This is a genomic window from Halorussus marinus, assembly GCF_004765795.1.
In the GTDB taxonomy this organism is placed as follows: domain Archaea; phylum Halobacteriota; class Halobacteria; order Halobacteriales; family Haladaptataceae; genus Halorussus; species Halorussus marinus.
Window position 1 is genome coordinate 1 of record NZ_SBIV01000006.1, and the last position, 54,531, is coordinate 54,531.

Annotated in this window: 60 protein-coding genes and 1 pseudogene (1 of these 61 only partly in view); 30 read left to right on the forward strand and 31 right to left on the reverse strand. The window is 66.6% G+C overall.

What is annotated here, in order from left to right:
• Window positions 1–227 precede the first annotated feature (227 nt).
• The 4 genes from EPY72_RS12350 (at window position 228) to EPY72_RS12365 (ending at window position 8,768) form a co-directional block, all read left to right on the forward strand.
• Window positions 228–1,187 (forward strand): hypothetical protein, encoded by a 960-nt coding sequence (locus tag EPY72_RS12350; protein WP_135806629.1) that lies wholly within the window; start codon window positions 228–230, stop codon window positions 1,185–1,187.
• A 46-nt stretch (window positions 1,188–1,233) separates the two neighbouring features.
• On the forward strand, window positions 1,234–2,727 hold the full coding sequence (locus tag EPY72_RS12355; protein ID WP_135806630.1) for an ArnT family glycosyltransferase: 1,494 nt from the start codon (window positions 1,234–1,236) through the stop codon (window positions 2,725–2,727).
• Between the two features lie 144 nt (window positions 2,728–2,871).
• The gene (locus EPY72_RS12360; protein ID WP_135806631.1) at window positions 2,872–5,553 is read left to right on the forward strand and encodes a hypothetical protein; all 2,682 of its coding nucleotides are present in this window, start codon (window positions 2,872–2,874) and stop codon (window positions 5,551–5,553) included.
• A gap of 839 nt (window positions 5,554–6,392) precedes the next feature.
• Window positions 6,393–8,768, forward strand: a complete 2,376-nt coding sequence (locus EPY72_RS12365) for a BGTF surface domain-containing protein (RefSeq protein ID WP_135806632.1) — start codon at window positions 6,393–6,395, stop codon at window positions 8,766–8,768.
• 447 nt (window positions 8,769–9,215) lie between these two features.
• On the opposite strand, the gene EPY72_RS12370 is transcribed toward EPY72_RS12365, so the two are convergent.
• Window positions 9,216–9,446: a hypothetical protein gene (locus tag EPY72_RS12370; protein WP_134671227.1), complete on the reverse strand. Its 231-nt coding sequence runs from the start codon at window positions 9,444–9,446 to the stop codon at window positions 9,216–9,218.
• Between the two features lie 438 nt (window positions 9,447–9,884).
• Here EPY72_RS12370 and EPY72_RS12375 point away from each other — a divergent pair, with 438 nt between their 5' ends.
• Both EPY72_RS12375 and EPY72_RS12380 read left to right on the forward strand, forming a co-directional pair.
• Window positions 9,885–10,178, forward strand: a complete 294-nt coding sequence (locus tag EPY72_RS12375; RefSeq protein WP_244605573.1) for a DUF8028 family protein — start codon at window positions 9,885–9,887, stop codon at window positions 10,176–10,178.
• Between the two features lie 80 nt (window positions 10,179–10,258).
• Window positions 10,259–11,227 carry an aldo/keto reductase gene (locus EPY72_RS12380; RefSeq protein WP_135806633.1) on the forward strand — a complete coding sequence of 323 codons (969 nt, stop codon included), beginning with the start codon at window positions 10,259–10,261 and terminating at the stop codon, window positions 11,225–11,227.
• Between the two features lie 26 nt (window positions 11,228–11,253).
• Here the strand turns inward: EPY72_RS12380 and EPY72_RS12385 are convergent, their stop codons facing one another.
• The 4 genes from EPY72_RS12385 to EPY72_RS12400 form a co-directional block, all read right to left on the reverse strand.
• Window positions 11,254–11,448 (reverse strand): hypothetical protein, encoded by a 195-nt coding sequence (locus EPY72_RS12385; RefSeq protein WP_134671229.1) that lies wholly within the window; start codon window positions 11,446–11,448, stop codon window positions 11,254–11,256.
• A gap of 40 nt (window positions 11,449–11,488) precedes the next feature.
• Window positions 11,489–12,415: a DMT family transporter gene (locus EPY72_RS12390; protein WP_134671230.1), complete on the reverse strand. Its 927-nt coding sequence runs from the start codon at window positions 12,413–12,415 to the stop codon at window positions 11,489–11,491.
• Between the two features lie 57 nt (window positions 12,416–12,472).
• On the reverse strand, window positions 12,473–12,964 hold the full coding sequence (locus EPY72_RS12395; RefSeq protein ID WP_134671231.1) for a CBS domain-containing protein: 492 nt from the start codon (window positions 12,962–12,964) through the stop codon (window positions 12,473–12,475).
• Window positions 12,965–13,175: 211 nt separating this feature from the next.
• A complete protein-coding gene (locus EPY72_RS12400) occupies window positions 13,176–13,811 on the reverse strand; it encodes a reverse transcriptase-like protein (RefSeq protein ID WP_134671232.1) in 636 nt (211 codons plus the stop codon).
• A 219-nt stretch (window positions 13,812–14,030) separates the two neighbouring features.
• On the opposite strand from EPY72_RS12400, the gene EPY72_RS12405 reads away from it, so the two are divergent.
• Window positions 14,031–14,435 (forward strand): DUF7344 domain-containing protein, encoded by a 405-nt coding sequence (locus EPY72_RS12405; protein WP_135806634.1) that lies wholly within the window; start codon window positions 14,031–14,033, stop codon window positions 14,433–14,435.
• An 18-nt stretch (window positions 14,436–14,453) separates the two neighbouring features.
• On the opposite strand, the gene EPY72_RS12410 is transcribed toward EPY72_RS12405, so the two are convergent.
• Complete coding sequence (locus EPY72_RS12410) at window positions 14,454–16,712, reverse strand: NADP-dependent malic enzyme (protein WP_134671234.1); 2,259 nt, start codon at window positions 16,710–16,712, stop codon at window positions 14,454–14,456.
• A gap of 89 nt (window positions 16,713–16,801) precedes the next feature.
• Complete coding sequence (locus EPY72_RS12415) at window positions 16,802–17,905, reverse strand: M24 family metallopeptidase (RefSeq protein ID WP_135806635.1); 1,104 nt, start codon at window positions 17,903–17,905, stop codon at window positions 16,802–16,804.
• Window positions 17,906–18,080: 175 nt separating this feature from the next.
• Between EPY72_RS12415 and EPY72_RS12420 the strand changes: the two genes are divergently transcribed.
• The 4 genes from EPY72_RS12420 to EPY72_RS12435 all read left to right on the forward strand — a co-directional run bounded on the left by EPY72_RS12420 (window position 18,081) and on the right by EPY72_RS12435 (window position 21,160).
• A complete protein-coding gene (locus EPY72_RS12420; protein ID WP_134671236.1) occupies window positions 18,081–18,557 on the forward strand; it encodes a COX15/CtaA family protein in 477 nt (158 codons plus the stop codon).
• Window positions 18,558–18,648: 91 nt separating this feature from the next.
• A complete protein-coding gene (locus EPY72_RS12425) occupies window positions 18,649–19,554 on the forward strand; it encodes a basic amino acid ABC transporter substrate-binding protein (RefSeq protein ID WP_135806636.1) in 906 nt (301 codons plus the stop codon).
• A gap of 6 nt (window positions 19,555–19,560) precedes the next feature.
• Window positions 19,561–20,427, forward strand: a complete 867-nt coding sequence (locus EPY72_RS12430; RefSeq protein WP_135806637.1) for an amino acid ABC transporter permease — start codon at window positions 19,561–19,563, stop codon at window positions 20,425–20,427.
• On the forward strand, window positions 20,420–21,160 hold the full coding sequence (locus EPY72_RS12435) for an amino acid ABC transporter ATP-binding protein (protein ID WP_134671239.1): 741 nt from the start codon (window positions 20,420–20,422) through the stop codon (window positions 21,158–21,160). Before EPY72_RS12430 ends, EPY72_RS12435 begins: the two co-directional genes overlap by 8 nt.
• A 68-nt stretch (window positions 21,161–21,228) precedes the next feature.
• On the opposite strand, the gene EPY72_RS12440 is transcribed toward EPY72_RS12435, so the two are convergent.
• Window positions 21,229–21,891 carry a hypothetical protein gene (locus EPY72_RS12440; protein ID WP_135806638.1) on the reverse strand — a complete coding sequence of 221 codons (663 nt, stop codon included), beginning with the start codon at window positions 21,889–21,891 and terminating at the stop codon, window positions 21,229–21,231.
• An 80-nt stretch (window positions 21,892–21,971) separates the two neighbouring features.
• On the reverse strand, window positions 21,972–22,943 hold the full coding sequence (locus EPY72_RS12445; RefSeq protein ID WP_135806639.1) for a helix-turn-helix transcriptional regulator: 972 nt from the start codon (window positions 22,941–22,943) through the stop codon (window positions 21,972–21,974).
• A 243-nt stretch (window positions 22,944–23,186) separates the two neighbouring features.
• Here EPY72_RS12445 and EPY72_RS12450 point away from each other — a divergent pair, with 243 nt between their 5' ends.
• On the forward strand, window positions 23,187–23,504 hold the full coding sequence (locus EPY72_RS12450; RefSeq protein WP_167599454.1) for a HalOD1 output domain-containing protein: 318 nt from the start codon (window positions 23,187–23,189) through the stop codon (window positions 23,502–23,504).
• Here the strand turns inward: EPY72_RS12450 and EPY72_RS12455 are convergent.
• From EPY72_RS12455 to EPY72_RS12465, 3 genes are read right to left on the reverse strand one after another with little or no spacing between them, the layout of a single operon-like run.
• The gene (locus EPY72_RS12455) at window positions 23,501–24,952 is read right to left on the reverse strand and encodes a replication factor C large subunit (RefSeq protein WP_135806640.1); all 1,452 of its coding nucleotides are present in this window, start codon (window positions 24,950–24,952) and stop codon (window positions 23,501–23,503) included. The genes EPY72_RS12450 and EPY72_RS12455 overlap by 4 nt on opposite strands.
• Window positions 24,953–24,995: 43 nt before the next feature.
• Entirely contained in the window at window positions 24,996–25,370 is a 375-nt protein-coding gene (locus EPY72_RS12460) for a type II toxin-antitoxin system VapC family toxin (protein ID WP_135806641.1), read from the reverse strand.
• Window positions 25,371–25,601 (reverse strand): AbrB/MazE/SpoVT family DNA-binding domain-containing protein, encoded by a 231-nt coding sequence (locus tag EPY72_RS12465; RefSeq protein ID WP_134671244.1) that lies wholly within the window; start codon window positions 25,599–25,601, stop codon window positions 25,371–25,373.
• A gap of 205 nt (window positions 25,602–25,806) precedes the next feature.
• Between EPY72_RS12465 and EPY72_RS12470 the strand changes: the two genes are divergently transcribed.
• Genes EPY72_RS12470 through EPY72_RS12480 form a run of 3 tightly spaced genes read left to right on the forward strand, consistent with a single transcriptional unit; the run spans window position 25,807 to window position 27,270 of the window.
• Window positions 25,807–26,409: a GNAT family N-acetyltransferase gene (locus EPY72_RS12470; RefSeq protein WP_135806642.1), complete on the forward strand. Its 603-nt coding sequence runs from the start codon at window positions 25,807–25,809 to the stop codon at window positions 26,407–26,409.
• Window positions 26,406–26,636, forward strand: a complete 231-nt coding sequence (locus EPY72_RS12475; RefSeq protein ID WP_134671246.1) for a DUF7385 family protein — start codon at window positions 26,406–26,408, stop codon at window positions 26,634–26,636. Before EPY72_RS12470 ends, EPY72_RS12475 begins: the two co-directional genes overlap by 4 nt.
• Before the next feature lie 43 nt (window positions 26,637–26,679).
• On the forward strand, window positions 26,680–27,270 hold the full coding sequence (locus tag EPY72_RS12480) for a DUF7978 family protein (RefSeq protein WP_135806643.1): 591 nt from the start codon (window positions 26,680–26,682) through the stop codon (window positions 27,268–27,270).
• Window positions 27,271–27,284: 14 nt separating this feature from the next.
• Here the strand turns inward: EPY72_RS12480 and EPY72_RS12485 are convergent, their stop codons facing one another.
• Entirely contained in the window at window positions 27,285–28,532 is a 1,248-nt protein-coding gene (locus EPY72_RS12485) for a CDP-glycerol glycerophosphotransferase family protein (RefSeq protein ID WP_135806644.1), read from the reverse strand.
• A gap of 210 nt (window positions 28,533–28,742) precedes the next feature.
• Between EPY72_RS12485 and EPY72_RS12490 the strand changes: the two genes are divergently transcribed.
• The 4 genes from EPY72_RS12490 to EPY72_RS12505 all read left to right on the forward strand — a co-directional run bounded on the left by EPY72_RS12490 (window position 28,743) and on the right by EPY72_RS12505 (window position 31,889).
• A complete protein-coding gene (locus EPY72_RS12490; RefSeq protein ID WP_134671249.1) occupies window positions 28,743–29,936 on the forward strand; it encodes a redox-regulated ATPase YchF in 1,194 nt (397 codons plus the stop codon).
• A 32-nt stretch (window positions 29,937–29,968) separates the two neighbouring features.
• On the forward strand, window positions 29,969–30,172 hold the full coding sequence (locus EPY72_RS12495) for a hypothetical protein (protein WP_134671250.1): 204 nt from the start codon (window positions 29,969–29,971) through the stop codon (window positions 30,170–30,172).
• Between the two features lie 56 nt (window positions 30,173–30,228).
• Window positions 30,229–30,429 (forward strand): hypothetical protein, encoded by a 201-nt coding sequence (locus tag EPY72_RS12500; protein ID WP_134671251.1) that lies wholly within the window; start codon window positions 30,229–30,231, stop codon window positions 30,427–30,429.
• Between the two features lie 146 nt (window positions 30,430–30,575).
• Window positions 30,576–31,889: a tyrosine-type recombinase/integrase gene (locus EPY72_RS12505; protein WP_135806645.1), complete on the forward strand. Its 1,314-nt coding sequence runs from the start codon at window positions 30,576–30,578 to the stop codon at window positions 31,887–31,889.
• A gap of 21 nt (window positions 31,890–31,910) precedes the next feature.
• On the opposite strand, the gene EPY72_RS12510 is transcribed toward EPY72_RS12505, so the two are convergent.
• Together EPY72_RS12510 and EPY72_RS12515 are read right to left on the reverse strand one after the other, a co-directional pair.
• Window positions 31,911–32,192: a hypothetical protein gene (locus EPY72_RS12510; protein ID WP_135806646.1), complete on the reverse strand. Its 282-nt coding sequence runs from the start codon at window positions 32,190–32,192 to the stop codon at window positions 31,911–31,913.
• Window position 32,193: 1 nt separating this feature from the next.
• Window positions 32,194–32,619 carry a hypothetical protein gene (locus EPY72_RS12515; protein ID WP_135806647.1) on the reverse strand — a complete coding sequence of 142 codons (426 nt, stop codon included), beginning with the start codon at window positions 32,617–32,619 and terminating at the stop codon, window positions 32,194–32,196.
• A 236-nt stretch (window positions 32,620–32,855) separates the two neighbouring features.
• Between EPY72_RS12515 and EPY72_RS12520 the strand changes: the two genes are divergently transcribed.
• The gene (locus EPY72_RS12520) at window positions 32,856–33,131 is read left to right on the forward strand and encodes a hypothetical protein (RefSeq protein ID WP_135806648.1); all 276 of its coding nucleotides are present in this window, start codon (window positions 32,856–32,858) and stop codon (window positions 33,129–33,131) included.
• A gap of 45 nt (window positions 33,132–33,176) precedes the next feature.
• Here EPY72_RS12520 and EPY72_RS12525 read toward each other — a convergent pair whose 3' ends face one another.
• From EPY72_RS12525 to EPY72_RS19475, 9 genes are all read right to left on the reverse strand, one after another.
• Window positions 33,177–33,488: a DdfA family disk-determining factor gene (locus EPY72_RS12525; RefSeq protein WP_135806649.1), complete on the reverse strand. Its 312-nt coding sequence runs from the start codon at window positions 33,486–33,488 to the stop codon at window positions 33,177–33,179.
• Window positions 33,489–33,500: 12 nt separating this feature from the next.
• Window positions 33,501–34,522 (reverse strand): IS630 family transposase gene (locus EPY72_RS12530; protein ID WP_394346149.1). Its coding sequence is split into 2 segments (ribosomal slippage): window positions 33,501–34,018 and window positions 34,018–34,522, totalling 1,023 coding nucleotides; the frame shifts between segments, so codons are not numbered across the junction.
• Between the two features lie 392 nt (window positions 34,523–34,914).
• Window positions 34,915–35,589: a hypothetical protein gene (locus EPY72_RS12535; RefSeq protein WP_135806651.1), complete on the reverse strand. Its 675-nt coding sequence runs from the start codon at window positions 35,587–35,589 to the stop codon at window positions 34,915–34,917.
• A gap of 11 nt (window positions 35,590–35,600) precedes the next feature.
• A complete protein-coding gene (locus tag EPY72_RS12540) occupies window positions 35,601–36,206 on the reverse strand; it encodes a hypothetical protein (protein WP_135806652.1) in 606 nt (201 codons plus the stop codon).
• Between the two features lie 219 nt (window positions 36,207–36,425).
• Window positions 36,426–36,701 carry a hypothetical protein gene (locus EPY72_RS12545; protein WP_135806653.1) on the reverse strand — a complete coding sequence of 92 codons (276 nt, stop codon included), beginning with the start codon at window positions 36,699–36,701 and terminating at the stop codon, window positions 36,426–36,428.
• A 76-nt stretch (window positions 36,702–36,777) separates the two neighbouring features.
• A complete protein-coding gene (locus EPY72_RS12550) occupies window positions 36,778–37,656 on the reverse strand; it encodes a hypothetical protein (RefSeq protein WP_135806654.1) in 879 nt (292 codons plus the stop codon).
• A gap of 946 nt (window positions 37,657–38,602) precedes the next feature.
• Window positions 38,603–40,237 (reverse strand): hypothetical protein, encoded by a 1,635-nt coding sequence (locus EPY72_RS12555; protein ID WP_135806655.1) that lies wholly within the window; start codon window positions 40,235–40,237, stop codon window positions 38,603–38,605.
• On the reverse strand, window positions 40,234–40,401 hold the full coding sequence (locus tag EPY72_RS19470; protein WP_168216039.1) for a hypothetical protein: 168 nt from the start codon (window positions 40,399–40,401) through the stop codon (window positions 40,234–40,236). The genes EPY72_RS12555 and EPY72_RS19470 overlap by 4 nt, the downstream gene beginning before the upstream one ends.
• Complete coding sequence (locus EPY72_RS19475; protein WP_168216040.1) at window positions 40,398–40,541, reverse strand: hypothetical protein; 144 nt, start codon at window positions 40,539–40,541, stop codon at window positions 40,398–40,400. The genes EPY72_RS19470 and EPY72_RS19475 overlap by 4 nt, the downstream gene beginning before the upstream one ends.
• Window positions 40,542–41,063: 522 nt before the next feature.
• Here EPY72_RS19475 and sucC point away from each other — a divergent pair.
• Both sucC and sucD read left to right on the forward strand, forming a co-directional pair.
• Window positions 41,064–42,209: an ADP-forming succinate--CoA ligase subunit beta gene (sucC, locus tag EPY72_RS12560; protein ID WP_135806656.1), complete on the forward strand. Its 1,146-nt coding sequence runs from the start codon at window positions 41,064–41,066 to the stop codon at window positions 42,207–42,209.
• On the forward strand, window positions 42,206–43,075 hold the full coding sequence (gene sucD, locus EPY72_RS12565; protein ID WP_134671253.1) for a succinate--CoA ligase subunit alpha: 870 nt from the start codon (window positions 42,206–42,208) through the stop codon (window positions 43,073–43,075). The genes sucC and sucD overlap by 4 nt, the downstream gene beginning before the upstream one ends.
• Here sucD and EPY72_RS12570 read toward each other — a convergent pair.
• From EPY72_RS12570 to EPY72_RS12580, 3 genes and pseudogenes are all read right to left on the reverse strand, one after another.
• Window positions 43,076–43,677, reverse strand: a pseudogene (locus tag EPY72_RS12570) (mechanosensitive ion channel family protein). It abuts the gene before it with no gap.
• Between the two features lie 48 nt (window positions 43,678–43,725).
• On the reverse strand, window positions 43,726–43,950 hold the full coding sequence (locus tag EPY72_RS12575) for a DUF7511 domain-containing protein (RefSeq protein ID WP_134671255.1): 225 nt from the start codon (window positions 43,948–43,950) through the stop codon (window positions 43,726–43,728).
• Window positions 43,951–44,071: 121 nt separating this feature from the next.
• Window positions 44,072–44,419 carry a winged helix-turn-helix transcriptional regulator gene (locus tag EPY72_RS12580; RefSeq protein ID WP_134671256.1) on the reverse strand — a complete coding sequence of 116 codons (348 nt, stop codon included), beginning with the start codon at window positions 44,417–44,419 and terminating at the stop codon, window positions 44,072–44,074.
• A gap of 209 nt (window positions 44,420–44,628) precedes the next feature.
• On the opposite strand from EPY72_RS12580, the gene EPY72_RS12585 reads away from it, so the two are divergent.
• On the forward strand, window positions 44,629–45,576 hold the full coding sequence (locus tag EPY72_RS12585) for a ring-cleaving dioxygenase (protein WP_135806657.1): 948 nt from the start codon (window positions 44,629–44,631) through the stop codon (window positions 45,574–45,576).
• A gap of 1 nt (window position 45,577) precedes the next feature.
• Window positions 45,578–46,219, forward strand: coding sequence for an alpha/beta hydrolase (locus EPY72_RS12590; RefSeq protein WP_134671258.1), 642 nt, complete (start codon window positions 45,578–45,580; stop codon window positions 46,217–46,219).
• A gap of 20 nt (window positions 46,220–46,239) precedes the next feature.
• Here the strand turns inward: EPY72_RS12590 and EPY72_RS12595 are convergent, their stop codons facing one another.
• Together EPY72_RS12595 and EPY72_RS12600 are read right to left on the reverse strand one after the other, a co-directional pair.
• Entirely contained in the window at window positions 46,240–47,253 is a 1,014-nt protein-coding gene (locus EPY72_RS12595) for an amidohydrolase family protein (protein ID WP_135806658.1), read from the reverse strand.
• Window positions 47,254–47,529: 276 nt separating this feature from the next.
• Complete coding sequence (locus EPY72_RS12600) at window positions 47,530–48,753, reverse strand: HD domain-containing protein (protein ID WP_135806659.1); 1,224 nt, start codon at window positions 48,751–48,753, stop codon at window positions 47,530–47,532.
• Between the two features lie 90 nt (window positions 48,754–48,843).
• Between EPY72_RS12600 and cofD the strand changes: the two genes are divergently transcribed.
• Genes cofD through EPY72_RS12620 form a run of 4 tightly spaced genes read left to right on the forward strand, consistent with a single transcriptional unit; the run spans window position 48,844 to window position 52,059 of the window.
• A complete protein-coding gene (gene cofD / locus EPY72_RS12605; protein ID WP_134671261.1) occupies window positions 48,844–49,851 on the forward strand; it encodes a 2-phospho-L-lactate transferase in 1,008 nt (335 codons plus the stop codon).
• Entirely contained in the window at window positions 49,851–50,618 is a 768-nt protein-coding gene (locus EPY72_RS12610; RefSeq protein ID WP_135806660.1) for a tRNA-dihydrouridine synthase, read from the forward strand. The genes cofD and EPY72_RS12610 overlap by 1 nt, the downstream gene beginning before the upstream one ends.
• The gene (locus tag EPY72_RS12615) at window positions 50,615–51,451 is read left to right on the forward strand and encodes a triphosphoribosyl-dephospho-CoA synthase (RefSeq protein WP_135806661.1); all 837 of its coding nucleotides are present in this window, start codon (window positions 50,615–50,617) and stop codon (window positions 51,449–51,451) included. The genes EPY72_RS12610 and EPY72_RS12615 overlap by 4 nt, the downstream gene beginning before the upstream one ends.
• Entirely contained in the window at window positions 51,448–52,059 is a 612-nt protein-coding gene (locus tag EPY72_RS12620; RefSeq protein ID WP_134671264.1) for a DUF447 domain-containing protein, read from the forward strand. Before EPY72_RS12615 ends, EPY72_RS12620 begins: the two co-directional genes overlap by 4 nt.
• Before the next feature lie 106 nt (window positions 52,060–52,165).
• Here EPY72_RS12620 and EPY72_RS19480 read toward each other — a convergent pair whose 3' ends face one another.
• The gene (locus tag EPY72_RS19480) at window positions 52,166–52,333 is read right to left on the reverse strand and encodes a hypothetical protein (RefSeq protein ID WP_167599455.1); all 168 of its coding nucleotides are present in this window, start codon (window positions 52,331–52,333) and stop codon (window positions 52,166–52,168) included.
• Window positions 52,334–52,489: 156 nt separating this feature from the next.
• Between EPY72_RS19480 and EPY72_RS12625 the strand changes: the two genes are divergently transcribed.
• The gene (locus tag EPY72_RS12625; protein WP_134671265.1) at window positions 52,490–52,663 is read left to right on the forward strand and encodes a 30S ribosomal protein S17e; all 174 of its coding nucleotides are present in this window, start codon (window positions 52,490–52,492) and stop codon (window positions 52,661–52,663) included.
• Window positions 52,664–52,838: 175 nt separating this feature from the next.
• Window positions 52,839–53,873 carry an aspartate-semialdehyde dehydrogenase gene (gene asd, locus EPY72_RS12630; protein WP_135806662.1) on the forward strand — a complete coding sequence of 345 codons (1,035 nt, stop codon included), beginning with the start codon at window positions 52,839–52,841 and terminating at the stop codon, window positions 53,871–53,873.
• Window positions 53,874–53,910: 37 nt separating this feature from the next.
• On the opposite strand, the gene EPY72_RS12635 is transcribed toward asd, so the two are convergent.
• Window positions 53,911–54,531, reverse strand: partial view of a D-2-hydroxyacid dehydrogenase gene (locus EPY72_RS12635; RefSeq protein WP_135806663.1) — the 3' portion only. The gene runs 342 nt beyond the window's last position; 621 of the gene's 963 nt are visible here — the last part of the coding sequence; its start codon lies beyond the right edge, outside the window; its stop codon occupies window positions 53,911–53,913.

Here is a 54,531-nt window from a genome sequence, read left to right on the forward strand (position 1 = left end):
CTTTGAGCAACCGGTACAACCTCCCCGATGAAGCGGGAGATTTGCGTCATGGTCAACGGAACTCTCCCGCTTCAACTCCTTTGATTTAGCGGCCTACCTCTCTGCCGTATGGCGATTCAACACAGCCCCGTGAAGGGGTTAAGGTCTACGATACCACGAACGCGGCAAAGTATTGGTTCGTAAACGGCAGTTGGGTATAGATTCACGGCGTGGCGTCAGCAGGCCGCGTGTTCAATCTGGCGGGAGATACGCCAGTCAAACTCCAGAACGTCCGCATCAAGAATATCGACTTGTCAAACCAGACGGGGCAACGCGGTACCTTCGACATAAACGCGGCAATCTCCCGTCTTGAACTCCAGAACGTCGAGTTCGCCTTTGAGACAGTCACCGGTATGGGATCGAACAAATACAAGGCTGTTAACGGAGGGGGAAGCAACACCGTTGGCGTATTCCGAGCAGAATCGTGCGATGTGACCGGAGCGATAACGACCAACCGAGCGACTCGCGAGTTTTTCAACGCCTTCTCGGTGGACGTGGCGAGTTTCGGCGTTGTCACGGACTGCACTTTTGACCGGCTCGACCAGTACTGCACGTTCCTGAACGCGAACGGTGAGGGGGCAACGGTCATCGTGAGCGACAACGCGTCGCTGCGGTGCGGGAACGGCGACCAGTTCAGGGCCGGGTCGAAGGGCAATGGCGAGATTGTCAAAATCGAGGGCAACACCGTCAGCGGGACGGCAAACACCGCCGATGTTGGAGCGGATGCGGACATTCACGGCGACCGTGGCATCATTATCCAAGGGACCGGGACGACCGATGCCGTGACGGTTGCGGACAACACCGTCCGGGGCGTTCTGGTCGGGTTTGACATTCAGCGGGGCGTGCGGTCGCTCATCGTCGAAGGAAACCACATTTACAACTGTGGTCACTACGACACGGCGAACCAGTCCCGTCCCGGTATTCTCTCCCGGACGAACGTGCGGAATAACGGGTTCGTGAAGGTCAACGGGAACCACGTCATCAACGAGACGGTAGACCGAGCGATGGAGCCGGGTATCGAGGTGCGAGAGACGGACGGGAACAGCACTGAGGACGCCACCGTGACGGAGAATTCCGTGAAGGGCTACGAGACGAACGGCGTGGTCGTTGCGGCGACTACGCAGGACGTGCGGGACAACACGACGTGACCGTTCCGATACACTAATAGACGGTTCGTGGGTTAACAGGCAAATAATGGGCTACCAGTTACGGAACATCTGCACAGACAGTACCGAAAAATTCTGGTACTTGGTCTGGATTCTCCCGGCAAGTGCCGTTCTCCCACTCCTCTTTGCACCTTTACTCATCCAGTACCGTGCAACCCGGGAAGTCGCAGGCTACTACCAAGCTCTCGCGTTTGCCCACGACGGACTCCAGTCATTCTCCTACCTCACCCCAAGAGAGAGCTTTAGTTCCCTCCACCTCTCAAGCCTCCTCACTGCACCATTCGCACACCTGGGTTTCGGCATACGGCTCGTCAGCATCACTGCCGCAATCGCCGCAACAATTCTCATCGGCCAGCTCGCATGGCACCGGTTCGGACGAACCGCAGGACTTCTCGCCCCACTATTCCTCTGGGCGCACCCGCTGTTCCTCCGCTTCTCGTATGGCGTCTTCCCGGAGGCACTCAGCATCGTACTCACGACGGGCGCAGTTGCCGCTATGTGGCGGTTCGTCGAGACTGATCATGACTGGTTATTCGGCCTTTCAGTTGCACTCCTCGTTCTCGCAATGGCGAATCACTTCTGGGAAGCCGTCATCGGCTTGCCGCTCTTCGTGATTCTCATCACCCGGCGGTACTACCTGCACGCACTCCTCCTGTCGCTTGTTACTGCCGGGACGGCCGGAACAATCTGGATGATTCGTCGCGTCCTCGGTCCCGTTGAATCCGGGAAACTCCTCGAACGCGGAACCATCGTGACTGACCCGGGGCTTCTTGTGTCTAGCGACTACTGGCTCGCCCACCTCCAGTCGATTCACCCGGTCGACCTCATGTTTACGCTGACCCTTCCCACCGCACTTCTCGCGCTCGCGGGCAGCCTCCGCTGGTGGCTGGTATCGCGTGAGGAGCGCGCTCTTGTCCTCGCGGCATGGTTGACGAGCGGCCTCGTCATTCCGATTGGAATCCCGCCCGGGTATCTCACCCACGATTACTATCTGTGGGGCGTCCTCGCACCGCTCGCGCTCGCAGGCGGCGTTTTCGTGCAATACACTACAGGACGACTACGAGATCGGGGGCATCCACGGCTGGCAGGCCACACGGTCCAGGCCGTAATCGTGCTACTCGTGTGTTCGGCATTCGGCTTCGGCCTCATTGTTGATGGGGGACTGCTCTCCGGCACGGGCGTCCCGGTTGCGGGCGAGTTCGACGGTCAATTAAGCGACCGGGATGGAATCGCGGTCAGTGAGCTGGCCGTCGCCGGGGAGGAAGTTGACCGCGCGGACGTGTCGGCAGCGAACGAGATCGTGTTTGTCGGAGACTGGAAACGCGGGTATTCTGGGCCAGTCGGAGTTGTTCTCGCGCAGACGGACGTATTAGTGAAGGGGTGGGAAGATCCACGGTACGAGCATCGGGGACGCCACGGTGCGTTTTCGCCACGGTTCGCTGATACTCCAGCGGCGGTTGAGGACTGCGGCGTGCAAGTCGTTCTCCATAATGACGATAGTGTTGTGGTCCAGAGTTGTTGAGTTCGGCGCTCTACATACCGCGGCGTCCATTCTCTTCAGACCCTAATTGAACTATTCGTTCTTGTACAAGATATAACTGAGTCCGACCAGTCTCAGCCTTGAGCATCGTCCCGTCGAACCAACTTCTGACATCCAGAGAGATCCATGCCTGAACTCGGTACCAAAGACCTCGGCACGACCGAACTCGGAACGCCTAGTTCCCAGACCACCAGAACGCTCACCGCAACCGGCGCGCTCACTACCGCGTCTGGCGCCGGCGCAACCCTCACTACCACCGGGACGCTCACCGCGACCGGCGCGATCGCGTCGACATCGCCCAGTGGCGCTGTCCTGAACATCGTCGACGAAACCACGTCCGAGCTCGGCGCTGGAACGCTCGGCACCGGCGAGCTCGGCGTTGCCCCTAACCCCAACACCGTCACGCTGACGGCGCAGAGCACGACCGCGGACGCTCGCGGCGCGACCACGGATCTGCTCACCTCGACGACGCTGCTCGCGACCGGCGCGACCGCCAGGGTATCTACTCCTGGTGCGACGCTCAACACGATCTCGGGCGGCATCCTCGGCACCGGCGAACTCGGCGGTGGCGAGCTCGGCGTCGAGACTGGCACCTCGGGCGTGTTCATGTCCGCCGACGGAACGACCGCAGACGCATCGGGCGGTGGAAATGCGAAACTCATCTCGCTCGATCTGCCCGAGGTCGCGACCGGCAGTCGTGGCTGGCACGTCGAAATCGATCATCCATCCGGCCGCACGCTCTCGCCCGAGCTGCTCGACGACCCCCAGTTCACGCCCGTGCTGAACGGCCGACCGAGAGTGACGATCCCCGTCCCGCGCGACGAGAAGTGGCTGTCCGAGGCGTTCGACGAAGCACGCCTCTCCGTCTGGAAGGACGGCCGGATCCTCCCGATCGACGAACTCATCTCGGTCCGCATGGAGCCTGGCCGGACGGTGCTCGTCGGACGGGGTGGACGGGCGCTCGCTGGCCGGGTTCAGGCCGAGTACGACAACAAGCAAGCCCACGAGGCCGTCCGGGAGCTTGGCGAGGCGAACACTCCGTACGTGATGAACGTCGACGATCCCGCGACCTCGCTCCAGTCAGACCAGCTGATGCAGTCCGGCGACGACAGTAGCGAACTTCGCGGAGTACTTGTCGAGCCGATCGCGCCGACAGACCCCGTCGAAATCGTTGATGGCCAGCTGCAACTCCAGCAGTCGGCGGTCGTGAAAGAAGGCGAATCCGTCGCAGGGTTCTCGGTGAGTGGAGGAGAGTATTCAGGTGGGGCTGCTGTCCAACACGAACTGCTCCCGAACACCTATACGTGGGATATCTCGTTCCTATACGACGTGGAGGCCGAACACGTCGGTATCGCCGTCCGGAACAAGATCGAAGATGGCTCCGACATCGAGGGCGTGAACTGGTACTTTAACGGCGAGCAGTTGGACTCCGTGACTGGCGGCTTCCTCCCGATCGAGTGGTCTGATTTCAGCGACGGCCCTCGATTCCAGGGCAGCGGATATAACGGCTACACTGGTGAAACATTAGAGGCAGGCGAGACGTACGAACTAGAACTGGAGGTTGTCGACGACGGCTCTCCCGGCGGGTATCATGTGGATCTAGTTTCCGTCTACGACACCCGATTTAACTACACATGGGACAACGATAACGGCGGGAACGGCGGCTACCTTGATGGCCCCGAGTTGAAACCGGACGCGTTCGAGGTCGTGTTCGACGATGTCGCCTCTGCGTTCAACGTCGACACCGGACAGATCGATATCGGGATCGACGACACGTCCGGCGGGCAAGCGCTCGCCCTCTCAAACGACCGCGGAGGGTCGTACACCACGGCGTCAAACACCGACACGCTCGACGTCGACTTCCAGGACGCCGGGAGTACACTCCGCTGGAAAGTAACCCTCTCCCGGTACGGCAGTCGGACCGGCGAGACACCAAAACAGGGATTCAACAGCCAGTCACTAGATTCGTTCGAGCTCCGAGCAGACCTCGAGGACACGCCGGTGCTTACTCAGCAGACGTACGACGGTGCGCTCGTCGACGTCCTGAACCAGATCGCGGACTACGGTGACTTCATCTGGGAGTTCCGCCGTGAATCGCGCGACGAGTGGAGTCTCGAGTGGACGAAGCCCGGCCAGCGGACCGCGGACATCGACGACGATATCGCGGACTATCAGGTGGAGAAGACAACTGAGCGCCGGTACGACCGCGCAATCATCAAGGGCGCGAACCAGCCCGTTCGCGGCGAGCGCTTCACTGCCGTCGAAGGCTCGTGGGTGGACCTCAACCAGTCCTCTCTGGTGTCGGCGACGGAGACTGTGCGCGACCCGTCGAGCGGTGAGACGTTTGAACTCAACCGCGATTTCGACCTCGACCGCCAGGAGGGCCGCATCCGAGTGCGGCCGGGTGGCGCGATGGCCGACGGCTCGGTCTATGAGATCGACTACGAATTCAAGACCCGTGGATCGTACACTGCTGAGGACGCCGATGACGATCCGGACGAGATGGTGCGGACGATCTCGTCGATCACGTCGAACCGTGGCTGTGAGCAGGCGGCGCTCTACTTGATCCGCAACATCAAGGATCCGCTCTGGGAGGCGGAGGTAACCGTGTCGACAGCTGACGCAGGTCGGTCGCTGGTAGACGACCTCGCACTCGAAGGACTGCCGACGCGCGGTGAGCGGATGGAGATTCAGGAGATCCAGCAGACGCCCCAGGAGGTCGTGTTGCGGCTCGGGAGCCGGCAATCGGTTGGTGAGGTCGTCAACGATATTCAGTCCTGGATCAGCACGGTCAGCGAACGGGTCTAGAGTTTAACCTACAGACTGGCCGGATCACGTCGCGGTGGTGGTTAAGATCACGGACTCGCCGGTCGACATGTCCGACAAGGAGAGATAGAAAGATTATTTTCGCTAGAAAGCACTCCACTAAATCGCGTGACAGCGGCGCATCCGATTAGCAGCTCACGTTCAATCTCTCTCAGCACGACTACGAATCGACATCGTAACCTCACTCGCGCAACTGCGCCGCGACCTCGTCGATGCGCCGTAGTCCCACAAGCAGTGCGGCCTCCCGTAGGTCTGCCTTCCGAACTGACTTGTCGAGTTGCTTCTTGACCGACCTGAGCATCTCGCTTGGCGTCTAGTGCATGGATTACGTGGGTTGACGGCCGAGGCTCTGATTGAGGTGTGGGAAGTATCCACAACCTATAGAAGATCACGATTGAGGCTAGATCGTGAGAGTGTTAGAGGTATCATCCACCAGCACTAACGGGGTTGTACAGTCGTCTCAATCGTCGTAATATTAGATCCGCTGGTAATTAGAGTATAGCGTTTGGGAAAAACCATGGCTTCGCGCCGGATGACGGCGCGAAGTCCCTACCCATGGCAGGCACGCCGTCTGCAGTTTGAAACCAACCAAACCTGTTCAGGGCGTGCGATTGATGATAATAATACAACATTTATAGTGTTTCTCATTTGTCTTGTATTATAGTTAATGAGTATTTCTTACTGACTTGAAAACACAAAGCATTTAATACGATAGGATAATTGACGTGATGTACCCCTACCCGACAGGCGTTGAGTAATGTTGCAGCCCTCCACGGGTATTCGCAACACAAAGGCCCTGTCACCCGAAACAAACGCAAACAATGACAACGACAAACGACAAGATCCGCAGTGTGGTGCTGTCTGCGCTAATGGTCATGTCCGTATTCGCGGGCGCGACCGCCTTCGCAGGCTCAGCCGCAGCGAATCACGGCGCAGACTCAGCAGAGTCGCTGACGACTCCCAATTCATATTGGGATGGTGAAGAGCTTACAATTGACATTACTAACATTTACGACGACGCTGTCGCCAACGACGACACTCTCGAACTGCGCGAGTGGGACGGTAGTGACGACGGCGTCGGCTCCCGCGTCACGCAGATCCCGCTCTCCGAAGGGACCGCCACTCTCGAAGAGGACGGTCTCGACGGCCAGTACGTCATCACGACCACTGGCCGGGAGCCGATCGTCTTCGACTCCGAAGAGGGTCCTTTCCTCTATGAGGACGCCGGAGACGTGACCGGAACTTACTCGGAAAGCGACGCTGTGTTCTCGTTCTCCGAGCAGGAGTTCAACGTGACTCCCGACAGTGTCAACGTGAGCTCTGGCAGTAACTCGATCACGGATGTCGAGATCGACTCGAACCGTGGCCGCTACAAAATCAACGTTTCCGCCGACGGCGACCTGAGCGCAAACGAACTCTACGATGCGTTCTATGGCGAACTCCCAGGTGACGCAGACGATCCTGTGAGTGAAGACAACATCGAAAAGCACAGCGCCGACGACGGTAGTCACAGTGAGGCCGGCACGCAAAGTTCAATCATCATCTCCGGCGCGTCGACCGATTCAGTTTACAGCGCCGACTTCAGTGAGTTCGAAACCGACGAGTACGAACTCACGTACCAGGTCGTCGACGCAGCGGGCGAAGACACGATGGACGTCAACGTCTCGGAAGCCGGCGACGCCGATGTCCGACTCCCGAACGACGTTGTCTCGAACGAGCGCGGTGACGACATCGAGTTCAACGTCTCGTTCGAAAACACCGAGACTGCCGACTTCCAGTTCGGTGACACCGAAGCCAACTTCGTGACTCGGTTCCGGGTCACGCAGGGTGATGACTTCGAGACAGACAACGTCACGCTGACCATCGAAACGGACGAAATCACCGACCAGAACGATCCGACTGAGTTCATCAATGCCGAGTACGGCTCGGTCACTGCGCCCGGCTACGACAGCAGTGGTGACGGCGATTACTACGGTGTCTGGACGGGCGGCAACATCGAGCTGGAGAACGATGACGGATCTGCCGTCACGGACGACAAGAGCACGCTTGGGTCCGCGATCGCGAAAGGGAACTACGATCTGAGCGCGTACCTCACGGACACGGCTGACGCGTATCAGGATCGGGCCGACAAGACGAGCATCAATATCGCGCAGCGCTCGACTGACGCTGTCGATACGTGGGTTATCCCTGACTCCGGGTCGCCGGACGACCTCGATGCGCTCCTCGATAAAGTTAACAACAGCGACACGATCACGTCCAGCGGTATGCTCGTTGTCGAGGTCCAGGCATCGGGAATCTACGGCTACATCGACGATACGGGCGACTTCACTGGCTCGGATAACAACGAGGTCGGCCACGATGCAGACGACTACCTCGAAAACAACGGTAAGAACGGCGTCTTCGTGAACGTCACGCAAGACGACGCGGGTCCGAACGCGGTGTCGTCCCAGTACTACGCGACCGCCGCTCAGCAGTACTACGAGGATGCGGAGAACAACACGTTCTACCTCACCTTCGATACCTCCAGCATGGGTAACGGCGACGGTCTCGTGACTGGCAACTCCTACACCGCGAACTTCTCGGTGCTCGAGGAGTACAACGCGTTCACCGACGATAATGAGGAAGTGTCCTCGGAGTTCAACTACGAAGAGCAGGATGTTGAGCTCAGCAATCTGAACGACGATGACGAGCTCATGCTCCCGAACTCGGAGAACGCGACGATCGAGGGCACGAGCAACCTCCCGCCGGGTACCGAGGTCGATGTTGAGGTCGAATCCTCGGGTAACTACTGGTCGGACAACCCCGAACTCGACGCTGATGGCGAGTTCTCGACGAACTTCGACCTCACTGAGCTTGAGAACGGGACTGAAGTCGACGTAACTGCGTCCGCTGGTAGTGCCGAGCACGAAGTGAGTGCGACTATCATGTCCGACTACGAGCAGGACGGCGGCGAGGACGAGACGACGACCGAAGAGACGACCGAAGAGACGACCGAGGAGACGACCGAAGAGACGACCGAGGAGACGACCGAGGAGACGACCGAAGAGACGACCGAAGAGACGACCGAGGAGACGACCGAAGCGACCGAAACCACGGAAGGTGACGGTGGCGACGGTGGCATCCCCGGCTTCGGCATGGCTGTCTCGCTGGTCGCGCTCATCGCGGCCGCGCTGCTGGCAGTCCGCCGTAGCAACTAACGTCCGCTAACCATCGAACCCTCACCGGGTTCGATTTGACGTGCCCCTCGCAGCTTCCATTTTTGCGGTAATTACCTTGCGATCCGAATTATTGAATCCTTTACTCCAATTTTAATACGGATGTGGTGTACTCTAAACGTCCTGGCAGGTCCAGTGTCCCACATATATACTTATGAAACTACTATATGCTATTAATATCTACATCTAACTTTAGATATGATATATATAATAGAAGGTGCGGGACACCGGTGCTCGTTGGCGTTGTCGAAGACGGCGATGTAGCGAGCGACGATACTGCTCCCACGCGTCCAGCCGTGATGGTCTTCGAGATGTCGGCGCGGTCGCGACCTCCTTCAGGATGTCTCGGACGCGGTTGTTCGAGATAGAGTCCGGAGAAGTCAGCTTGCAGAACCGGGGATCGCTGTCGTCGCCGGGATGGTCGTCGAGCTACTTCCGGGCGTAGAGGACCGCGAGGACGAGCACGGGCGATCGACGGCCAGTCTTCCCGTCGAGGGTGCCGTGGAGGCCGTACTGGTGGTCGGTGGCTGCGCCAGCGGTTCGGTCGAAGAGATCGCCCGGCCGGGAGCCGAGGTCCCAGGCGAGCGCGACGAGTGTGCGGTCGCGGGAGTTGAGACAGGCATCGAGCATCGGCGGGGTGTCTTCGTCCCAGTGCAGCATGTCGGTCGGGTCCGGCGCGGGATCGTATTTGTATCGGGCGTGTAAAGATCGGATGTAAAGCCCTTCCCAAGCGTTTCTGGCGATCCGCCGAACGCTTACTCTCTAGTCCCGCGCCTTCGAGTCGGTATGCGACCCGTACGATGTGCCGCCTCGGACCGCTCGGACCGATCGGCATCGGATACACGCGGCCTGAACTGACGAAGGCAACGCCTGATTACCTCGCGAACCGAGAGCGTAACCCCGCCGTACCGACTCGTCGATCGGCTCGCCGAAACCGGCGCAGAGTCGGTTCTAAATTTTATCGCGGCGCCTCGGACGGTTATGAAACGTTTCGGTTCCGGAGCGGTCGCGCTGAACTGATCTGAAATCGCGCTAACGCTCGTCGGCTTATAAGGTCTCGCTCGTGGTACGTGTCATCGCGGTCGAGGTGACCCCACGATGCCCGAATCGTCCCTCCAACAGGAAAACGGCTCCGCCGTGAGTTCCCCTGCCGACGCTGGCGAAGCGACCGCAGGGCGTCACAAGCTCTCAGCGCTGTTCGAGCGGTACCACGAGCACGCGCTCACCACGCCGTTCGAGGTGCTCGGTTTCTGGGCGGCGGTCGCGCTCCCGTTTCTCTACCTGCCGCTCTTGCTCACCGGGCTCTCTACGGACGCCGAACTGATCACGTTCCTCGGACTCCTCGCGCTCAACGTCGCGGCCCTCCTCGCCGGCCACGACCACAAGCGGTGACGAGGCCGCCCGGGCCCCGTTTTCGTCGTCGACTCGCGGAGATAGACGCGTTTAACCGCCGGCCGGACGACGGTGTACGCATGGGTCTGGACACGGTGTCGCTCGGGCGGACCGGCACGAAGGTCAGCGAACTCGCCTTTGGGACGTGGCGCTTCGGCCGCGAGAACGACGAGGACGACGTCGAGATCGGTAAAGAGCGCGCCCACGAACTCCTCGACGCCTACGCCGCGGCGGGCGGCAACTTCATCGACACCGCCGACATGTACGGCGACGGCCGGAGCGAGGAGTACATCGGCGACTGGCTCGCCGACCGCGACCGCGAGGAGTTCGTGATCGCCTCGAAGATCTACTGGCCGACCCGCGAGGACCCGAACGGCTGGGGGCTCTCGCGCAAGCACCTCCGAAACAGCATCGAGGGGATCCTCGACCGGCTCGGCACCGACTACGTCGACCTGCTCTACGTCCACCGGTGGGACGACGACACGCCGGTCGAGGAGTTCATGCGGACCCTCGACGGCTTCGTTCGCGACGGCAAGGTCAACTACCTCGGCGCCTCGACGCTCGAACCAAACGCCTGGAAAGTCGCCAAGGCGAACGAGATCGCCGACCGGCGCGGCTACGAGCCGTTCAAACTCGCCCAACCCCGCTACAATCTCGCCAACCGCGAGATCGAGGGCAACTACCTCGAGATGTGTACGGACTACGACATCGGCGTGGTGCCCTGGAGCCCGCTGGCCGGCGGCTTCCTGACCGGCAAGTACGAGCGCGACGCCGAGCCGCCGGAGGGGACCCGGGGTGCGACCGACCAGCAGTTCCGTGAGTCGTATCTCACTCCGGAGAACTTCGACGCGCTGGAGGCGGCCGAAGCGATCGCCGACGCGGTCGACGCCACGCCCGCGCAGGTCAGTCTGGCGTGGCTCGTCCACCACGGGCGGGTCACCGCGCCCATCGTCGGCGCTCGCACGGTCGACCAGCTAGAGGAGAACCTCGCGGCCGCCGAGATCGACCTCACCGCCGACCAGTTCGACCGACTGGCGAACGCGAAGTGAGCGGCTCGGCCGACTCGTTTTCCCCGCTATCGGCTCACGACGTACGCCACCACCAGCACCGCGACGGCGAGCACCGAGATCGCGGGATGGGAAAGCGTCTCGACGCTCAAGAAGTACAGTGCGGCGTTGGCGACCGCGACGCCCGCACCGGCGGCGAACAGCGCCTCGGTTCGGGCGTCGGCGCCGGTCGCCGGCGGGTCGCCGACCGTCCAGTCGTTCATCCCGGAGTGGTGGCGACGGCGCCATCATAGTCCTTCCGGACTACCGTCGAGTGATCGCGGCCCGGATTCGGGGGAGTTCGCGGGCGAGCGCCCGGCGCTTCAGCAGGCAGAACCCCGCGAAGATGACGAGGAAGCCGACCGCCGTCGCGGGGGTGACCTGCTCGTCGAGGAACCACCACCCCGAGAGCGCGGCGAAGACGGGCGCGACGTACGACACCAGATTGATCTCGATCGGGCCGAGTCGGTCGAGGAGATCGAAGTACACCAGAAAGCCGAGCGCGCTCGCCGCGACCGAGAGGTACGCCATCGCGGCGATCGACTCGGGGGTCCACGCGACCGCCGACAGCGACTCGGTCGGCAGGGCGGCGCTGGCGGCGTGCATCAGCCCCGCGCCGAGGAGCATCGACCACGCCTCCATCGTCTCGATCGGGAGTTCGGCCTCGATCCGCCGGGTCAGCACGCTCCCGAGCGCGAACGCCAGAGCGGCCGCGAACACCAGCCCCTTCCCGACCACGTCGGCGGCGAGCAGGTTGTTGGGATCCGGTCGGCTTAGGACGACGACCCCGACCAGCCCGAGCGCGAGCCCCGCCGTCCCGGCGGCCGTCAGGCGTTCGCTCGGTAGCAGTAGCCGCGCGAAGCCCGTCGTCAACACCGGGCTGAGGCTCACGATGACCGAGGCCGTTGCGCTCGTGGTGTGTTGCTCGCCCACGAAGAGGAAGGCGTGATAGCCCGCGATCAACAGCGCCCCGCCGACCGCGACCAGCGACCACTCGCCGCGGGTCCGGGGCCGCCAGCGCTCGGTCGCGTACACCGCGTAGCCGAGCATGATGACTCCCGCGATGTCGTAGCGGATCGCGGCGAACAACACCGGCGGAAAGTACTCGAGTCCGGCCTTGATGGCCATGAACGCCGACCCCCAGACGGCCGCCAACACGACGAACAGCGCGACGTTACGGTATCTGCTCACGCCGACACATCACGGGCCGGGTGGGGTCAACGTTTCGAAGCGCGCTCTGCTTGCCGGTTAGTCGGCGCGTCGTTCGTCCCGGATCGCTCGCAGTACGTCTTGGCGCGCGACGATGCCGACGAGTTCGCCCTCGCTGACGACCGGCAGTCGGTTGATGTCCCGGTCGTCGTCGGCGAGCAGGTCGAGGATCGCGTCGAGGTCGGCGTCCGGGTCGACGGTCACCACGTCGTCGGTCATGATCGTCCGGACGGGCTTGCCCGCGTGTTTCAGCAGGTCGAGTTCGGCGTCGAGTTCGTCCCACGAGAGGTCGATCGCGTATTCGATGGTCTCTAAGAACGGCGGGAGCCCGACCGGGATCCAGAGGGTGCGGTCGCTCGGCTGGAACAGGTGGACGAGGTCGTGTTGGGTCACCATGCCGACGACCTCGCCGTCGTCCACGACCGGAAAGCCGTTGAAGTCGACTCGGGCGAGCCGGGTCAGGACCTCGCCGATCTCGTCGTCGGGACTGACCGTCTCCACGTCGGTCGTCATCAGATCGCGGGCGTTCATGTCGGTGCCGAGGGCCGCCCGGCCCGTATGCGTTCCGATGGCGGGCTCGGGCGGCGAGAGGAGTTACGGTCCGCGAGCCCGTCTCGGTTCCCATGGCGGATCAGGACGGCTACGTCTGTGAGGCCTGTGGCGACGAGTTCGAGTCCGAACGGGCGCTCCGCGACCACGTCGACAGGGTGGGGCTGGTGAGCTGACCGGGAGCCGCCCGCGGTCAGTCGCTGGCTCGGCGGTCGGCTCTGGAGGGCGGCGGGATCTGGGCCTCGCTCGATCCGATGTCTTCGGGGAGCAGACACCGCTCGGAGCCCGCGTTGACGTGTGCGTACTCGCTCGGCGCGTTCGCGAGCGCGTGGGCGGGGTTCGTGTCGCTCCCGACCACGGCGGCCCGTAGCTCCTCGAACCCGCAGATGCGCGCACGGATCCCGCGCCAGTGGTTCCGGTCGGCGGTCGGGATCCGCAGCTCTCTTGGGGGCGATCGGTCGCTCCGGCGGGTCGCCAGCGACGCGCTGTTGACGTTCGCCGCGAGGTCGTCGTGGTCGACCACGACGCCGACCCGGGCGTCGGCGGGCGCCCGCTCGGCCAGCACGTCGAGCCCGAGGTGGAGCGCCCGGTACTCGGCGGCGTTGTTGTCCGCGACGGTGTCGTCCGGGAGCGCGATCCGTTCGACCCGTCGGCCGTCGCGCGTCTCGATGATCGCGCCGAGCCCGCCGCCGCCGCTGTCGAGGTCGTAGGAGCCGTCGGTGGCGACGTAGAAGTCCCGGTGGTGGGTTCGGGGCGGGTGGGCGATGTGGGGCGTGGGCGATTCGTCGAACAGTGCCCGGAGGGGAGCAGACCGGCCGTGAACGGCCATACGCTCGCTTCGGTGTCCGATCCCTTAAGTGTACGGCCGCGAGCCCCATCGCCGCGTCGAACGCCGCCGTCCGATGCGGACCCGTCCGCCCGCCGACACACGGTTTCGATCGTCCGTCTCCGGGCGAGTCGGGCGGTACCCTTATGTCGATCACCGTGGTCGTAATCGGACGGAACGGCGCCCGGCCGGATCGGTTCCGGGCGCTCGGTCACCTCCACTATGAGCCACGACCACTCCGGGGAGACGGACGTCTCGGCTCCCCACGCTCCGATGCAGGACGTACTGCCGATGACCGGCGAGAGCGAGCGCCTCGACGCGGTGTTCCGGGCGCTCGCGGACCACCGCCGCCGATGGGTGTGTCACTACCTCGCCCGCCGGGACGGCCCCGCCTCGGTCGACGAGCTCGCCGAACTGCTCGCGGCCTCGACGACCGAGAAGCGCCGGGCGGTGCTCACCGCCGCCGAAATCGAGAAGACCCGAGCCGAGCTCCTCCAGATCCACCTCCCGAAGCTCTCGGAGGCCGGCGTCCTCGACCACGACACTGAGGCGAGTCGGGTCCGGTTCGCGGCAGACGACGACGTCGAGGACGTTCTGGGGGTCGCCTCGGAGACGGACTTCGAGTGAATCGCGGGCTCGCGAACGCTACTCGTTTTGCTGGGCGTCGACGACCGCCACGCCCGCCAGATTTACGATGTCTTTGACCTCGTCGCCGCGCTGGATGACGTGGACCGGCTTGTCCATCCCGACCAGCATCGGGCCGATGGCCTCCGCGCCGCCGAGGCGCTGGAGGAGCTTGTAGCCGATGTTGCCCGCTTCGAGGTTCGGGAACACGAGCACGTTCGCGGGGTCGTCGAGATCGGAGAACTCGTAGGTTCCCTGCAGGATCTCCTCGACGACCGCGGTGTCGGCCTGCATCTCGCCGTCGACCGGGAAGTCGACCGCGGAGTCCTCCCGGAGGCGTTCGGCGGCCCGGCGGGGCTTGCGTGTGCCCTCGTTGTCGACGCTCCCGAAGTTCGAGTACGACAGCATCGCCGCGCGGGGCTCGACGTTGAACCGGCGGGCGAGCTCGGCGGTGTGGCGAGTGATCTCGGCGAGCACGTCCTCGTCGGGGTCCTGATTGACCGTGGCGTCCGCACAGAAGATGACGCGGTTCTTGAACGTGAGCATGTAGACGCCGGCGGCGTACTCGGCGTCGTCGGCGGTGCCCACGACCTGCAGGGGCGGTCGGAGCGCCGACGGGTAGTGGTGTGAGAGCCCGGTCAGCATCGCGTCGGCGTCGCCCTGCTCGACCATCACGCTCCCGAAGTAGTTGCCGTCCTTCCGGACGAGGTCCGCGGCCTCGCTCTCGGTGATGCCCTTCCGGCGTCGGATCTCGTAGAGGCGCTCGGCGTACTCCTCGTAGTCGCCGGCCGCCGGATCGGCTATCTCCGGGTCGAAGTCGAGGCCGAGGTCGGCGGCGGTCGCCTCGATCCGATCGGCGTCGCCGATGAGCACGGGCTTGGCGATCCCCTCCTCGGCCATCTGGTAGGCGGCCCGGACCATCTTCTCGTCGTCGCCCTCCGCCAGCGCGACCCGCTTGGGATCGGACTTGGCCTTGTTGAGCACGACCCGCATCATCTCGCGGGACTTGCCGAGTCGGGCTTCGAGGGTCTCGACGTAGTCGTCGGTGTCGAGTTCCCCTCGGGCGACGCCGCTCTCCATCGCGGCGTCGGCGACCGCGGGCGCGACCTCGAACAGCACGCGGGGGTCGAGGGGCTTCGGGATGATGTAGTCGGGGCCGAACTGGAGCGGCTGGTCGCCGTAGGCCTTCACGACCGCGTCGGGCACGTCCTGCTTTGCGAGGTCCGCGAGCGCCTCGGCCGCCGCGACCTTCATCTCCTCGTTGATCTCGGTCGCGCGCACGTCGAGGGCGCCCCGGAAGATGAACGGGAACCCGAGCACGTTGTTGACCATGTTGGGGTAGTCCGAGCGGCCGGTCGCCATGATGACCGTGTCCTCGCGGGCGGCCTTGGCCTCCTCGTAGCCGATCTCGGGGTCGGGGTTCGCCATCGCGAAGATGACGGGGTCGTCGGCCATCGACCGGACCATCTCGGGGGAGACGATGTCGGCGACCGAGAGGCCGACGAACACGTCCGCGCCCTCCATCGCGTCGGCGAGGTCGCCCTCGGGCACGTCGCGGGCGAACTGGGCCTTGTACTCGTTGACGTCGCCGTGCTCGGCGCGCGTCTCGGTGATGATCCCCGAGGAGTCACACATCGTGATGTTCTGTTTGCGCGCGCCGAGCGACTCGTAGAACCGGGCGGTCGCGATCGCCGACGCGCCGGCGCCCGAGAAGACGATGTCGAGGTCGGCGAGGTCCTTGCCGTTGATGTCGACGGCGTTCAACAGCGCGGCGCCCGAAATGATCGCGGTGCCGTGCTGGTCGTCGTGGAACACCGGGATGTCCATCTCCTCGCGGAGCGTCTCCTCGATCTCGAAGCACTCGGGCGCTTTGATGTCTTCGAGGTTGATCCCCCCGAAGGTGGGCTCCATCGCCTCGACGGTCGTGATGATGTCCTCGGCGTCGGTCTGGTCGAGTTCGATGTCGAACACGTCGATGTCGGCGAACCGCTTGAACAGCACGCCTTTCCCCTCCATGACGGGCTTGGACGCTTGGGCGCCGATGTCGCCGAGTCCGAGTACGGCCGACCCGTTCGAGACGACCCCGACCATGTTGCCCTTCGCGGTGTACTGGTAGGCGTCGTCGGGGTTCTGGTCGATGTGGCGACACGGCGCGGCCACGCCCGGCGAGTACGCGAGGCTCAGGTCGCGCTGTGTGTTGGTGGGTTTCGTCGTCGAAATCTCGATCTTTCCCGGCGGTTCCTCTCGGTGATACTCCAGTGAGTCCTCGTCGAGTCCCATGGCGCGACAAATCGCGCCCGTCCCTAAAAAACTATGCGAACCCGTCGAAATTGATTTCGACGAACGACGAACTCACGGGGTCGACTCGCTCACTCCTCGACGACCAGCACGTCCGGGCGCGAGACCGCGGCGTCGACGCCCTCGGCCGACACCTCGGTCGTCGGCCACCGGCCGGTGTCGGTCAGCACCTCGAAGCCGCCGTCGGCCACCACCACCGTGTCCTCGCTCTTCGCGCCCGCGACCGTGGGGTTCCACGCGTAGGCCATCGGCGCGGTCACCGCGTGGTCGGCGTCGGGCCTCGCGATCCACTCGCGGCCGGCGAACCCGGCCGCCCCGCCCTGATGGTGTCGCCGCCACTCCCCGGGGTGGCCCGCCCGGTCGTAGGCGTCCCGAATCGCGTCGAAGACGTCGCCGGCGGTCCCGCCCCGCTCGGCCGCGTCCCGGGTCGCGCCGAGCGCCGCGACCTCGACCGCCCGGGCGGCCTCGTGGCGGTCTCGCAGGTCCGCGAGCGCCCCGTCGGCCAGCGCCGACTCGAAGGCGACCGTCCGGGTCGCGCTCGCGTGCAACCCGCCGCGCTCGGCGGTCACCGACACCAGCGCGTACCCGCCGAGTTCGGCGTCGGTCGGGGTGTAGTGGCGGTAGGTACGGGCGCGCTCGGCGCCGCCGACCAGCGCGACCGGCGCCTCGATGTCGCGGGCCGACAGCGCGACCCGGAGCGCGGAGGCGACCTCGGTCTCGGCGTCGCCGGGCCGGAGCTCGCGGCAGACCGCCTCCAGCGCGCTCGCGGTCTCGCGGCCGAGTTCGCGGTAGCGCGCGACGTCGTCGTCGGTCAGCGGCTGGCGAACCCGGCGGGGCTCGATCGACTCGAACCCCGGCACCTCGAAGTCGGCCGCGGCGGGCTCGGGCGCGCGGTCGGCCACCGCGGCCGCGAGCGACGTCTCGTGCCACGCGAACGACGACACCGAGACGCCCGCGTCGAGTTCCTCCTCGCGGAGCCGGTCGGCCTCGATGTTGCTGGTCACGACCTCGAGGCCGTCGCCGTCGTAGCCGACCGCGGCGACGCCGACTTCTGCCTCGCGGTCGACGACGTTGCTCGCGCCGGTCAGCCACGCGAACGCGTTCGGCCGGCCGAACCACACCGATTCGAGGTCCCGGTCGTCGAGGGCGGCGTCGAGGCGCTCGTGTTTGGTCATGCGTGGTCGGTCGCCGGCGACCGCCTTGAAGGGCGCGGCTTCGACGGCCGCGGGCGGCGTCCGCCTCCGAGCCGCGGTCGGACAACTCTAAGTGCGACCGGCCGAAACGTCCGATGAGGGGAGTTCAAACCGTGCAACTCAACACACGATTCGCGTCGACGGGAGGGCCGCGCTGATGGTTCGATTCCGACACCTCGCGGCGGTCACCACCGGGCTGACGTTCTCGCTCATCCTGCTTGGGGTCTACACCGCCGCGATGGGCGCGGGACTGTCGTGCTCGGCCCAGTGGCCGCTCTGTGACGGCGGCGTGCTCCCGCAGACGTTCCCGAGCTTCGTCGAGTGGTTCCACCGCCTCGTCGCGATGATCACCGGCTTCTTCATCATCGCCACGACGGTCGGCGCGTGGAAGTACCACGCCGAGCGCCGGATCCGCGGGGCCGCGACCCTCGCGCTCGCGGTCACGCCGCTCCAGATGGTGCTGGGCGGGGCGACGGTCTTCGTCTACACCCCGGTCGTGCAGGTGGCCCACCACGCCGCCGCGCTCACCATCTTCGGGTCGCTTATGGCGACCACGCTGTGGTCCTACGAGAGCGAGCGCGCCCCCGAGAGCCGGTCGACCGACGCGGCCGCGGGCTATCCGAGCGACGACTGACCCTGATTTTAGCGGCTCTCCCGTCCGAATTTCGACCTTTCAGGCCAACGGTTATGTGTGACCGTACTGCACGTAGTACCGGGGGAAACAAATGAACGTAAACAGACGGACGTTCGTTCGGGGGAGCGCAGGCATCGTCGGCGGACTCACGCTCGGGGGCGTGGCCGCCGGACAGGACGACGAGACGATCCGGATCGGCTCGGACATCCCGTACAATCCGTTCGAGTACCGCACCGAGGACGGGACGCTGGTGGGGTTCGACGTCGACGTAGCCGAGGCCGTCTTCGCCGAGCAGATGGACAGGGAGTACGAGTTCGTCCAGACCGGCTTCGACACGATCATCCCGAGTCTCAACAACGGGAACTTCCGGATCATCATGTCGGCGATGACGATCAACGAACAGCGCGCCGAGCAGGTCGACTTCTCGGACCCGTACTTCATCGCGTTTCAGACGGTGGCGGTGCTCGAAAGCGGGGACGTCCAGAGCCTCGAAGACCTCCGGGGCCGGACGGTCGCCGTCCAGAAGGGGACGACCGGAGAGGCGGCCGCCCAGGACCTCCAAGAGCAGTTCGACGGCGAACTCACGATCGACAGCTACGACCAGATCACCGGCGCGTTCAACGCCCTACGCAACGCCCAGGCGGTCGCGGTCATCAACGACAACGCGGTCAACCTCCAGTACGTCGACGAACGCGACTCCGTCGTGATGCTGGAGGGCGAGGGCCAGGCCGCCGAGGAGTTCGACGACGCGCCGCCGTACCTCACGCTCACCGTCGAGCGCTACGGCATCGCGTTCAGGCAGGACGACGACGAGTTCCGCGAGCAGGTCAACGAGGCGCTCGCCGCGGTGATCGAGAGCGGCCGGTACGCCGAAATTTACCGCGAGTACTTCCCGGGCGACCCGCCGGCGGGCATCGTCGGCGACGCCGGGACGACGACGGCCGACGGCGAGACGACCGACGAGGCGCCGACCGAGACCACCGCCGACGGCGGGTAGCTCGCGATGGGGGAGACGTACGCCGACGACGCGTCGGTCGAGGAGACCGCCGGAGACGGCCTGCTGACCGACGAACGCGTCAGGATCGCGGGGCTCGCGGTCGCGGTCGTGTTCACCCTGGCCGTCGCGGGCTTCGTCGGGCTCGTGTTGGTCGACTACGTCGACTACGACCTGCTGGCCGCGGTCTTTCCGCGATTCGTGTTCGCGTTTCTCCGGGTGCTGATGGTCGTGGTCATCTCCAGCGTGCTCGCGGTCACGGCCGGGGTGTTCGTCGGCCTCGGTCGGGTCTCCCGGACGTCGCTGACCTACTCGATCGCCACCGCGTACGTCCAGTTCTTCCGGGGGACGCCGCTCCTGTTCCAGCTTTTCATCATCTATCTGGGCATCCCGTCGCTGTGGCCGCCGGGCCAGTTCCCGATCAGCCAGAGCTGGACGGTCGTCCCGGGCGTCCTCTCGATCGACTGGAGTTTCATCACGGCGGTCGTCGCGCTCACGCTGAACCACGCCGCCTACGTCGGCGAGGCGGTCAAGGGCGGCATCAACGCCGTCCCGGAAGGCCAGATGGAGGCCGCCCGATCGCTCGGGATGTCGTACGTCGACTCGATGCGCGAGATCGTCCTGCCACAGGCGTGGCGCAACGCGCTTGCGGCCATCGGCAACGATCAGGTGATCCTGGTGAAAGACACCTCGCTTCTGACCGTCATCGCGTTCCCAGAGATACTCACCGTCTTCCGGGAGGTCAACTCGAACCAGTTCGACGCGTGGACGCCGATCGTGCTGGTCGCGGTGACGTACCTCGCCATCACGCTCCCGCTGATGTGGCTCGTCCAGTACCTCGAAGACCGCGCCGAATGGGGGGCCGACCGTGCGTGACTCGGCCCCGGCGGTCGCCTTCGACGGCGTGAACAAGTACTTCGGCGAGACCCACGTCCTGAAAGACGTCGACCTCGCGGTCGAGGACGGCGCGGTCGTCGTGATCGTCGGCCCGAGCGGCTCGGGCAAGTCGACGCTCCTGCGGTGCGTGAACCGGCTGGAGGAGGTCCAGTCGGGCGAGGTCCGGATTCAGGGGGAGTCGATCACCGACCCCGACGTGGACGTCAATCGGCTCCGCCAGCGGGTCGGGATGGTGTTCCAGCACTTCAACCTCTTCCCGCACAAGACCGCTCTGGAGAACGTCACGCTCGCGCCGATCCGCGTTCGCGGGCTCCCGGCCGAGCAAGCGATCCGGCGTGGCCGAGACCTGCTCGCGGAGGTCGGGCTGGCCGAGCAGGCCGACTCGTACCCCGCCGAGCTGTCGGGCGGCCAGCAACAGCGGGTCGCCATCGCCCGGGCGCTGGCGATGGACCCGAGCGTGATGCTGTTCGACGAGGTCACCTCCGCGCTCGACCCCGAGCTCGTCGGGGAAGTGCTCGAAGTGATGCGGGCGCTCGCCGACGAGGGGATGACGATGCTGGTCGTGACCCACGAGATGGGGTTCGCCCGCGAGGTGGGCGACCGCGTCGTGTTGATGTCCGACGGCCGGATCGTGGAGTCGGCGCCGCCCCCGGAGTTCTTCGAGCGCCCCGAGACCGACCGGGCCCAGCGGTTCCTCTCGCGGGTTCGGTGACGCCCGACGCTGTCAGCGCCGCCGTCGCGGGCGGGCTGTTCCGGAGTCGCGCTCGGGCAGAGGTTCGGTCAGGCCTCGCTGACCGTGCGTCGCTCGCCCGCCGGAAGCGTCGGCTCGTCGCGCCCGTCGTCGAGCGTCTCGTTGGCCACCTCGCGGCCGACCCGGTCGTCGAACCGATAGAGGTCGCGGGCCCGCGTCGAGAGGTTCCGAGCGCGTTCGAGGTCGACGTCGTAGGTGTCGCGCATCACTTCCGGGAGCGTCTCGGCGGCGCGGACGGTCCGATTGGCCCGGACCTCGACGCCGCGGGCCCGGATCACGAGCTCGGAGACCGACGACCGGTACTCGCCCGCCGACAGCTCGTGTGCGTCCCGAGCCTCGGTCAGGTTGGCTCGGATCGCCTCGAGACGCTCGACGTACGCCTCGATGGTCCCGACCTCGTCGGCGAGGACCCGCGCGCGATCGGCGTCGCCGGTCGCGTTCGCCAACCGCTCGGAGAGGCTCCGGTTCCAGAGTTCGCCCTCGACGGTCGCGCCCTGCGCGCCGACCGCGCCGGCGAGATGCTGGCCCGGCGCGACGGTGGTGTTGTTCTCGCTGGTCGTCTCCTGGCCCGGCCACTCGGGGTCGGCCCACGGCTCGTCGCCGTCGGGCTCGGTCGGTCGGTCGGCGGCCGCGACCGGGGCGATCGACGCCATGACCATCACGCCCGCAATCGCGATTACCGCGGCTTTCATCGATCGTTTCCACGGCCCCAACCGCCAATAAGCCGCCGTTACTGAACCCGGATTAACCCGAATTAAGCGGCGTTCACCCCTCAAAGCTCCTCCTGCGGGAGCGCGAGGACGTTCTCGCGGCCGAGCCGGAAGCTCTCTATTTTCCCCTGCTCGCGGAGGCTTCCAACCACCTGACTCGTCTTGGCCTCGGTCCACCCGAGCTCTTCGACGATCGCCTTCTGTTTGACGCGCCCGCCGCGGCGTTCGAGCAGTCGCAACACCCGCTCTTCGTTGCTCAACAGTTCCTCGGGCATGTCGTCGTCGGGGTCGCCGACCTCCTCGCGGCGGTAGAGCCACCAGCCGCCGGCGACCGCGGCCCCGAGAACACCGAGCGCGCCGACCGCGGCGCCGACCGCCCGCCACGGCACCTGCGGGCCGGTCGCGGGCGGCGCGACCACGATCCGGGGCTCGTCGCGGCCGAAGGTCAGTTCGCCGATCCACACCGCGGTCCCGTTTCGCTCCTCGTCGGGCGGCGGTCGAATCGCCGTCGCCTCGTAGCTCTGGGGCCACGAGATCAGCAGTCGGGTCTTGTCGTCGAGCGGGAGCCCGCCGATCGCGTCGCCGATCCGGAGCCGGTCGCCCGCCGTATCGGCGAACTGGTGCCACTGGAACGAGTAGGTGACGACGCCGTACCGCTGGGGGAACTGGCGGATCTCGGCGTCGACGGTGTAGTTCTCGCCGGTCATGTTGCGACCGGTGGCGCGCTCGGCGCTCGCGATCGTGCTCGCCATCCGATCGGTGAACTGGTCGGTGTACTCTGTCGAGTTGTTCTCGACGTCGTCTCTGAGACTCTCGAACGCGGCGGCGGTCTCGCCGTCGTCGAGTCGCGTCCGGTAGGCGACCGCCCACGTCGCGGTCCCGTTCTCGTGGACCTGCACGTCGAGGATGATGGTGTCGGCGGTGACGTCCGGCGTCGCGGTCTGGGACGCGGCGGCCGTCACGCCGGGTCCACCGACGGCGGCCGTCAGGCAGACGACGACCGCCAGCACCGCCCCGAACTGTCGAGCCCCCATTCGTCGTGAGTCTCCGACGCGCACGAAAAAATGGGTTGCGCTAATTAGGATCGACTTATCGAGCGCGTGTCTGTTCCACGCCCCGTTTCTCGATAGTATCGGCTCCTTACTCGGAGTATGGGATCGATACGACGCTAAATTCGCGGTGAATTCGGCACAACCCGGACCCACCTCCGCCAATCGGCTTTCAGGGTTTCGGGGGTTGAAACCGCTGTCAGTCCAAGGCGAAATCGGCGAGACACAATGTCGAAGACCGAAACGCAGCCGACGAACGCGACAGAGTACGACCGCGAGACACGACAGGCGCCCCTCCGGGTGCAGGCCGACTGGTCGGGTACCGAGACCCTCGACTCGGCGATCACCTGCGCGATCTCTCGGGCGACCGGCGACGCGGTCACCGAGCTGGCGCCCCTCTACGAGTACATGGACCCCGACGCGCTCCACGCGTTCGTCGCGTCCATGCGCGACCGGGAGACGGAGACGAGCATCACCTTCGAGTACGAGCGCCACGACGTCACCGTCCGCGGGGACGGCGAGATTCTGGTGTGGCCCCGGAGCTAGCCGAAGTCGGTCAGCCCCGCCTGGGTGTCGTCGGTCCCCCCGTCGTCGCCCGCCGACTCCTCGGCCCCAGACTCGGCGTCGTCGGACGCCTCGCTCTCGTCCGCGCCGTCGCCCCCGTTCGACTGTGAACCGAAGCTCCCCTCGAACGCGCCGCCCGAGTGTTCGACCGCCCGCTCCTCGCGGAGCGTCTCGGCGTCGGCCACGACGTCCTGTACCTTGTTCGTGTCTTCGCCGCTCCCCGTCACGAACGAGACGTGTTCGGCGTCGAGGTCGTACTTCGCGGTCATCGCCACGGTCAGCTCGCGGTTCTTGCAGTGGTGGGTCATCGCCGCCAGGAACGGGAGCATCTCCCGGCGGGCGGTCGACATGCTCACGCCGTCGGCCGCCGCGATCTTCCGGGCGACGTAGTCGCGCTTCTTGCGGTTGCCCTTCGAACTCCCGAGTTTCCGCCAGTAGCTCGGCGGGCCGTAGCGGGTCCACCCGCCCTTCTCCCCGCGGCGGGCGGCGGCGACCCCGCCCGCGATGTTGTCGCCGGCGTAGCGCCAGTACGAGTAGTCCTGGGAGGCCCGGACTCGGCCGAGCCACTTGTCGGCGTTCGCGAGAAAGTCGTACGCGACCGCGAGCTCCTCGCCCTCGTAGTCTTTCGGGACGTTGTCCTCGACCCAGTTCAGCATGTCGTCGGGCGTCTCGTCGACGTCGTAGGACTGCCTGAGCGCCCCTCGGGCGTCCTCTTCTTTGAACAGCGCGTCGAGGAAATCGAAGATGCCGCTGGTGTCGTCGCGCTCGCCGGTGACCTCCACGTCGGCCTCGGTCAGGCGCTCGCTTGTCTCGGCGACCGCCTGGAGGTCGTTGACCGCCGAGCGCAGGTCGCCGCTGTTCTTGTCCGCGATCGCCCGGAGCGCGTCGTCGTCGAACTCGACGCCCTCCTGCCGGCAGATGTCCCGGAGGACGGGCACGATCGACCGGGCGGACACGTCCCGGAACTCGATCGTCTCGCAGGCGTTTCGAAGCGATTTCGACATGTCGTAGAACTCGTTTGCGATGAGCACCATCGGCTGGCCCGCCGCCCGGACCACGTCGCCGATCGCCCGCGAGCCGCCCCGGTCGACGTTGCCGTGGAGGTTGTCGGCCTCGTCCATGACGATGAGCTGGCGGCCGTCGGCGCCGCCGGTCAGCGCCCGATTCTGTGAGGCCCCGCCCGCGAGCTTCTCGACCACGTCGGCGGTGCGCTGGTCGCTGGCGTTGAGTTCGATGGTCGGCCACCCCATGTCGGCCGCCAGTGCGTGGGCCGCCGAGGTCTTGCCGACGCCGGGACGCCCGTGGACGATGACGGCGTCCCGGTGGTCGTCCCACGTCTCGGCCCACTCCTTTAGCTGGTCGCGGGCCTTGTTGTTCCCGCGGACCTCCGAGAGGGTCGAGGGCCGGTACTTCTCGGTCCAGTCGGTCATTGGGCGTCGGTAGGGGCGAGCGGCGTTTAGTGGTTGCGGAGCGTTACTCCTCGTTCTCCGCTTTCAGGTCGAGTCGCGGAGAGAAGTCTTCGTACGTACGGTCGCTGGAGACGATAGTGTCGCCATCAGATTCGACGAGGTGGAGCGCGTCGAACGGGGCGAATCCGTGATCTTCGACGTACGTGGCCGCCGCGACGACCGTATCCAAATCGCCACGAACTTCGACGAGGTTTGCGGCGTTCGTGACTACCCGTTCTGTGTCGCGGTCCTCGCGGTAAGCCACGAAGAGAAGTTCGATGAGCGTGAACTGCGACGTCCACAGCTCGTCTCTGTGGTCGCGGTAAACCGCTTCGGCGGTGTCTCCGAGCCAGTCTTCGTCTTTGATGAGGGCCAGCAAGAAATCTGTTTCAGCGTACATTTAGCGCCCAGCTTCGTCCAGTGTCGCTTCACGTGCTTCCGCTCTGAGTTCCTCTGGCGTCTTCTCGACCTCGGAAAACTCGTCTCGCAGCGCGTCAAGAGGGTCGTCTGCGACCGGAATCAGTTTGATTCCGTCGTGGAGGTCGACGACGTGGTAGTGGTCTCCGTATCGTTCTCGAATCTCCTTCGGGAGCGTCAGCCGTCCCCGGTCGTCGAGCGTCGCATCGGACATACGCTCTCCTACGATGGGTAAGCGTAAAATATTTCCCCAAAATCGCTCGTTCACCCACCAAACCACCCACCGGGGGTGTACCGCATAGAGTGGTGATACTGGTTGCGGACTGCGAGACGCTCTCCGTTGCAGCGACGCCCGATGGCCTGCCACGCGCTCGCACGCACGGACAACGCTTTTCTCCGGGCGCTCCGACGCTCCGGACATGTTCCCCGAGCGCATCGAGACCGAGCGGCTCGTCCTCGAACCGCTCACGACCGAAAACGTCGACGTACTGGCGCTCTACCGGCACTGCTCGCACCACAATCCCCACATCGAGGAGATCACCGAGCACATCTCGTGGGAGCCCCACGAGACGCCCAAAGAGACCCTCGAGTTCGTCGAAGCCCAAGAGACCGCGCGCGCGAACGGCGAGGACGCGACGTACGTCATCCGCCCGAAAGCGGGCGAGGACGGCGCGGGCGAGATCGCGGGAGCGACCGGGCTCCACCCCGAGTGGGACCGCCGGACCGGGGTGCTCGGCGCGTGGCTCCGCAAGCCCTTCTGGGGTCGGGGGTACTCCGGCGAGCGCGCCGCCGCGCTGATGGAGGTCGCGTTCGACCGACTCGACCTCGAACTCGTGGCGGTGACCCACCACGCGGGCAACGAGAAGTCCCGGCGGGCGATCGAGAAGTACGTCGAGGCCCACGGCGGCCAACACGAGGGACGGCTCAGAAACTACCACCCCGACCCCGACGGGCCGGCCGACGCCCACCGCTACACCGTCACCCGCGAGCAGTGGGCGCAAAACCGGGGTGACGAGGAGTGACCGGCGAGGTCTTCGACGTTCACGACCACCGCCACGCGCTCAAGCTCCACCGCGACACCGGCGAGCGCGAGCTCTGGGAGAACCGCAAGGGGCTCGACTGTCCGGCCTGCGAGGAGCCGTTCGCCGACCTCCTCGTCTCCGAGCGTCGGCACAACAGCTTCGAGCGCCCCGACGGGCGGTTCTGCGTGGTTCGCGAACCCGACCGACTGTTGGTGTTCTCCCACTGACCGAGCCACAAACTATTCACCGGACCGGTCGGTGGCCCCGACTATGTCGGTAACTGAGGACCGTTCGGCCGTTCGCGGCGTGTTCACGCGCGGGCGACTCGCCTGCGGCGCGATGGCGGGCGTCACGGCGTGGCTCGCCGGGTATCTGGTGGCGTACGTCTGGAAGGCCGCCGAGGTCTCGGAGGCGTTGCGGGGCGTGGGATTCGTCTCCCAACTGCTCGGCGGCGGGAGCGTCCCGGTCTGGAAGGGGGTCTCGTGGCTCTTTCTGAACGCCCACTTCGTCGACGTGCGCTTTCCGACCGTGGCGGGCGGGAGCCGGATGGTCAACTTCGTGACCGGCGGCGACGGGCCGATCGCGCTCGTCGCGGCCCCCGCGCTGGCGCTCGCGGTCGCCGGCGCGTTGGTGGCTTACGACCGGCGGGGGAGCCTCCTCGACCGCGCGACCGCCGGCGCGACCGTCGTCGCGGGCTACCTCCCGGCGTCGGTCGCGGTCGCGTTCCTCGCGACCCACGCCCTCGGCGACACCGGCGCCGCGATCGCGCCCGATCCGGTGACCGGCGTCCTGCTCGCGGGACTGGTCTACCCCGTCGCATTCGGCGCGCTCGGCGGCGCCGCGACCGCCGCGCTGGACTGAGACGAGCGTTTTTCTCACGACGCGTTCGAGGCCGCCAGCCGTCGCCGGACGACTCGATACACCGCGTCCGCCCGGCAGTAGTCGGGATCCGAACGCTCGAACAACGCCTCTCCGAGCGCCCGCCGGCGGGTCGCGTCGGGGTCCGCGTCGGGTCCGGCCGCCGCGGCGTCGAGCGTCCGGTCGAGCGCCGCCAGCAGTTCCGGGAACGTCCGGGCGACCGGTCCCGGCGTGACCGCCTCGTAGTCGAAGTAGAACCCCCGTTCGGCGCGGTACCGATCGAGGTCGAAGGCGTAGAACGCCACCGGCCGGTTCCGGAGGAGGAAGTCGAAGTACACCGACGAGTAGTCGGTGACCAGCGCGTCGACCGCCCGGAGCAGGGGGTAGACGTCCGTCGGTTCGGGGAGCGCCACCACCCGCGAGAGTCCCTCCGGGAGGTCGAGGCTCTCTTTCGGGTGGGGCTTGACGACGAGGTAGGCCTCGCGCTCGGCGAGGAACTCTTCGAGCGCCTCGAAGTCGACGTTCGCGGCGATCGCCCCGGGGTCCCACTCCCGATACGTCGGGAGGTAACAGACCACTCGATGGTCGGCCGCGATCGACCGGACCCGCGCGAGCGCCGCCGCGTCGGTGCCCAGATCCTCGCCCGGGATCGACCCCAGTAGCGCGTCGTTGCGGGGGTAGCCCGTCGCGACCATCTTCGGGCGGGCGACCCCGAGTCCGGACTCGAAGGGTCGGATCGTGCCGTCGCCGGGGACGGTCAGGAGGTCGAACGCCCGAGCCATCGCGGCGTGGCCGGCCCGGACCGGCGCGGGCGCGTCGGCGAACCCCGCGTCCCACGAGACGTGTTTCAGGGGAATGCCGTGCCACAGCAGTACCGTCAGTGCCCCGGCACAGCAGGGCATGGCGAGGTCGCGGTGGCCCTGCGTGAGGAACACGGCGCCGGCCCGGAGGTTGACCGCCAGCCCGCGAAGCGAGTAACAGTGGTACGCCTCGTAGCCGGCCCGCCGGAGCTCCGCGACGACCGCCCGGTCCTTCGAGAGCCAGACCGGCCGGATATCGGGGTGATCGGCCGCGACGCGGAGAAAGAGGTACTTGCTGTTGTCCGCGAACGCCTCCCCGCCGCGCGCGCCGAACGCCCACAGCCGGTCGTCGCGCTCCCAGAGGGGCGAGAGGGCGCTCACCGCGACGTAGAGCATCCACTGCGCGAGAAACGAGAGGTGGTCGGCGACCGCGAGCGCTCGCTCGCGGAGCGCTCTCACGTCCATCGCTCGGGACTCCCGGCGCTTCGTTGGTCCGTCCGACGCGGCCTCGACAGCGAGGTCACCGATGCGTACAGCATCCGCCGATCCGACGACGGGGGCCGGCAAAAAGGTCCTGCCAGAGAGTGGGGGTTGGTACCGACCATCGTGAGGACTGTTCGCGATCGCTCTGGGCTTTAGCAGGGGTTTTACCCCGCCGCCGCCACTCACGGCCTAATGAGCTACAAGATCGGACTGGTCGGGAAACCGTCCGTCGGAAAGTCCACGTTCTTCAACGCCGCGACGATGAACGACGTGCCCGAGGGCGCCTACCCCTTCACGACCATCGACCCCGCGGTCGGCGAGGCGTACGTCCGGGTCGACTGCGCCGCCCCGGAGTTCGACGAGGAGTGCACCCCGAACGTGGGGTTCTGCGAGGACGGCACCCGGTTCGTCCCGACGAAGCTCGTCGACGTGGCCGGGCTGGTCCCCGGCGCCCACGAGGGCCGCGGGCTCGGCAACCAGTTTCTGACCGACCTCAACGAGGCCGACGTGCTGGTCCACGTCGTCGACTTCTCGGGGACGACCGACCTCGAAGGCGAGCCGGTCGAGGACCACGACCCCCGCGAGGACATCGACTTCCTCGAAGGCGAACTCGACATGTGGTATCTCGAAGTGCTCGAGAAGGGGATCGAGCGCTACGAGTCGGGCTACGACGGCGAGGACGACGAGATCGAGGTCGAACTCGCCGAGCAGATGAGCGCGTTCCGGATCAACAAAGACGAGATCAAACGCGAGATCCTCTCGCTCGACCTCGAACTCGACCCGGCGACGTGGGACGAGACCGATCGGGAGGACCTCGCCCGCGCGATCCGCACGGAGACGAAGCCGATGGTGATCGCGGCGAACAAGATGGACACCCCCGAGGCCCAGGAAAACTACGAGGCGATCACCTCCGACCCCGACTACGAGCACCTGACGGTGGTCCCGGTCAGCGCCCACGCCGAGAAGGCGCTCAAGAAAGCCGACGAGCAGGGCGCGGTCGACTACCGGCCGGGCGACGGGGAGTTCGACATCGTGGGCGACGTCTCGGGCGACCAGCGCGAGGGGCTCGAAGCCATCGAGGGGTTCGTCGCCGAGTACGACGGCACCGGCGTCCAGCGCGCGCTCGAAACCGCGCTGTTCGACGAGCTCGGGATGGTGCCGGTGTTCCCGGGCGGCGCGAACGGGCTCGGCAACGAGCGCGGCGAGGTGTTGCCCGACTGCTTTCTCCTGCCTGAGGGGTCGACCGCCGAGGACTTCGCCTACCACATCCACTCGGACCTCGGGGAGGGCTTTCTCCACGGCATCGACTGTCGGAGCAACCGCCAGGTTGGCGCGAACACCCGGCTCGACGCCCGGGACGTCATCGACATCGTCTCGACGAACTGAAATTTAAGTGGAGTGGGGCCGTCGGGTCGCGTATGGCGACCGACCCGCGCTGTCCCGACTGCGGCGTGACGATGGAAGGCGTCGACGTTCGAACTGGCGGCGGCTACGAACTCAGCGTCCAGACCGACGAGAAGCGCGAGGGCCTGCTGGGGTCGCTCGGGATGAACGAGTCTCTCGACGTCTCGCCGCGGCTCTGTCCGGAGTGTGGCCTCGTGCGGCTCTACGCCGACCTCTGAGCCGGACCGTTCCGAACACCGACACGTTTTTCGCGCCGCGTCGACGACCAAAGCGTATGGCAGGCGACCCGCGCTGTCCGGACTGCGACGTCGCGCTGGAGGACGCCGAACTGTTCACGGGGCAGGGCGAACTGCGGGTCAGGACCGAGGCGGACGGCGACGACGTGCTCGCGGCGGTTGGGCTCAAGGAGGCGCTCGACGTGACGCCCCGGCGGTGTCCGGACTGCGGGCTGGTGCGGTTCTACGCGATCGAGTGAGGACCGACAGACCCCGCCGTCGGAACCGAACCGGCGGGATTTAAGCGACCGGCGGACGCCGTTTCGAGTGCATGAAGCTCCACGATTTTCATTCATAGGTTGCACGGAACTTTTTTGATTCAGCAGACCGTGTGTGACTTAGCGTCATGACAGCCACGCCCCAAAGCGAACTGAAAAGCCGACTTACCACGCTCGCGGAGAGCGCAGAAGACGGCGAAATCGACACTGACGACCACGACGCCATCAAGTCATTCATCGCCGCCTACAACCCAAACGACCTGCTGGAAACGCCGCCCGGCAACGACTCGACTCTGAAAACCGGAACCTGCAACGTCTACATCTCCCGTCTCACCGAAGCAGCCCGACGAATCACGCTCACTGACGCTACCGCTGACGACGTGAACGGGATTCTTCAATCGCTCAGCGACGCTGACCGCTCCGAGTGGACCGTTCACGGCTATTCAACGGCCTTCCGCAAATTCTACACTTATTACGAGGGCGGACCTGACCCTGACGAGATTACTATGATAGACACGCCGAACGAAAGTGCGTTTAGCCCTGACGATATGCTTACGCCCGACGAAATCCACGAGTTACTCAACAGCGCCGATAATCCGCGCGACCGCGCCGTATTCGCGCTGCTCATATACACCGGAATGCGGAACAACGCCCTCCGTACACTCCGCATTGGCGACGTTTATCCACAGGAAGGCGAATGGCAGGTCAACACCGACCGAACAGACGGCCTGAAAGGCGTTGAAAAGTACGGACAGCGGCGGCCGCTGTTAGCTGCTGTCAAACCCGTCCGCGACTGGCTTTCCTACCATCCGGAGAGCGACAACCCCGACGCCTACCTCATCACGGGCCGACCAAAGTACGGGAAGTCTGACCCCTCCAGCCCGGTCGCCGGGTCAACTATTCGGCGCGTCGTTGACCGCCTTGTTGACGCCGCCGACAATCCGTCCATCAACCGCAAGCCGACGCACCCACACATGATGCGGCACAATTTCGTCACCATATGTAAGAGAGATTATGGTCTGCCCGACGAAACAGTCAAACATTTTATCGGTCATTCGCCCAGCTCGCGGGTCATGGAAACGACCTACTCCCACCTGTCGGATGAAGACCACATCGAGCGCGCCGAGGTGGCGGCAGGACTCCGCGAGCCGTCCGAGGACGACTCGCCGCTCACGCCCAAAGGTCCGTGCCCGACCTGCGACGAGCCACTTGCTCCCGGCGCGAAGGCGTGTCCCAACTGTGGGCAGGTGTTCACTCCCGATGCGAAGGCTATTGAAGACAAAATCGATACCGACCTGAAACAGTCCTACGCCCGAGTGGACCCAGACGACGAAAGCACACAGGAAGCGCTTAACGCCCTCGACACACTCACTCAACACCCTGACATCCTTAAGAAGCTCACACAAAACTCTGAAACAATAGAAAAACTCCGTGATAAATAGAATGGGAGAAGAGTGACGGGCTCAGTCGTCCGCTGCCGTCTCGGCGAGGTACCAACACCTCCAGCAGGCCAGCAGCGCGTCGTGGTCCGACTCGGCCAGCGCGTCCCCGTCGTTGCGGTCACACCGCGCGCCGTGGTTGAGCCCGAGCGCGTCCGCCCGCTCGACCGCGTCGAACGCCGCCGCGCCGGGCTCCGTCTCGTCGGCCCGCCTGCCGTCGTCGCGCGGCTCGGGCGCCGCGTCGCGCGCCATTGCCGCCCGCTCACGCCGGTACCCGCGCCGGAGCTCCGCGAGCTCTCGGTCCATCTCAGTCGTCCCCCTCGACGGTCACACGCCCGCCGTCAGTCGCCACAGCGCCCGTCTCAGCCGTCGCCGCGACCGCCGCCTCGACCCGCGCCCGCCGCTCGTCAAACCGAGCGATGAGGCGCTCGTCAAACGCGCGCTCGTCGTCCGCCGCATCGAGCACGGCGCCGAGCTGCGCGTCGCGGGCGCCGGTCCAGAATTGGACCCGTCGGACGTGCTTGCAGCCGCCCTCGGGCGAGCGGTGCTGGTAATCGGGGCAGGTGCAGCGCCCCTCAATGTGGTCGACCTCGTACCGCGTGCCCTCCTCACTGTAGATTTCGTACACGCCGCCGCCGACCGCGTGGGGCAGCAGGTGCTCGGTGAGAGCGCGCACGTCGCGGGCGTCGAGATTTTCGAGCGTTTCAAGTTCGTCGGTGGTTTTCTCGCACATGGGTTCTCAGCTCCGTGAGAAGCCCACCCGGCCGGGCGTGCCAGCGCCCGGGCGTTTTCCGTACCGCCACGCCCCGAGGGCCGTGTGTTCTCCTCATTTAATTCGTACGTGCGTATTTACCTTAAACCCTGATATCGGCTTCGAAGGATGTTCTTGTGCAATTAGTACGTTTGTGCGAACAAAGTAATAGGGCGTACATACGAACATTTTTCTGTTTATCGCTCATTCGTGTAAGCATGGGAAACGGGGACCCCGAGAGTAGTAGCGGCCGCCCGCGCCGCGTCAGCGACGACGACATTCTCCACGCCGTCCGCGAGGTCGCCCGAGAGGACCGCGTCGCCACAACCAGCGAGGTCGAGGACCGCGTCGCTCTCTCCCGCCGCGGCGTCCAAAAACGCCTACGCGACCTCCACGAGCGCGGCAAAATCCAGAGCAAAGAGGTTGGCGCACGAGGGCGCGTTTGGTGGGTTGAAGATAGTCACTTGCCCGACAACGAGGATAACACTGAGTGAGAAGTTAGTCGGGTCGAAAAGGGTCTACCGTCGTCTTCTTACGATTTAATTCTCAGACGTAGCTGATTCGGGCTCGTGGAGTGTAATTGTTCCATCAGTCTCAACCTGAACAGTGTAACTGTCGTATTTAAACTGGACTTGACCATCTGTGGTACGGGGTATTCCGCTTGACCGAGGGCCGAAAAGCGCGTCGAGAGCCTCTGGGTCAATGAAATTCGAAAGAACCGCCAACTCGGCCGGTTCAGCATCATTCAATGCGGCAACAGCGGAGATGAGTTCCTCGCTTACGGATTCTTCTTCGGGATTGCACGTTGTCTGATACGTCGTTGAATTTTCTGTGTTCGAGTCGTTAGTCATGGGGGCTGATACTCACAGACATAAGTACGTGAAGACATCTGGAACTTCGATCCGATTGAGTGCAGAGAGCGCAGCATCACGAAGATCGTCGAGTGTGTCGAACAGACGGTTTCCAAGTTCTTGATCGAGTTGTCGCCAGCACTCTTCCGCGGGGTTCAGCTCTGGTGAACCCCGCGGAAGGTAACACAGTTCGATCGGCGTGTCTTCGACGAATTCCTGCACTGCGTTGGCCGTAAAATACGAGGCGTTGTCCAAGACAACGCAGATTTTCTCGCCGAACTCGGTTTGGAGGGCGTCTAGCAAGCGAATCGTCGTGTCGCTGTTGAAGTTCTCGGCACAGGGGAGAAAGAACGTTTCTCCGGAATCGCTGACCGCACCGAGCAGCTTGATGCTGTCCCACGCGCCCGTCACCGGCAGTGACGGGCGCTCTCCTTCTGGAAACCACGCATAGATCAGCGTCGAGAGTACCTGGCGCGTCTGATCGATGGTCAGGATCGTGTATTCATCGTCCAAGTTGTCGCGCTTTTTTTGAACCCTTCCTGCCAGGCTTCTTGGGCCCTTTCGTCGGATTTGTAGAACTCCGGCCGGGCTGTCTTCCAGGACAGCCCGGCCTCAGACATCAATCGTCGGACGTGGCGTTCACAGTACTCAACATCGAATTCTTCGGCAAGGTAGTGACGAGCTAGTGGAACAGACCACGCGGGCGCATCTAGCCCAGCTTCCTCGGGTGATTCGTGGAGTGCCTCAACGAACTTGTCGTGCTGTTGGCCAGAGAGCTCAGACGGTCTCCCGGAACGGTGTTCGTCGTAGACAACCTCCTCGAACGGCTCGTCGGCGAGCCGTTCGAGTCGGTCAAGCCAGCGTGAGAGCCAGCCAGCAGTGTATCCGTAGCGTTCAGCAACATCTTCCATCGTCGCTTCGTCTTCTTCGAGGGAGTTGATCGCCGCCATAACCCGCTGTGTCGGCTTTTTCCCCTCGACCTCTGCCAAGACCTGGCGGAGGTCGTCGGTAGATACGTCGTTGAGGGAAGCCATATCAGAACAACGTCTTCCTATTTGAAAAAGATTCAGCCGTCAGTATGATTACGAGATAGTTAGTTGGCTAATACAAATCCATCGGTGATTTTCGCTCAGAATTCTTTTTGATAAAGTGAACGATTTCCTCAAACGCTCACGGTGCGGCATTACTCATCCTCGGCAGCACCCAGCGGCCACTCCCCGCGGGCCTTCAGTGTTCACGCGCGGCTCGACCCCGGCGCGGCCCGGTCTGCTCACGCTCAACCCCCGGGGTCCGGCCGCCCGTCACGGGGCTCGCGCCGCCGCAGTCAGCCGAGTATCCGTCTCGGCGTCCCCGCGGTCGGCGTCGGCGCACCACCGCCGACGCCACCGCCACCACACCACCGCCGCCCCCCGCCCGAGAGCCGCGCTCACGCGCCCGAGGCGTGGTCGCCGAGCGTTGTCTGCCGTTCGAACCGTTCAAGAATATTATACCGCTCACCGCGCGTCACGCTCGTCGTGTCGACGCTCTCGACCCCGAGCGCCTCAGCCCACGCCAGCGCGTCCGCGAACCCCGCCGCCGGCGGCCGCCCGATATGTACCGACAGCCCCGCGTCGTGGGCCGCCTCGGTCAGCTCCTCGGCGTGCGACAGCTTCCAGCGGTCCGACCCGCCGATGAACACGGTCGCCGCGTTCACGGCCTCCGCGAGCGCCAGCACCCGCGCCGGCGTCATCCCGTCCTGTGCCGCGACCGCTCGGGGCAGCGTCGAGCTCCCGAGCCCCCGCGCGTCGAGCCGCTTCGCGAACGTTCGGGTTCGCAGCTCCGACGCGTCGGCGTCGCCGACCACGTCCGGCAGCACCACAAACTCCGGCTCGCGCCCGTTCGCGCGCTCCGGTATCTCCTCAACCCGCGACAGCCACGCGTCCGCCGACCACTCCTCGGGGCGCTCACGCGCCGCGAAACACCCGTTGTCGAGCGCGTAGGGCACGTTCACGCCCGCCGTGAATCGCTCCGGCAGCCACATCGCGCCGTGACAGTGCGAGGGCGCCGCCGCTCGACACTTCCGCAGCTTCTCGACCGTCGGCACGCCGTGTAAAATCAGCATGGGGCGCCGGGTTATCGTCGGTCGCCCTCGTCGTCGTCGTCACCCGGCGGCCATTTCCCCCGGCGCTTGAGCCGCTTGCGCTCGCTCTCGTACGCCGGTCGACCGCGCCGAACCATCCGCCCGTTCACGTTCAGACGGTCCGGCCCCTCGGGCTCGTCGCCGTCGCCGTCGTCGGCGTTCGCCGAGAGGTTCTCGCTGTATTGCTCCATCGTCCCATTAATCGCCGCGTCCGAGCCCGAGGCGTCGGCGTTCGCCGAGAGCGCGCCCGGGCCGTCGACGTTGGTCGCGCCGCGTTCACGCGCCGTCCCGGCGGGCATCCCGCCCGAGTCGTCGTCGCGGTCGAGCTCCTTGACGGCGTCGCGCGACGCCTTCGCGTGGGGGGTTCCGAACCCCGGGCCGGGGATGTCGTGGCCCGCGACCGCGTTCGCCGCCAGCGTGTTCACGTCGCCGCTCACGGGGCTCGCGCCGGTCATATCCGCCACGATGAGCGCCATATCCCGCAGCACGTCGGTATCGAACGTGCGGAGGGCGGCCTCGTCGCGGTCGGTGTTCGCCGCGATAGTCTTGATGAACGTCGCTCGCGTCGCGTCGTCGTCGTGGTCGTCGTCGTTCGTCATGGTAGTGTCGTGGTGTCGAGGCGCCGCCGGTGCCCGCCGCTCTCGTCGTCGCGCTCGTCGCTGCTCGCGGCTCGGCTCGTCGTCGCTCAACCGCTGGAGGGCACGCCGTCGCACTCTATCGGGGTGTTACCGCGCCTCAACCATCAGTGTTCCCCACAGAGCCCCGCAGAAACGCCTACTTGCGTTATAACCGCGTTAAATCCCTTCGTTCAGCTCAGCTCAGACCGACAGTAACTCCTCAATATCCTCCTGGTCGAGCTCACCGTCCCGAATCCGCTCCCCAATCGCCTCCGGGTCGTGTCCACGCGCCCGCAGCTCGCCCCGCACCTCCCGCGGCGCGAACGGCAGTGACTCCGCCAGCACCCGCCACGGCGCGCTCCGCAGCCGCGCCGCACGCCGCTCCGACTCGTCCGACGGGTCGAACGCCAGCCGCCCCTCATCGTCTAACAGCGCGCTCCCACTCCCGCTCTCGTCGCCGCTGTCACGGTTACTCATACCCGCCGCTCACACCTCGACCCCATTGATTCTTCCCCACCGCCGCGAACGTCCGAGCGCCACGCTCACGCCCTTCTCACGCGCCCTCGCTCTCACTCTCGCTCCCGTCCTCGACCTCGGCCTCACCCGCCTCAGCGTCGAGTTCCACGTCGTCGTCGCTCGCCGCCGGCGGGTCCAGCAGCGTCGCCCGGTCGCCCTCGTTCACATCATCGTCTGACAACCACAACGCGAGCTGCCCGCGCGCTACGTCGTCCTCAATCACATCTGCCGGCGCCTCACCCCGCTGCGCCCACTCCGGCGGCTCGTCCGGAATCTCCACGTCCGACTGGTCCTCCACGATGGTTTTCCGCGACCGCCACCGGCTAATCTCCCCCACGCGCTCCAGCGCCGCGTCCAGCTCCTCCGCGTCCCACTCTCCCGACCCCAGCCCACTGTGCTCACGGTCCCCGCTCCCGCCGTGTTCACGCGCCCCTCGGCCCCCGACGCTGTCGCCGCCCCCGTCGAGGTCGGCGTCGAGCCCGAGCACGTCAGCCCACGCCCGCGCCTCTTTCCCCGCCTTCTCCAACGCCCGCCAATCCTCCTCGCCCGCGTCGAGCAGGCCACGAACCACTCGGTTCCGTACCACCGACAGGTCCGCCACGAAGTCCTCACGGTCTACGTTCTCCGCGAGATACGTCCGGAGCCGCTTCTTGTCCTTACAGATGGTTGCCGCCGACACGTCACACTCCTCTGCCCATCGTGACGGGCTCACGTCGTCCACCGTCGTCGGCCCCGACTCCGACAGCACCAACTCCAGCAGGTACGCCCGGCGCTCACGCCACCCCATCTCCGCCGGCGCCTTGTCGCCCGGCACGCTCACCTCCATGTAGTCCACACGCGGTCCCTCACCGCCGTCGTCGTCATCGTCGCTATCGCTCCCGCTCGCCGTGTTCGTGGTCGTGTTCTTCGCCGTCATACTAAACCGATATTTACCGTTTACCGCTCCCGCTCCTTGGGGTTTCCGCCGCGAGCGGAGCCCACACGCTAAAATTCAGGCATCCCAACGCCGACGAAAGGAGCTCACGATTCCCGCGAATCTATCGTATCCTGCGGCTATTGGCAGCTTAGGCCCTCATCGACCACTTCAAACTCCAGAGAAAGACATTCAGTGCAGGCAGGGTCGAAAGGTAGCACTTCACCGCTCTTTAAGCGTGCTCTCCGAGTTTCCCCGCATTGGACACATTCAATCGTAATGACCGTCACTGTTAGACCGTGAATCGCTCGGGAATTATAAATCCGCAGTTGTATTGCGACAGTTGCACGGGCAATTCTGACTAATGAAGCCGTGCTACCAATTACGTTTAGTCACACGCTGCGCCCCCGAGCCGCGCGACCGCCTCGACCGCGACCACCACCCACCCGGAGCGCGAGCAGGAGTGGGGCCAAAGCGCGCTGGCAGGGTAAGATAACCCCGCAGATTTCTCAGCGAGCGCGAGCGGCCCTGAAACGCCGCTCCAAGTAAGTACAGCACCCCATGCGAAGAACCCATAACTGGCTCCCGCCTCGACCGCTCTCGACCCGGACGCAACCGCCGCGAGAACGGCCACACGCCGCCAGAGAGCGGCGTGAACACGCCGCGACCCCCGGCGTCTCAAACACGCCACCACCACATTAAGAGAGCTAAGCGGCCCATGCGAAGAACCCCTTACTGGCCTCGGTACCCGGCCCGCTCGACGCCGTCGACTCGTCGAAACACCCCACACAGAATATGGAATCTCACCGAGCATCTCACTCGACAAACGTGAATCGGCCGAGCAGTTCGAGCACCCGACACTCTCGACGTGTTCACACGCCGCGCCGAACAGCGCCGCCGCTCGCGACCGCACCGCGTCGAGCCCGGCCGGGGTCACGCGCCCCCGGCGTCAATCCGCCGGCGGTGACTCGACCGGCGGCGGGTCTTCCGGTATCTGCGCCGGCCGCGGCCGCCCGAGCTCCTCCCACTCCTCGCGGGCCTCCCGCAGCGCGTCGAGCGTCGCGTCGTCACGCGCCTCGACCCACGACTCGTCGCCGAGGTACTCGTCGGCCTCCCACATCGGCCGCAACTGGCCGCGACAGCGGGGCGCCGAGGTCGAGGTCGACTCAGCGTCGGCCTCGCTCTCGTCGCCACTGCTCGCCCCTGTGGGGTCGTCAACGAACGCCGGCCGATGGTCGCTTCCCGCCGGCACGTCCCACGCTCTGGACTGCGCCGAGGCGTCCCACGCCTCGGCCTCGGTCGCGTCGAGCTCGCCCGCCGGCGCGGGTGCGTCGTCGCTCCCGTTCCACGTCGCCCGCGGCCCGAGGTCGTCGGGCGCCCGCCCGGTGGCAGTCACACCCGACCCCGACGCGACCCGGACCGCCGCCGGCGTCTCGGGTGTCGCGGGGTCGCGCGGCTCGGCGTCGGCGTCGGCGTGGTCGTGCGCGTCGGCGTCGGCGTCCTCGACCGGCGCCGAGCAGCGGGGTTCGGGAAACTCGACGCCGAGCACGTCGGGCGCCGCGGACCGCAGCGCCGCCGTCGCCTCGGCGCGCACGTCGTCGTACGCCTCGAAATTCGCCACCTCACCGAATTGCCGGATTGCCGACCGAAACGCGCCGTCGTCGCCGAGCCGCAGCCCGGTGTGACTCACCGCGTACAGCGTCGCCCGCGCCAGCGCGACGAGGTCGCGGATAGACGTCGAGGAGTCCGGGTCGGCCTCGGTGATTCGCTCGACCACCACGCCGGTCTGCTCCTCTATCTCACGCGTCACAGCGCCGCCCTCAACCCAGTCCGAGACGGCGATAACGTGGAAGTGGGGCGCGTAGACCAGAAACTCGTCGCGGACGGCCTCCCACGTCCAGTCGTCGCTCTCGACCTTCCCGAGCACGTCCGCCCACGTCATATCGCCGTCGCCCGACTCGTGACCCTTCACCTCGCCGCGATACTCCTCGGTGATTCGCCACGGGTGATAGATTATCGTCCCCGTATCTACACTGATTTGCCGCATCAGACGCTTTACGACCTGAAACCCGCGGTCGAGCGGGTCTTTGGCGTTCACGCGGAACCCGATTCCGGCGAGCGAAACCGTGAGGTGGTGTTTCTTGACGCTCCGGCCGGATTGGGCGCCCCACGTCTTCGCGAGCGACTGGGTTTTGGCGACCGGCTCGACCGCCCGCTGGAACGCCCACGACTGCCAGCAGCGCGGACACCGCGAGCGCCGGCATGTCCGGCCGACCGAGACGGGCTCCCCGCAGTCGCCACAGAACAGCGCCGATATCTCGTCGCCGCAGTCGTCGCCCTTCGCGCCCGAGCCCGGCGAGACGCCCTCGGTCAGCTCGTCGTCGTACGCTCGACCGTCCGGCTCGCTCACCTCAATCGCGTTCCACGTCTCCCGGTCCGGGTGGAGGGTCACGCGCCGCCGGTCGTGGTCGGCGTCCTCGGGCGCGTCCGTCTCGAAACACACTGCCGACGCGGTCGAGCTGTCGGCCGCGCGGCTCGACCCCGGCGTGTCCGGTACGCCCGCCGGCGTCCCCGGTGGGCTCATCTGCTCACCTCCCGGTCGCCTTGGTCACCGCGGTTGTGGTCGCTGTCGTCGCGGTCAACGTGGTTGTTGTCGTCCGTCTCGAAATAAATCGCGCTTCGCGTTGTCGGTCGCCTCCTCGTTATCGTGTCCGGCATCGACGCGCGCGGGGGGTTGCTCCAACTCACTCGTCCGCGACCTCCAATAGCACCTCGGCCACGTCAGAAGCTGGGAGGTCACTTTCGGCGAGGGCTTCGAGGTCTTCTCGGTGCTCGTTGATTCGTTCGGTGGCGTCGTTCGAGTCGTAGGCGTCGCTGGTCGTGTGCATCTTAGTCGATAGACTGCTTGATAATCACATGACCCGACAGACGGAGGTCGCCCAAATGCTCAAGAAGCCGGAGATACGACTAACGAACGAACCTCAACCGGTGTCGGTTGTGGGTTCGTTGTCGTCTCCGACGAGCATTCCGCCCGTCTGGGGTCATCACGGTGCTGAGCGTCGGGGTGAGGGTTAATCACCGCCACTACCCCGGCGCTTTCTTCCGTTCTGGCGTGTCCTGTTTTGAGAGACGGGTGGGCTCGCGTCAACTAAAGCACTGCGCAAGATTCATGGCTCTCAAGGCCTGAGAACGCAGAAATCGCAACTTCGTTGCTAACGCCGTTATCGTATATGTGTCATTACTCTCCGATAGATTTCAGGAATCTCCATCCAGCAAAAGGACCGAAATGCTAACTTTGTTTGATTCCGGTTGTGGAGACGCCGAGGTAGGCTCGCTTTTGGGGCGTGGCCTCCTCGGCGGATTCCGATACTACTAACTCTCGTCCGAGGAAAATACCGTGCGAGCCACTAATGAAACTCCACGAATATCAGGCGAAGAGCGTCTTCGCCGACGCGGGAATCCCGACCCCCGCGTCGACGTTGGCGTCGTCCGTCGACGAGGTCGTCGAGGCCGCCGAGGAGATCGGCTACCCCGTCGCGGTCAAGGCACAGGTCCACGTCGGCGGCCGCGGGAAGGCCGGCGGGATCAAGCTCGTCGAGGACCGCGAGGAGGCCGAGGCGGCGGCCGAGGACATCCTCGGGATGGACCTCAAAGGCTACACCGTCGAGGAGGTCCTCGTCGAGGCCGCGGTCGACTTCAAAAACGAGCTCTACGTCGGGGTCACGATGGACCGCGGCGAGGGCAAGCCCGTCGCGATGGTCTCGACCAAGGGCGGGGTCAACATCGAGGAGGTCGCCGAGGAAGACCCCGACGCCATCGCCCGCGAACACGTCGATCCCGCGTTCGGGATGCACCCCTATCAGGCCCGGAAGGTCGTCTACGACGCCGGCGTCCCGGCGGCGGTCGCCTCCGACGTCGCGTCGGTCCTGCGGACGCTCTTCCAGCTGTGGGACGATCGGGACGCCAGCGACATCGAGGTCAACCCCCTGATGGTGACCGAGGACGACGAGATCGTCGCCGCCGACGCGGTCATGAACATCGACGACGACGCCCTCTTCCGCCAGCAGGAGCTCGCGGAGATGGAAGAAGAGACCTACGAGGACGACCTCGAGCGCAAGGCCGGCGAGTACGGCTTCGACTACGTCCGGCTCGACGGCAACACGGGCATCATCGGCAACGGCGCGGGGCTCGTGATGACGACCCTCGACCTCGTCGACTACTACGGCGGCTCGCCCGCCAACTTCCTCGACATCGGGGGCGGCGCGAAGGCCGAGCGCGTGGCAAACGCCCTCGATATGGTGTTCTCCGACGAGAACGTCGACGCCGTCGTGTTCAACATCTTCGGCGGCATCACCCGGGGCGACGAGGTGGCGAAAGGCATCAACGACGCCCTCGAACAGTTCGACGAGATCCCCAAGCGCGTGGTCGTCCGGCTCGCGGGCACCAACGCCGAGGAGGGCCGCGAGATCCTCAACGACGACCTCGTGACGGTCGAGGAGACCCTCGAAGACGCGGTCCAGCGTGCGGTCGAGTACGCCGAGGAGGTAGAAGCATGAGTGTGCTAGTCGACGAAGACACCCGAGTTATCGTGCAGGGCATCACCGGTGGGGAAGGCAAGTTCCACACCCAGCAGATGATGGAGTACGGCACCAACGTCGTCGCCGGCGCGGTGCCGGGCAAGGGCGGCCAGGAGGTCGCGGGCGTGCCCGTCTACGACACGGTCGAGCGCGCCGCAATCGAGGAGGACGCCGACGCATCGGTCATCTTCGTCCCGCCGGCGTTCGCGGGCGACGCCGTCTTCGAGGCGCTCGACGCCCCGATCGACCTCGCGGTCGCCATCACCGAGGGCATCCCCACTCAGGACATGGCGAAGGTGAAAAAGCGCCTCTCGGAGGTCGACACCCGTCTTCTCGGGCCGAACTGCCCGGGCATCATCACCCCCGGCGAGTCGAAACTCGGCATCCTGCCGGGCAACATCTTCGAGTCCGGTAACGTCGGACTGGTCTCGCGGTCGGGCACCCTCACCTACCAGGTCGTCGACAACCTCACCTCGCGGGGCATCGGCCAGACCACCGCGGTCGGCATCGGCGGCGACCCCATCATCGGGACGGACTTCATCGACGCGCTCGAACTGTTCGAGAGCGACCCCGACACCGACGCGGTCGTGATGTGCGGAGAGATCGGCGGCGAGGACGAGGAGGACGCCGCCGCCTACATCGCCGAGCACATGGACACGCCGGTCGCCGGCTTCATCGCGGGCCGGACCGCGCCGCCGGGCAAGCGCATGGGCCACGCGGGCGCCATCGTCTCCGGTAGCGGCACCGGCACCGCCGAGAGCAAGATCGAGGCGCTCAACGACGCGGGCGTCCCCGTCGGCGACACCCCGAACGAAGTCGCCGACCACGTCGAGGACTTCCTGTAGCTACGCCGGCGAGTCGGCGGCGCCGTCGTCCCCCGAGGGGACGGCCGACCCGTCCGGTTCGACTCTCTTGGTCCATTTTTTCTCGACGGCGCTGTTGGCGACGACGACGACGTCGCCCGACTCGGTCTCGAATCGGCTCTTCCGGAGTTCGATGGTCCGGACGGTCCCGGTCACGTCGCCGGCGACCACCCTGTCGCCGGGAGCGAAATCGGGGTCTCGAAGGAGGTAGACGCCCGCGACGGTGTCGGCGAGCATGTTCGATAGCGCGTAGCTCACTCCGAGCGCGACGAACCCCGTCGCGGTGCCGAGGCTGGCGGCGATCTCGCCCATCCCGAGAATCTTCAGGAGCGCGAGCACGACGCCGAACCACAGGAAGACGCTCACGACGGTCCGAACAGCCCGGCGACGAGCTCGTCGTCGCCCGAGTACAGCCGATCGAGCGATCCCCTGACCAGCCCCATGACGAGCTTGATGGCGACGTACGCGGCCACGAGAAACAGTACCGCGGTCGCGAGCCTCGGAATCGCCTCGACGAACGTCGATCTGAGCTCCCGTATCGACGCCGCGAGGACGCCGGATAGGTCCGCCTGTCGGGGTCCCATAGCCGTGACACAAACGCGGAGGTGCCAAGAAGCTTCGGTCGGGTCGCGTCAGCGGGCGTCTTCGAGACCGACGAAGGCGTCGTCGCTCGCGGTGAGCCACGTCGACATGCGATCGACGCCCGAGAGGCCGCGGGGAAAGACCGTTCGTCGGTCCGGGCGGTCGTCGTACGAAACGACCACGGAGTCGAGGGCGGGATCGAGGCGATCGCCGGCGGCGGATCGCGACTCGTCGGGGCGGTCCGATTCGGTTCGGATATCGGGTTCGTTGCTCATGGTAGTCCGACCGCATCTATCGGTACCGCCCCGAGTGATTAAGCGTTTTCTATGAGAAATATATAGCGGTACCCGTCTCTCGGGACGGCTCCCCGTTCGCTCGCGGGCGAGTCCCCTCACCTCACAGCCACTCGTCGGCCCACTCCTCGATCTCGTCGAAGACGGGACACAGCGACCGGCCCTTCTCGGTGAGACTGTAGTAGGTCGCGACCGGAGCGTCTTCCTCCAGTCGCCGGGTCACGAAGCCCGTCTCCTGGAGGTCGTCGAGCACCCGCGAGAGGGTCCGGGAACTCGCGTCGGTCGAACGCTTGAGTTCGTTGAACCGCTTTTCGCCGTCCTGGAGGTCGTGGAGCACGATGAGCCGCCACGTCGAGCCGATCTGCTCGATCGAGTCGATAACCGAACACGCGCTCTCGCTGTACTCGTCGTCGGAGTCGAGATCGTTAGACTGCTGGTCGCCTACTGCCATGATCGAGTCGAGGCGCTCGCGGCCCATATAGGTTCCTCTTCGAATCAGGTAACACGGTGAAACTGGCGACCGGCGCGGGCGACGGCCGGATAACACGGGTGCCACCCGGTGACGCGGGCGTCCGCGAGCGCCTAAGTGGTTCAAGACCGAAGCAGGTATCACAGAGACACTGGCACCGCGTCACGCCGGCGCCAGTCTCCCCACGCACCATGACCCACAACGTCAACGGCATCCACCACGTCACGGCGATCGCGAGCGATCCGCGAGCCAACGCACAGTTCTACACCGAGGTCCTCGGCCTCCGCCTCGTCAAGCGGACGGTGAACTTCGACGACACCTCGACGTACCACCTCTACTACGGCGACGAGACCGGGACGCCCGGCACCGTCCTGACGTTCTTCCCGTTCGGCGGCGGCCGGCGCGGCCGGCCCGGACGCGGGCAGGCGACCGCGACCGCGTTCGTCGTGCCCGAGGGGTCGCTCGACTACTGGGCCGACCGACTCGACGCCGAGGGCCTCGACGTCGGGGCGCCCACCGAGCGGTTCGGCGAGGCGGTCCTGCCGTTCGCCGACCCCGACGGCCAGCCCCTCGAACTCGTCGCGGGCGAGTCCGACGTCGCGCCGTGGAGCGGCGGGCCGATCCCGGACGAGCACGCGATCCGGGGCTTCCACGGGGTGACGCTCCACTCGGCCGACCCGGAAGTGACCGGGTCGGTGCTCGAAGCGATGGGCTACGAGTCCGACGGCGAGGACGGCGACCGGCGTCGGTACCGGACGGCGGGCGAGCGCGCGACAGTCGTCGACCTCCGGACCGACGACCGCGGCCCCCGCGGCGAGCCCGGCGTCGGCACGGTCCACCACGTCGCCTTCCGGACGCCGGACGAGGAGTCCCAGTCGGCGTGGCGCGATCGCCTCTCGGAGATCGGGCTGTCGGTGACCTCCCAGAAGGATCGTCGGTACTTCCGGTCGATCTACGTCCGCGAGCCCGGCGGCGTGCTGTTCGAGATCGCCACCGACGGCCCGGGGTTCACCCGCGACGAGTCGGTCGCGGAGCTCGGTAGCGACCTCAAGCTCCCCGAGTGGCTCGAAGCCGACCGTGAGCGCATCGAGGCCGGGCTCGCCGACCTCGACGCCGCCGACCCGCAGGAGGCCGACTGAGATGGCGGGACCCCATCAGGGCCAGCCGGTCGCGGCGGCCGGTCCCGACCCCGAGGACGCCGCGGCGGGCGCCGTGCTGGTCCACGGTCGCGGCGCGCGCGCTCGGAGCATCCTCGGGATGGCCGGGGAGTTCGGCGTCGAGGACGTCGCCTACCTCGCGCCACAGGCCCGGCGCGGAAGCTGGTACCCCAACTCGTTCATGGAGCCGATGGACTCGAACGAGCCGGGACTCTCCTCTGCGCTCCGGGCGGTCGCCGACGCCCTCGAAACGCTCACCGACGCCGGCATCCCTCGCGAGCGCATCCTCCTGCTCGGCTTCTCGCAGGGGGCCTGTCTCGCCAGCGAGTTCGTCGCGCGCAACGCCGGGCGGTACGGCGGACTCGCGGCGTACAGCGGCGGCGTCATCGGCCCGGAGGGGACGCCCCGGGATTACGACGGCTCGCTCGACGGGACGCCCGTCTTCCTGGGATGTAGCGATCGGGACCCCCACATCCCGCTCGAACGCGTCCACGAGACAGCCGACGTGTTCGAGGAGCTGGACGGCGACGTGACCGAGCGCATCTACGAGGGGATGGGCCACACGGTCAACGACGAGGAGATCGCGTTCGTCGCCGACCTGCTCGCGGATCTGGTCGCCGAATAGCGCCGGTCCGGTTCCGACGGTCACAGCACCGCGTCGAGAACGTCGCTCGCGCCGGCCCGCCGGACCACGGCCCGGACGACGTCCTGTGCGCCCGCGAGGTTGTCCGAGTCGCCGTCCAGCACGAGGAGCTTCGCGGGCCGGCCCTCCTCGATCAGCCCGGCGTCGAGGCCCGCGATCTCCGCGCCGTTGCGCGTCGCCATCCTGAGCACCTCGCGGGCGCTCAAGTCGGCGAGCTTGGCGGCGAACTCCATCTCGCGGAACATCGACGGGCTGTTCAGCATCACGTTGTCGGTCCCCAGCGCGACGGTCGTCCGCTCGGCGAGGTCGCGGATCGGCGGGACGCCGACGCCGGTGACGAGGTTCGAGCGCGGACAGACCACCACCGGGATCTCGCTGTCGGCGACTCGGTCGAGGTGGAGCGACTCGGGGTGGACCATGTGGACGAGGAAGTCGGGGGCGAGGTCGAGCGCGGGGTTGATGTCGGTGGCGTCGCGCTCGCCGGCGTGGATGCCAAACAGCTTGCCTGCCCGGTCGGTCGCGGTGCGCTCGCGGCCGAACTCGGCGTCGCGGGCGCCGCTCGCGCCGAAGCCGTCGGCGGCCTCCATCGCCTCGACGGTCTCCCGGCCCAGGATGACGGGGTCGACGGCCAGCCGCTCGGCGGCCTCCCGGAGCGCGTAGACGCCCTCGACGCCGCCCTCCCGGAACTCGAGGAACGAGGCGGTGCCGGTCTGCTCCATGAACCGGATCGACCGCCGCATCGCCGCGACCTTCTCCTCGCGGGAGGCCTGCCGGAGCAGTCGGTGTTTCAGTCCGTCGGGCGGCGCGACCAGTTCGTCGAGGTCCAGCCCGCCGCCGGCCTCCTTGGCGATCGAGTCGCCGATGTGAGTGTGGGCGTTGACGAACGCCGGGAGGATCACCTTCGAGGACTCGACCGACTCTTCTTCGACCGCGACGATCTCGCCGTCCTCGGCGACGACCCGTCCCTCGACGGGCTCGAACTCGGGGCCGCGCAGGACGGTACCCTCCACGATCATAGTCGAGGATTATCGGGCGGGGCCTTCAATTCCGCTATTCGTTCACGGGGCTCTCGCCGTGCGATGTTCCCGACGAAGCGGACTACAGGTCGCGCCTGCGCTCGGCGACACAAACCACGGAACACACCGCATTCCGCCGCGACCGACCGAAGGGAGAGCGGACCGAGGAGCCGTCGAACGAGCACCGAAGGTGCTCGTGAGGCGGTGACGACGTGTTTTTCATCGACGTTTTGCAAGGGCGCGCCGCTCGGGGCGCGCCCGCTGCAAAAGGTCGTCTCAGAACTCGTCCAGCGTCGTCGGCGTCCCCCGGGTCCGGATCTCGCTGACGAGCGCGCCGTCGGTCTCCAGTTCGAGCACCGACTCGGCGGCCCGTCCGACCGACTCGGTCGCATCGGCGGGGGCGTACACGCCGAGGCGCCACTGCTCGCGCTGGACCCGTCGGAGCGCCGAGACCAGCGCCGACTGCCGGCCGAGCCCCCGGGTCTCGCCGTTGACGATGACCCGGGTCGAGGACTCGGTCATGCTCGGTCGGTCGAGCACGTCGACGATGACCTCGCGGTCGTCGACGCCGGCCTCGGCCGCGATCTCGGCCTCGTAGTCGCGGATGTCGTCGTGGCCGGCGTCGACGACCGACTCGGGCACGTCGCGCATCTCGGCCCACACCGCCCGCTTGTAGAGGTCCCGATGGCCGAGCCGCCGGGCGAACTCCCGGGTGCCGTCGGCGCGCCGGAGCGCGGCGAACAGGTCGTGGTCGTCCATCCGGCGGAGCTCGGCGGGGGTCGTCTCGCCGTCGGCGAGCAGGCGCTGGCTGGCCCGCTGGAGCATCCCGCGACAGATCCGGGTGACGTGGTGGTTGTAGACGGTCGGGTTCATCAGCGCCCGCGCCAAAAGCAGGCTCTCGGCGGTCGGGACGTTGCCCTCGTCGAGCACGAGCTCGCCGTCGATGAGCGTGAGCTCCCGGACCAGCCGGGCGTGGTCGATGGTGCCGTAGGGGACGCCGGTGTGGTGGGCGTCCCGGACGAGGTAGTCCATCCGGTCGACGTCGAGTTCGCCGGCGACGATCTGGCCCAGCTTTCGCTCGCCTGCGACGAGGTCCGCGACCGCCCCGGGGTCGAGGTCGTGGTCGCGGAGCACCTCGCCGACCGCGTTCTCCGCGAGCAGATCGTGGACGTCGTCGTGGTACTTCCCGGTGTGGCGGTGGATGACCGCCTCGATGGTGTGGCTGTACGGCCCGTGGCCGACGTCGTGGAGGATGGCGGCCGCTTTCACCCGCTCGGCACGCGCGCCCTCGATGCCGAGGTGGTCGAGCGCCTCGCAGGCCAGATAGTAGACGCCGAGGCTGTGCTCGAACCGGGTGTGGTTCGCAGAGGGGTAGACGAGGTGGGCGGGACCCAGCTGCTTGATGCGCCGGAGCCGCTGGACTGCGGGCGTGTCGAGCAACGCCCGGGCCACGCCCTCGACCTCGATGTGGTCGTGGACGCTGTCCTTGATCGTCTTCATGCCCCCGGATTCGGCGGCTTCGTATAAAAACAGACGGACGCGGGCGCCGACAGCGCAAGCATTTACCCGTCCGAAGACGCACGTCGGGGTATGACGACGTTTCTCTCCGGGGGCACCGGGACCCCGAAGCTCCTCGCCGGCGCCGAGTCGGTGTTCGACCCGGCGGCGGTCACCGTGGTCGCCAACACCGGCGACGACGTGGAGCTCGGGGGCCACCTGGTCTCTCCCGACGTCGACACCGTCCTGTTCGAGCAGGGCGACGTGCTCGACCGCGATCGGTGGTGGGGCATCGCAGACGACACGACCGAGACCCACGAGGAACTGGCCACCCTCGCGGAGGCGGCCGGCCTCGAATCGGGGCCGCGCTACCTGCCCGACGAGGCCCAGACCGCGGGCCGGGAGATCGCGCGCTGGCGGCGCTTCTCCGGGGTCGCGGAGTTCATGGAGATCGGCGACCGCGACCGGGCGGTCCACCTCACCCGGACGGGGTTGCTCGACGAGGGCCACACGCTGACCGAGGCCACTCGGCGGCTCTGCGAGGCGTTCGACGTGCCCGTGGACGTGGTGCCGATGAGCGACGATCCGGTCGCGAGCATCGTCCACACCACCGACGCGAGCGACTACCCCGACGAACTCCACTTCCAGTCGTTCTGGGTCGCCCACCGAGCGGCCCCGCCGGTCGACGACGTGGAGTTCCGCGGGGCCGACCGGGCCGAGCCGTCGCCGGCCGCGCTCGGGGCGATCGAGGAAGGCCCGGTCGTCGTCGGCCCCTCGAACCCCGTGACGAGCATCGGCCCGATGGTCGCCATCGACCGCCTGCGCGAGGCGCTCGACGAGACCACCGTCGTGGCCGTCTCGCCGTTCGTCGAGGACGAGGTGTTCTCCGGCCCGGCCGCGAAGCTGATGGAGGCCGTCGGCTACGAGCCCTCGACGCGGGGCGTCGCGGCGGCCTACCCGTTCGCGGACGCGTTCGTGCTCGACGAGGCCGACGGCACCGACCTCGACCGGCCGGTCGTCAGGACCGACACCGAGATGAACGACGAGGCCGACGCCGAGCGGGTCGCCCGCGCCGTCGCCGACGCGCTGGAGGTGGCCTGATGTTCGAGCCCCGCGTCGCGCTCGCCAGCCTCAGCGGGCGGTCGGACGCCGCGTGGGCTCGCGCCGGCGAGTCGTTCGCTGGCGCGGCTTTCCTCGGCGGGATCGCGCTCGACGACCCGACCCGCGAGGCGGCCCGCCGGCTGGTCGCCCGGGACCGCGAGGAGTTTCTGCCCGACGATCCGGTGGCGTTCGTCGCCGACCAGCTCGACGACCTCGCGGACGCCGACCTCCGGCCCGGCGTCAACGTCCGGACGAGTTCGCTCGGCCCGCTTCGGGCGGTCGCCCGCGCCTGCGCCGACCGCGGGGCCGTCCTCGAACTCAACGCCCACTGTCGACAGGACGAGATGTGCGCCGCGGGCGCCGGCGAGGCGCTCCTCCGCGACCCCGACCGGCTGGCCGAGCAGGTTCGCGCCGCGGCCGCGGAGGGCGCCGCCGTGAGCGTGAAGGTCCGGGCCGAACTCCCGGACGTGGCCCTCCCGGCGGTCGCCCGGACGATCGCCGACGCCGGCGCCGACGCGGTCCACGTCGACGCGATGGACTCCGAGGGCGTGGTCGCCGAGGTCGCCGACGCCGCCGACCTGTTCGTGATCGCGAACAACGGCGTCCGCGACGAGGCCACCGTCCGGGAGTATCTGGCCTGCGGCGCCGACGCGGTGAGTGTCGGGCGACCGAGCGACGATCCCCGCGTCCTCCGGCGCGTGCGGGCGGCGACCGCGTCGTGGTTCGCCGACGAACGCCCCGTCGACCGCGAGGGGGTGGCGCCGTGACCCCCTCCGAGCACGCCCAGCTCGCGCTCTTGCTGGAGGTGGCGGGCACGCCCAAGCCCGGCAACGTCGACCGGGAGCGCGACCTCCCGGACCTCCGGTTCGAGCACTTCCTCGCCGGGACCGTGGGCGCCGGCGAGGGACTCCGGTCGGCCGCCGACGGCGCGCCGGTCGGCGAGGCGTTCGAGCGGGCGGTCGAGGGGATGAGCCGCCAGTCTGGGGGCAACACGCAGTTCGGCGCACTACTGTTGCTCGTCCCGCTCGTCAGGGCCGCGGCGGCCGACGATCTCTCGCCGGACGGCGCGACTCGCGTCGTCGAGGACACGACGGTCGAGGACGCCGCGAACTTCTACCGGGCGTTCGACCACGTCGACGTGTTCGTCGGCGACCCGCCCGAGGACGCCGACGCGCTCGACGTGCGCCGGGGGTCCGATGCGGTGCCGGCGGTCCGCGAGCGTGAGCTGTCACTGTACGACGTGCTCGCGCTGGGGGACGACGACGATGACGTGGCGGCCGAGTGGACCGGCGGCTTCGAGCGCACCTTCTGGGCGGCCGACCGGCTCGCGGACTTCGAGGGGCCGGCGTCGGGCCGGGCCGCGCGGGTCTACCTCGAACTCCTCGCGCGCGAACCCGACACCCTCGTCGCGACCAAGCACGGCCGGAAAGCCGCAGAGAGCGTCCGGGTTCGGGCGCAGGAGGCGCTCGAAGGCGGGCCGGCGGTCGTCGAGGCGTTCGCCGAGTCGCTGGTCGCCGACGGGATCAATCCGGGCACGACCGCAGACGTCACCGCGGCGGCGCTGTTCGTCGCGCTCGCGCGCGGAGAGGTGTCGGTGTGACCGACGCCGACCGCGCGCCCGACGCGGACGCCGGCGCCGACGCGTGGCCGATCGAGTTCCGGGGCGTCACCGAGTCGGTCGTGACGACGCTCGGCCCGAACGACCGGTGGAACGTCGCGGCGCTGGGGCTCCATCCGCCCGCGTCGCCCGGCGAGCCGGTGACGGCCCGGACGTGGGGCGACACCCGGACGCGACGGAACTTCCGGCGGCAGGGCGGCGGCTACGTCCAGTTCGTCCGGGACCCCGTGGCGTTCGTTGACGCCGCGCTCTCGATCTGGGAGGTAGACGAGCCGGTGCTCGACGCGGCGGACGCGTGGGCCGAGATCGGCGCCGAGCGCGTCGCCGTCGGCGAGTCGGGCGACACCGAGTGGGCCGAGTGGCGGCTCTCGCCCCGCGATACCGGGATCGAACGCGAGGTCGTCCCGACGACGAACCGCGGGTTCAGCGCGGTCGTCGAGGCGACGGTCGCGGCCTCGCGGCTGGGCGTCGAGGCGTACGACGAGGAGACGCTCCGCGAGCGGTTAGACTACTTCGAGGACGTCGGGCGGACGTGCGGGGGCGACCGGGTGCGCGAGGCGTTCGACCGACTCGTCGACCGACTCGACTGAGGGTCGAGACCGAATCACTTCACTGCTCTCGGAACGCCGACCCGGGAGTCGGCTCTCCGTGGCGACGCCTCGATCGAAAAGCGCCCCGGCGACGCTCCGGGGCGGATCAAAACTCGTCTTTGCGGTCGATGGTGACCGTCCAGTCGGGGATCTCGTCGGGGACGTATTCGAGCTCCCAGACGCCCTCTACCTCCTTTCCCTCCCCGAAGGATCGGAGGACGAGCGCTTCGAGCTCTTCTTTGAACGTCGGGTCCGCTGTGTCGTTGTGATCCATGGCTCTCAGAACGGCGCTCTGTGTCCGTACGATGAGGTCCGAAACCAAGTGTATTTATAGTTACGAAACGCCCGAGTCGGCGCTCGGACCCGAGGCTCCGTCGCGCGACGACCGCGAACGAATGGGTTTAAGGTTCCCAACGGAAAAGTTGCTGGCATGCCAATCAAGCCGGACTACGTCAAGAAGACGGGTACCATCCTGCTCGACCGATATCCCGAAGCGTTCACCGACGACTTCGACCAGAACAAAGAGAGCGTCACGAAGCTCACCAACATCGAGTCGAAGGGCGTCCGCAACCGGATCGCGGGCTACGTCACCCGCAAGCAGTAACACGACCTTTTACTGCGGTCGGCGCACGAACGCGCCTCCCTCCTAAAACGTCGGTGAAAAACCACCGGGAGAACAGCGCTCTCCCGGCGGTTTTGATCGAGCGTTTGCAAGGGCGCCACCCGCAACAAACCGTCGAACCCAAACCGTTTTCCTACCGTAGCGCTCACCCACGACAATGACAGTACGTGTCGGCGTTCTCGGTGCGACGGGCGCGGTCGGCCAGCGATTCATTCAGTTGCTCGACGGCCACCCCGAGTTCGAACTGGCGGCGGTAACCGCGAGCGAGTCGAGCGCGGGACGGACCTACCGCGACGCGGCCAAGTGGCGCATCGACGCCCCCATCCCCGAGGCGGCCGCCGAACTCACCGTACGATCGACCGACCCCGAGTCGGTGCCAGACGACGTCGACCTCCTCTTCTCGTCGCTCCCGTCGGGCGTGGCCGCCGAGGTCGAACCGGCGTTCGCCGAGGCGGGCTACGTGCTCTCGTCGAACTCCTCGAACGAGCGGATGGCCGACGACGTGCCCCTCGTGATCCCCGAGATCAACCCGGGCCACCTCGACCTGCTCGAAGTCCAGCGCGACGAGCGCGGCTGGGACGGCGCGGTGCTCAAGAACCCCAACTGCTCGACCATCACGATGGTTCCGACGCTCGCGGCGCTCGCGCCGTCCGGGCTCGAACGAGTCCACGTCTCGACGCTTCAGGCGGTCTCCGGGGCGGGCTACTCGGGCGTCTCCTCGATGGAGATCCTCGACAACGTGCTCCCCCACATCGGCGGCGAGGAGGACAAGATGGAGACCGAATCCCGGAAACTGCTGGGTTCGTTCGACGGCGCGACCCTCTCTCACCACGACGTGTCGGTCTCGGCGTCGTGCAACCGCGTGCCGACCATCGACGGACATATCGAGAACGTCTGGGCCGAGACCGACGAGGCCGTCTCGCCGACCGACGTCGAGGACGCGTTCCGGGGCGTCGAGAGCCTCGACCTGCCGAGTTCGCCCGAGCCGCTGATCCACGTCTTCGAGGACCCCGAGCGGCCCCAGCCCCGCCTCGACCGCCACGTCGGCGACGGGATGGCGATCGCGGCCGGCGGCGTCCAGGAGACCGACAGCGGCGTCCAGTACAACTGTCTGGCGCACAACACGATCCGCGGGGCGGCCGGCGCGGCGGTGCTGAACGGCGAACTCCTCGCGAGCGAGGGGTGGCTGTAGGCGCGCCCGAGACGGCGTCGGTCTCCGGGGCGGGCAATCAGACGACGCGGTTTTCCAGCGGCTCGCCCGCCGCCAGCCGATCCAGATTCGTCGCCACGATGTCGGCCTGCCGGGCGTAGTACTCGGGGGTGTGTCCGGAGCAGTGAGGGGTGATCAGGCAGTTCTCGAAGTTCCAGAGCGGGTGGTCTTCGGGCAGGGGTTCGGGGTCGGTCACGTCGAGGGCCGCCCCGCGGACGTACTCGCTCCGGAGCGCGTCGACCAGCGCGTCGGTGTCGACGACCGGGCCGCGGGCGACGTTGACGACGACCGACTCGGGCGGCAGGGTGGTGAACTCCGGGGCGCCGACGAGCCCGCGCGTGGTCTCGGTCAGCGGACACGCCAACACGAGGTAGTCGGTCCGGGCGAGCGCGTCGTGGAACTCGTCGGGGTCGAAGCCGACGACCTCGTCGGTCGGCCCGCCCTTCGAGGGGGTGTACCGGACGCCGATCGTGTCGACGCCGAACCCTTCGAGGCGCTCGACGACGGCCCGCCCGATGGCCCCTAACCCGACCACGGTGACGGTGCTATCCTGGAGTTCGTACGCCTGGAAGTGGCGCCACTCGCGGTTCCGCTGGCGGCGCCACCCCTCGTGGAGGCGCCGGGCGAACACGAGGAGGTT

Bases quoted from the DNA above. Each gene is read 5' to 3' on its own strand.
- EPY72_RS12355 (WP_135806630.1), top strand. From the start codon at position 1,234: ATGGGCTACCAGTTACGGAACATCTGCACAGACAGTACCGAAAAATTC.
- EPY72_RS12360 (WP_135806631.1), top strand. From the start codon at position 2,872: ATGCCTGAACTCGGTACCAAAGACCTCGGCACGACCGAACTCGGAACG.
- EPY72_RS12365 (WP_135806632.1), top strand. From the start codon at position 6,393: ATGACAACGACAAACGACAAGATCCGCAGTGTGGTGCTGTCTGCGCTA.
- EPY72_RS12370 (WP_134671227.1), bottom strand. From the start codon at position 9,446: ATGCTGCACTGGGACGAAGACACCCCGCCGATGCTCGATGCCTGTCTC.
- EPY72_RS12375 (WP_244605573.1), top strand. From the start codon at position 9,885: ATGCCCGAATCGTCCCTCCAACAGGAAAACGGCTCCGCCGTGAGTTCC.
- EPY72_RS12380 (WP_135806633.1), top strand. From the start codon at position 10,259: ATGGGTCTGGACACGGTGTCGCTCGGGCGGACCGGCACGAAGGTCAGC.
- EPY72_RS12385 (WP_134671229.1), bottom strand. From the start codon at position 11,448: ATGAACGACTGGACGGTCGGCGACCCGCCGGCGACCGGCGCCGACGCC.
- EPY72_RS12395 (WP_134671231.1), bottom strand. From the start codon at position 12,964: ATGAACGCCCGCGATCTGATGACGACCGACGTGGAGACGGTCAGTCCC.
- EPY72_RS12400 (WP_134671232.1), bottom strand. From the start codon at position 13,811: ATGGCCGTTCACGGCCGGTCTGCTCCCCTCCGGGCACTGTTCGACGAA.
- EPY72_RS12405 (WP_135806634.1), top strand. From the start codon at position 14,031: ATGAGCCACGACCACTCCGGGGAGACGGACGTCTCGGCTCCCCACGCT.
- EPY72_RS12410 (WP_134671234.1), bottom strand. From the start codon at position 16,712: ATGGGACTCGACGAGGACTCACTGGAGTATCACCGAGAGGAACCGCCG.
- EPY72_RS12415 (WP_135806635.1), bottom strand. From the start codon at position 17,905: ATGACCAAACACGAGCGCCTCGACGCCGCCCTCGACGACCGGGACCTC.
- EPY72_RS12420 (WP_134671236.1), top strand. From the start codon at position 18,081: ATGGTTCGATTCCGACACCTCGCGGCGGTCACCACCGGGCTGACGTTC.
- EPY72_RS12425 (WP_135806636.1), top strand. From the start codon at position 18,649: ATGAACGTAAACAGACGGACGTTCGTTCGGGGGAGCGCAGGCATCGTC.
- EPY72_RS12430 (WP_135806637.1), top strand. From the start codon at position 19,561: ATGGGGGAGACGTACGCCGACGACGCGTCGGTCGAGGAGACCGCCGGA.
- EPY72_RS12440 (WP_135806638.1), bottom strand. From the start codon at position 21,891: ATGAAAGCCGCGGTAATCGCGATTGCGGGCGTGATGGTCATGGCGTCG.
- EPY72_RS12445 (WP_135806639.1), bottom strand. From the start codon at position 22,943: ATGGGGGCTCGACAGTTCGGGGCGGTGCTGGCGGTCGTCGTCTGCCTG.
- EPY72_RS12450 (WP_167599454.1), top strand. From the start codon at position 23,187: ATGTCGAAGACCGAAACGCAGCCGACGAACGCGACAGAGTACGACCGC.
- EPY72_RS12455 (WP_135806640.1), bottom strand. From the start codon at position 24,952: ATGACCGACTGGACCGAGAAGTACCGGCCCTCGACCCTCTCGGAGGTC.
- EPY72_RS12460 (WP_135806641.1), bottom strand. From the start codon at position 25,370: ATGTACGCTGAAACAGATTTCTTGCTGGCCCTCATCAAAGACGAAGAC.
- EPY72_RS12465 (WP_134671244.1), bottom strand. From the start codon at position 25,601: ATGTCCGATGCGACGCTCGACGACCGGGGACGGCTGACGCTCCCGAAG.
- EPY72_RS12470 (WP_135806642.1), top strand. From the start codon at position 25,807: ATGTTCCCCGAGCGCATCGAGACCGAGCGGCTCGTCCTCGAACCGCTC.
- EPY72_RS12480 (WP_135806643.1), top strand. From the start codon at position 26,680: ATGTCGGTAACTGAGGACCGTTCGGCCGTTCGCGGCGTGTTCACGCGC.
- EPY72_RS12485 (WP_135806644.1), bottom strand. From the start codon at position 28,532: ATGGACGTGAGAGCGCTCCGCGAGCGAGCGCTCGCGGTCGCCGACCAC.
- EPY72_RS12490 (WP_134671249.1), top strand. From the start codon at position 28,743: ATGAGCTACAAGATCGGACTGGTCGGGAAACCGTCCGTCGGAAAGTCC.
- EPY72_RS12495 (WP_134671250.1), top strand. From the start codon at position 29,969: ATGGCGACCGACCCGCGCTGTCCCGACTGCGGCGTGACGATGGAAGGC.
- EPY72_RS12500 (WP_134671251.1), top strand. From the start codon at position 30,229: ATGGCAGGCGACCCGCGCTGTCCGGACTGCGACGTCGCGCTGGAGGAC.
- EPY72_RS12505 (WP_135806645.1), top strand. From the start codon at position 30,576: ATGACAGCCACGCCCCAAAGCGAACTGAAAAGCCGACTTACCACGCTC.
- EPY72_RS12510 (WP_135806646.1), bottom strand. From the start codon at position 32,192: ATGGACCGAGAGCTCGCGGAGCTCCGGCGCGGGTACCGGCGTGAGCGG.
- EPY72_RS12515 (WP_135806647.1), bottom strand. From the start codon at position 32,619: ATGTGCGAGAAAACCACCGACGAACTTGAAACGCTCGAAAATCTCGAC.
- EPY72_RS12520 (WP_135806648.1), top strand. From the start codon at position 32,856: ATGGGAAACGGGGACCCCGAGAGTAGTAGCGGCCGCCCGCGCCGCGTC.
- EPY72_RS12525 (WP_135806649.1), bottom strand. From the start codon at position 33,488: ATGACTAACGACTCGAACACAGAAAATTCAACGACGTATCAGACAACG.
- EPY72_RS12535 (WP_135806651.1), bottom strand. From the start codon at position 35,589: ATGCTGATTTTACACGGCGTGCCGACGGTCGAGAAGCTGCGGAAGTGT.
- EPY72_RS12540 (WP_135806652.1), bottom strand. From the start codon at position 36,206: ATGACGAACGACGACGACCACGACGACGACGCGACGCGAGCGACGTTC.
- EPY72_RS12545 (WP_135806653.1), bottom strand. From the start codon at position 36,701: ATGAGTAACCGTGACAGCGGCGACGAGAGCGGGAGTGGGAGCGCGCTG.
- EPY72_RS12550 (WP_135806654.1), bottom strand. From the start codon at position 37,656: ATGACGGCGAAGAACACGACCACGAACACGGCGAGCGGGAGCGATAGC.
- EPY72_RS12555 (WP_135806655.1), bottom strand. From the start codon at position 40,237: ATGAGCCCACCGGGGACGCCGGCGGGCGTACCGGACACGCCGGGGTCG.
- EPY72_RS19475 (WP_168216040.1), bottom strand. From the start codon at position 40,541: ATGCACACGACCAGCGACGCCTACGACTCGAACGACGCCACCGAACGA.
- sucC (WP_135806656.1), top strand. From the start codon at position 41,064: ATGAAACTCCACGAATATCAGGCGAAGAGCGTCTTCGCCGACGCGGGA.
- sucD (WP_134671253.1), top strand. From the start codon at position 42,206: ATGAGTGTGCTAGTCGACGAAGACACCCGAGTTATCGTGCAGGGCATC.
- EPY72_RS12575 (WP_134671255.1), bottom strand. From the start codon at position 43,950: ATGAGCAACGAACCCGATATCCGAACCGAATCGGACCGCCCCGACGAG.
- EPY72_RS12580 (WP_134671256.1), bottom strand. From the start codon at position 44,419: ATGGCAGTAGGCGACCAGCAGTCTAACGATCTCGACTCCGACGACGAG.
- EPY72_RS12585 (WP_135806657.1), top strand. From the start codon at position 44,629: ATGACCCACAACGTCAACGGCATCCACCACGTCACGGCGATCGCGAGC.
- EPY72_RS12590 (WP_134671258.1), top strand. From the start codon at position 45,578: ATGGCGGGACCCCATCAGGGCCAGCCGGTCGCGGCGGCCGGTCCCGAC.
- EPY72_RS12595 (WP_135806658.1), bottom strand. From the start codon at position 47,253: ATGATCGTGGAGGGTACCGTCCTGCGCGGCCCCGAGTTCGAGCCCGTC.
- EPY72_RS12600 (WP_135806659.1), bottom strand. From the start codon at position 48,753: ATGAAGACGATCAAGGACAGCGTCCACGACCACATCGAGGTCGAGGGC.
- cofD (WP_134671261.1), top strand. From the start codon at position 48,844: ATGACGACGTTTCTCTCCGGGGGCACCGGGACCCCGAAGCTCCTCGCC.
- EPY72_RS12610 (WP_135806660.1), top strand. From the start codon at position 49,851: ATGTTCGAGCCCCGCGTCGCGCTCGCCAGCCTCAGCGGGCGGTCGGAC.
- EPY72_RS19480 (WP_167599455.1), bottom strand. From the start codon at position 52,333: ATGGATCACAACGACACAGCGGACCCGACGTTCAAAGAAGAGCTCGAA.
- EPY72_RS12625 (WP_134671265.1), top strand. From the start codon at position 52,490: ATGCCAATCAAGCCGGACTACGTCAAGAAGACGGGTACCATCCTGCTC.
- asd (WP_135806662.1), top strand. From the start codon at position 52,839: ATGACAGTACGTGTCGGCGTTCTCGGTGCGACGGGCGCGGTCGGCCAG.